Raw genomic sequence first — 55,742 nt, 5'->3', positions numbered from 1 at the left:
TGCTGGATGATCGGCGTCGAGGTCGAGGGCACGTTGAGCAGGATATCGCACAAGGGCTTCAACTTGCCGCCGGTTTCGCCGGTCAGTCCGATCACCTTCATGTCCATCATCCGCGCCTGTTCGGCGGCGGCGAGGATGCTCGGCGAATTGCCGCTGGTCGAGATCGCCAGCAGCACGCCGCCGGCCGCACCATGCGCCTCGACCTGGCGCGAGAACACCGTATCGAAGCCGTAGTCATTGCCCCAGGCGGTCAGCACGGCGGCATTGGCCGGCAGCGCGATGACATTGTAGGCCTTGCGCTCCTTGAGGAAGCGGCCGACCAGTTCGCCGGCGATATGGATGGCGTCGCTGGCCGAGCCGCCATTGCCGGCGATCAGCAACGCCTTGCCCGACGAAAGCGCCGTCACCACGGCACTCACCGCCCGCTCCATCTCGCCGGTCAGGTCACGCTCGACCATCGCCGTGATCGCGGCCGCCGAGCGGACCAGATAGTCGTTCAGTTCAGACATCAAAACCTCAGTTTGTGGAGCCGGCGCGCAATTTGCCGATGGTGCCGGTGGTGCTCTTGCCGGCGACGAGATCGACCAGCACGACGCGCCCGCCGGCCTTCTGCACGACATCGGCGCCGACCACGGTGTCGATCGTATAATCGGCGCCCTTGACCAGGATGTCGGGCAGCAGCGCCTCGATCAGCGCCAGCGGCGTGTCTTCCTCGAAGACAACGACCGCGTCGACCGAGGCCAGGGCCGCGAGCACGCAGGCGCGGTCATGCTGGTCGTTGACCGGGCGGCCCGGCCCTTTCAGTCGCCGCACCGAGGCATCGCTGTTGAGGCCGAGCACCAGCCGGTCGCACTGGCTGCGCGCCGCATGCAACAGGCTGACATGGCCGGCATGCAATATGTCGAAACAGCCATTGGTGAAGCCGACGCTCAGGCCCTCTTCCTTCCAGGCCGCCACCATGCGCGCGGCCGATGCGGCATCGAGGATGGCATCCTTGTGGGCGGTCGGTCCGTGCGAGCGGAACAGCGCGCCGGTAAGCTCTTCCACCGTCAGCCGCGCGGTGCCGCGTTTGCCGACCACGACGCCGCCGGCGGCATTGGCGATCGAGGCCGCAGCGACCGGATCGGCACCCGACGCCAGCGCCAGCGCGAACGTCGCGATCACCGTATCGCCGGCGCCCGAAACGTCGAACACTTCGCGCGCCTGGGTGGCGATGTGGCGCGCCTCGTCCGGGCCAACCACGCTCATGCCCTTTTCGCTGCGGGTGGCGACGACGAAGTCGAAGCCATGCGCCGCAATCAGCTCGCGAGCGGCCGCGACGATCTCGTCATCGGCAAACACTGCATGGCCAACGGCCTCGCCAAGTTCCTTGCGGTTGGGGGTGATGGCGGTCGCACCGGCATAGCGGGCATAGTCACGGCCCTTGGGATCGACCAGCACCGGCTTGCCCGCCTCGCGGCAGATGGCGATCAGTTCGGCGGCGACGCCGTCGAGCAGGATGCCCTTGCCGTAATCGGACAGGATGACGATGTCGGCGCCCGCAAGTGCGGCACGGAAATGCCGGATCAGCCCGACCCGCTCCGCCTCGTCGAGCGGCTTGATCTCTTCCTCGTCGAAACGCAGCACTTGCTGGTTGAGCGCACTGAAGCGGCTCTTCGACGACGTCATGCGGCCGCGCTGCTGCGAAAGCCCCACTGTCTCGGCGCCAAGCTCGCCAAGCATCCGCACCAGGCTGTCGCCGGCGGTGTCGGTGCCGATCACCGACACCGGAATGGCGCGCGCGCCGAGCGAAATGATGTTGGCCACGACATTGCCGGCTCCGCCCATGGCCGAGCTTTCCCCGCGCCCATGCAGCACCGGGATCGGCGCCTCCGGCGAAATCCGCTCGATGACGCCGTTGACGAAGCGGTCGAGGATGAGGTCGCCGACCACCAGCACGGCAACGTCGCCAAAGCGCGCAATGGCGCGGTGCAGGGGTTCGGGGGAAGGCGGATTGTGCTTGATCATGTCACTGGCAATGTGTGGAAAGGCTGATCTGTGTCGTGCTGAAAATTGTCAATTTACGGGCCGGATCGTCATGCCTGCCGATATACCGCAAATCCGCGCAGCGCAACGGCAGCACAGGACCAGCACACTCCGAGCGGTCAGCTCTTCTGCAGCGCAACGTGAACGCCGAGCCCGACCAGCACCGCGCCGCCCGCCCGCTGCATCAAGCGCTGCGCGCGGCTCGAACGCCGCAGCCGGCCAATCACCATTCCGGCGAGGAAGACGCAGACGATGTCGGCCGAGGAGAACATCAAATTGACGATGGTTCCCAGCACCACGAATTGCAGCCAGACCGGAAGCGCCGCCGAGGCGTCGATGAACTGCGGCAGGAACGCCATGAAGAAGATCGCCGTCTTGGGATTGAGCACCTCGACGGTGATGCTCTCGAAAAAGGCGCGGCGCGCCGATTTCCGCTCGAGGACCGGCAACGCCATATCGCCTTCCGCGCGCTTGCGGAACAGCGAAACACCGAGCCAGATCAGATAGAGCGCGCCGACCAGCTTGACCGCCATGTAGAGGGGCGGCACGGCATGGAACAGCACCGACAGGCCGGCGGCAGCGGCAAAGACATGCACATAGCCGCCAAGATGAATGCCAAGTGCCGCCGTCAGTCCCGACCACCGCCCGCGCGCCATCGTCTGCGCCGCGGCATAGAGCATGGCCGGACCGGGGATGTAGGCGAAGATCGCCGTGGTAGCGAAAAACGCAATGAGCAGTTCGGTCGACGGCATTTTTTGCCCCTTGTGATCCTGCCCTGCAGGCCGTTCAGTCAGCCCGTGGGATAGCTTTAGATTGGCCTGCGCGGACAACCGCGATGAAAGCGGACATGACTTTTTTGTGGAATGACGGACTGAATGCGCCGATGCGCGCACCTGGTTCGAAGTAGGCTGAAGATTCCAGGATATCGTGGTTGTATTCGTCGACTATGACCCAAAGGGGGATAGGGTCAAGGCCGGCACGGCGGCGTTCAATTTCCGGAACGCCAACAGCGATGCGATCGCGGCCGGGCTGCGTTGAAGTGATTGCAAGGATAAAGAGATTAGTGCCGCCGGCTTTCCCGGGAAGGACAGCCACGAAGGCGACAGGTCGTGTCTTGCGACCTTCGGTCTCGCCGTCTCCATGTTGGCGGTGCCACAGATATGGATATCGCCAGACGTCCGCGGCGACCGGTTTAATCACGGTCCAATTCCGCAGAGTATTCCTCGAGCATCTCGACATGTTCGGACGGGGCGTCCTTGGCAGCGTAAGCGCGGCGGCTGTCATTGACGAAGCGAGCCTCGTAAGCCTCGATGCTCATCAGGACGTATCTCGGCTTGTTGTGACGCGTGATGGATACGGGCTGCTGGCTGGCGGCCGCAAGCACGTCTCCAAGGTTCTGTTTCAGATCGGTCGATGGATAATGCTTCATGGCACACTCTGTTTTGCGCATAATAGATAAAATGGACAAAACAGACAAGTAAGAACATAGCGAGATAGCGGGCGCACCTGCTTTGTCGACAGCCCGGCTGGCCTCCCTTATAAGGACCGGAATCGCAAGCAACCAGAGGCCTTCATGATCATCGTCACGGGCGGCGCCGGCATGATCGGCTCCAACATCGTCGCCGCGCTCAATGCCGAAGGGCATGACGACATCTTGGTCGTCGACGACCTGACGGACGGCCACAAGATCGCCAATCTCGCCGATCTCAGCATATCAGACTATCTCGACAAGGACGATTTTCTCTCCCGCATCGAGGCCGGCTCGCTCGGCCGCATCGAAGCCGTGTTCCACCAGGGTGCCTGCTCGACCACCACCGAGTGGAACGGCAAGTTCATGATGGAGGTGAATTTTGCTTATTCGAAGCGGCTGCTGCATGCCTGCCAGGCACTGCGCCTACCCTTCCTCTACGCCTCCTCGGCTTCCGTCTACGGCGGCGGTTCGGAATTTCGCGAAGAACCGGCGCTCGAGCGGCCGCTCAACGTCTATGCCTATTCGAAAAAACTGTTCGACGACTATGTCAGGCGCACTGTGTTCGATACCGATCATTCGCAGGTCGCGGGCCTGCGCTATTTCAATGTCTATGGACCGCGCGAGACGCACAAGGGCGCCATGGCCTCGGTCGCCTTCCATTTGTTCAATCAGGTCGAGCGCGGCGAAAATCCGAAGCTGTTCGGCGCTTATGACGGCTTCGGCCCCGGCGAACAGAGCCGCGATTTCATCCATGTCGGTGATGTCGCCGACGTCAATCTGTGGCTGTGGAAGCGCGGCTCGAGCGGCATCTTCAATTGCGGCACCGGCCGCGCCCAGCCGTTCCGGGCCATCGCCGAAACGGTCATCGATACGCTGGGCAAGGGCGAGATCGAGTTCATCCCCTTCCCCGACCACCTCAAGGGCAGCTACCAGAGCTTCACGCAAGCTGATATGTCCCGTTTGCGCGCGGCCGGTTATAATGGCCAATTCCGGACAGTCGAAACCGGTGTCAGAGACTATGTCGAATGGCTGAAAGCCCAACGATCCTCGTGATCGGCCCACGCTGGGTGGGCGACATGGTGATGGCGCAGTGCCTGTTTTCGGCGCTGAAGGAACTGCATCCCAACGCCGCGATCGACGTGCTGGCGCCGGCCTGGGCGGCACCGCTGGTCAAGCGCATGCCCGAAATCCGCCAGCAGATCGACTTTCCGCTAAAGCCCGGCGCGCTCGAATTCACCCATCGCCGCCGCTTCGGCCGCCTGCTGCGCGGCCGCTACGACATGGCCTACATCCTGCCCGGCAGCTGGAAATCGGCGCTGATCCCGTTCTTTGCCCGCATTCCGCGCCGTTTCGGCCATCTGCGCGAGATGCGCTATGGCCTTTTGACCGACATCGTGCCGCTGCCGGATGCCGTGAAACGGCGCACCGCGCAGGCCTATTTCAGCCTCGCCAAGGGCGGCAGTTTCCGCGCGCCTCACCTGACCGTGGATGCCGGCAATCAGGCCGCTTTGCTCGACCGTTTCGGACTGGCGCCACGGAGATTTGTGGCCCTGATGCCTGGCGCCGAGTTCGGCCCGGCCAAGCGCTGGCCGAGCGAAAGCTATGCCGGCCTTGCCCGCGAGTTCATGGATAAAGGCTTGAAAGTCGCCCTGTTCGGTTCGAAGAACGACCGCGATGTGACGGCGGAGATAGCAAGCCTTGCCCCCGGCGTTGTCGACCTTGCCGGCCAGACGCGGCTGGAGGACGCCATCGACCTGATCGCGGCGGCAAGGCTGGCGGTCTCAAACGACAGCGGGCTGATGCATGTCGCGGCGGGCGTCGGCACGCCGATCGTCGCCGTCTATGGCTCGACCTCGCCTGAGAACACGCCGCCGCTGGCGGAACGGCGCGAGCTGGTCTGGCTCGGCCTGTCCTGCTCGCCCTGCCACCAGAAGGTCTGCCCGCTCGGCCATCTCAACTGCCTGAAGACATTGCAAATCGGGCAGGTCGCGGCGGCGGCTGACCGGCTGCTGGAACTCCCGGCCGCGGCATGAAGGTCCTCATCGTCAAGACATCGTCGATGGGCGATGTCATCCACACCTTTCCGGCCGTCGAGGACGCCAACCTGAACCGGCCGGACGTGTCCTTCGACTGGTGCGTCGAAGAGGCGTTCGCCGGCATCGTAGCGCTGCATCCGGCGATCGGCAGGGTCCACACCGTCGCCATCCGTCGCTGGCGCAAGGCGCTGTTTAGCGGCGGCACCTGGCGCGAGGCGGCCGCGCTGCGCCGCACCTTGCGCGAATGCCGCTATGACCTCGTCATCGATGCACAGGGCCTGCTGAAATCGGCCTTCGTGGCGCGGCAGGCGGGCGCGCCGATCGCCGGCTTCGACCGGTCGAGCGCGCGCGAACCCTCGGCGACGCTGTTCTATGACGTCACCTATGCCGTGCCGCGCGACCAGCACGCCATCGAACGGACACGGCGGCTGTTCGGACTGGCGCTTGGCTACCAGCCCGATCTGTCGACGCTCGCTTCCGGCATTGTGCCGCCGCCCGGCGATCTCGCCGCCATCACCGGAAAAACCGCGTTCCTGCTGCACGGCACCAGCCGCGAGGACAAGAAATGGCCTGTCGAAGACTGGATCGGAACCGCCCGCTTGCTGGTCGAGCGCGGCATGACGCCGGTCACCACCTGGTCGAACGAGCGTGAGAAGACGGTAGCTGAAGCGATCGCCAAGGCCGTGCCATCCACTGTCGTCGTGCCGAAATCGCCACTGGCAGACATCGCAGCCATCCTCGGCCGCTCGACCCTGGTCATCGGCGCCGACACCGGCTTGACCCATCTCGCCAGCGCCTTCGGCCTGCCGACGGTGGCGGTGTTTTTGGCGACGGAACCGGGTTTGACCGGCCCCCGCGGGCCCTATGCGTCGACGCTACTAGCCCCGGCAGGCGGTCGTGTGACGGCGGCTGAGGTGGTGGCGGAAGCAGACAGGCTGTTGGAGCGCCAGACACGTGGTCGGGCCGACCCCGCCAAGAGTTAATTTTCTCAATCAATTCAATTGGGAAGGTCAGCGCCGCCCCTCATTGCCCTGCCGGGCATTTCTCCCCGTAAACGGGGCGAAAGAAGCTGGCCCGCAACGCTGACGCCCTTCTTGCAACGTTGAAAATTGGCGAAACCATCAATGACGGCGTCCTTCTCCCCGTTCACGGGGAGAAGATGGCGGCAGCCAGATGAGGGGCAGCGCGGCGTTTGGAATTGGGCAAAAGAGCCCAGTGCCCTCGCCTTTGGCGCTTAGATGAACTGCACCTGGACGATCTCATAACCCCTTGCACCGCCGGGCGCATTGACTTCGATGGCGTCGCCGACTTCCTTGCCGATCAGCGCGCGGGCGATCGGCGATGAGATCGAGATGCGGCCGGACTTCACGTCGGCTTCCTGGTCGCCGACGATCTGGTAGGTCTTCTTTTCCTCGGTATCCTCGTCGACCAGCACCACGGTGGCGCCGAACTTGACCTTTTCGCCGCTGAGCTTGGTGACGTCGATCACTTCAGCGCGCGCGATATAGTCTTCGAGCTCGTTGACGCGGCCCTCATTTAGGCTCTGCGCCTCCTTGGCGGCGTGATATTCGGCATTTTCGGAAAGGTCGCCATGCGAGCGCGCCTCGGAGATCGCCTCGATGATGCGCGGCCGCTCTTCCTGCTGGCGCCAACGCAGCTCTTCCTTCAATGACGCGAACCCCTCGCCTGTCATCGGGACCTTGTTCATGATGCCTGACCTTTCCTGCCGCCACCCCCGCGTTTCGGGGAAAGCCTTGTCGATGGGTACAAAAAGAAAACGGATCCGGCAGCCTCGGGCTAACGGAACCGTTTCACCGCAATTTCCCAAGATATAGCAATCTTTCCGGGTTTTTCACGTCCAAAAATCGGTTTTGCAAAAATCATCCCCGCTTTCAACGAGACGGGGGCAGCAAAAAGCGGCCGCGATCGCTCGCGGCCGCTTCGGAAAGTACCGGGGCCTGATCAGCTCCGCATGAAATGGTCGATCTGCTCGGACAGCATGCCGTATTCGCGCGATCCCTTGCCGGTGCGCTTCTCGATTTCCATCAGCTGCTGCTGGGCGCCGGCCAAATCGCCGATCTGCAGATGCGCCTCGCCGAGATATTCGCGCCCCAGCGTGTAGTTCGGGTCGATGCGCAGCGCTTCCTCGTAATAGCCGAGGCCGACGGTGACCCGGCCGGAATGGCGGTGCGAGTAGCCGAGATAGTTGAGGATGCGCGGATCCTGCTTGTTGGCGGCGAGACTGAGGACGGCGATCGCCTCGTCATAGCGGCCGGCCATCGCCAGCGCGTGACCGGCATCATAGATGCTGTCGTCGTCCAGCATGCCTTCCTGGGGGGCGACACACTTTTTCTTCTTCTTGTCCCAGACTTCGCCCTTTTTGCACTGGGTGACGGTGGCATCGCTGCCACCGCTACTGCCCGCCGCGTACACCGGGACGGCGAAGAACTGCAGCGCGACAAGGGCAGTCGCCGCCTGGATCAGCATTCTTTTATGCATCGAAGCCTCCTTGAGGGGTGAGAATGCAACACTAACGCCAAGTGCCCCGCGTTTCATCCCAGAAAAAGCAGGGCCGGAAAAAGCAGGGATGGAGAACATCAGGTGACGGATGCCGCAAATCCGCTATCATCCGGCAAACGACGGACGGAGACGGCCCGTGCAGCGGCGGCTTGAAAAGGATTGGGACCTTACGATCGGCCCGGACACCGTGCGCCTGTTCATTCTCAAGGCAAAGGCGCTGAGTGCCGCCGTCAACGAGGATTATGCCGATGGCGCCGAGCACGAGGTCGAACTCGACGGCGAGTCCCATGTCAACCACCACCATGACGGCCTCGCCGAGGAAAGCTCTGAAAACCTGACAGAGGAAGAACTGCGCGAGCTGATCAACGACCTCAATGTCGATGAAGCCGCCGAACTGGTGGCGCTGGCATGGGTCGGCCGCGGCGACTACGATGCGTCCGAGTGGGCGGATGCGCTGGCCGCGGCGCGCGAACGCGCCAACAAGCGCACGGCGAAATATCTGCTTGGTCTGCCGCTGCTTGCCGATTGGCTGGAGGAAGGCCTCGAAGCGATCGGCGCGTAACGGTGTGGTTACCGTTCGTGATGGGCTGAAGGCAACCTCCGGGCGCGCGCGCCGTTGACGGCGATGGGGTCGTCTGTCTTTTCCCGAATATACAGGATTGCACTGGCTACGGCCGTCACCGCTTTGCTGGTGACGGCTGCCGATGCCAAACATCGTCACAAGCATCACAGGCAACTGACACCGAGGGTGGAGCAGCCGCTGACACCGCGGGTCGACCAGCCGTTGAAGCCGCGTGGCCGCCATAAGGTGAAATCGCGAGTGGAGCAGCAGTCCACGCCGAAACTGGCTCCGCAGAAAACACAAAATCCCCCGCCATCGTCGCTAACACCACCACCTCCAACATCATCCCAACCGCTGCCATCACCTGCCGATGCGCCGGTGCCTGAGCCACGTCCCGCAGCCGCTGCAAAGACGCAAGAGCAGAAGACCGACGTTCCCAAGACCGACGGTCCCAAAACAGACGGTCCCAAAACAGACGGCCCCAAGACAGATGGCCCCAAGACCGACACAACGTCCGACCAGTTCAATGAAGAAAAATCACGTCAGAAAAAGCAGGCGCGGCCCGAACTGTCGGCCCCGGAGCCGCCAGCCGATACGGAAAGCGAGCCGGAGCTGTCAGCCGACGTACCGACCCCGACGCCAAAGCCCGACATTGAGGAACCTGAGGCTCAGCCGCCGGCCGTTGCGCCACAGCCGCCGCCAAAGCCGGCCGATGCCGGCGACAAGAAGATGCTTCCCGACCCGCGATCGGCCGACCTCCCCGACGCCAAGATGCCTGCGGCGGAAGTCGCTTGCCGCGAGCGGCTGAAGACGCTCGGCGTCGAATTCGAGGAGCACAAGGCGGAAAGCAATCCCGAAATCGGCTGCTCCATCCCCTATCCGATCGTCATTAAGACGCTCAACAAGTCGGTCGCCATCGGTCCCGCCACCGAGCTCAATTGCTCGATGGCCGAGGCGGCCGCCCGCTTCACCGCCGATGTCATCCAGCCAGCCGCCAAGGCGGAGTTCGGCACGGAGGTGAAGTCCATCAGCCAGGCCTCGGCTTTTGTCTGCCGGCCGCGCCACGGCACCAGGAAACTGTCGGAGCACGCCTTCGGCAACGCGCTCGACATCGGCAGCTTCACACTCTCCAACGGACAGAAGATCGAGATCGGTCCGTCGCCGCCGGAGAAAGACGCGAAATTCCTCAACGCGGTGCGCAAAGCCGCCTGCGGTCCGTTCAAGACCGTGCTTGGACCGGGTGCCGACGCCGACCACGCCCTGCATTTTCATCTCGATCTCGAACCGCGCAAACATGGCGGCACGTTTTGCCAATGAGCACGCTGGCGCATGCCGCATTTCCGCCGCAGGCATGAACGCGGACGCTGAGCTTTCCTTTACCCTTGATCGTTAAAATGCCGGATATCTAGGAATAGGGATTCCGCCGATGGCCGGAACATTCCGCGCCACCGCGAGGGTTGCGCGCCGATCAAAACCCGTAGCTATAGTGGCTGCCGGCCTTGCGCTGGCCGCGGTTTCCGCCTGCAATACCGGCAGCGTGCTGTCGTTGCAGCCGGCCGTCGACGTCGGCACGCAAACGGCGGCCGTGCCGCAATATACGGGCATGCAGAGGCTTGTCCCGTCCAACCCCTACATGACACAGGCCGCCTATCCGCGCATGGATGAGCCGATGTCACCGGTCGAACAGATACCGGCCTCCGAAACCGATTGCCGCCAGCAACTGAAGCGCCTCGATGTCGCCTACACCGACCTGGCGCCGATCCATGAAGGCCAGTGCGGCATCGACTATCCCGTAAAAGTGACGGCCATCGGCAGCATCCAGATGAAGCCTGCCGCGACGCTGACCTGCGACATGGCCGCCACCTTCGCCGCTTGGACGAAGAACGAACTCGTTCCCTCCGCCCGCTGGCGCTACTTCTCCGGCGTCAGGACCATCCACCAGGGCTCGAGCTATTCCTGCCGCAACATCGCCGGCGAAGGTGTTTTGTCCGAGCATGGCAAGGGCAACGCGCTGGACGTCATGAGCATCGAGCTGAACAATGGCGACGACATCGACGTGCGCAAGCCCGGCCTGTTCGCCTTCCGCACGCGCGGCTTCCTCAACAATGTGCGCGCCGATGGCTGCCAGTATTTCACCACCGTGCTCGGCCCCGGCTACAACTACGACCACCGCAACCATTTCCACTTCGACATCAAGAACCGCAAGAACGGTTATCGCGCCTGCCGGTAGCAATTGATCAGGCGGGTCCTGCGCCAGCGGTGGAAGCGATGATTTGCCGTGCCACCAGATCCTGGACGCGCCAGAGGTTCCGGTCGTGGATACCGCTTTCCTCCAGCTTGCTGACAGTCCGGAACAGATACTGCGCCGATGAGCCCCAATGTCCGGCGGCCCGCGCCAACGTGTCCGCGACCTGCTCCGGCGGCAGCCGTCCGGCATAGGCCTTGCCGTCTGGCGCGGCGACGAAGGCCAGGGCGCGCAGCGGACCGTCCCTCGTCTGAACCTTGATCCAGCGCGGCACATTGGTTGGCGGGTTGGCGTCGATCTCACGGCGCATCAACTGGCCGAGTTGCCCGAAATGATCTTCCACGGGCAGCCGGTAGACAATGCCATTGCAACTGCCACCGCGGTCGAGAGCCAGCATCAGGGCCGGCAATTCGCGGGTGCCGCGCCAGCGCGTCAGCTTAAGGCAGAATGAGCGATGCCACCCCAGCGCCGTGGCCGGGCGCTGCTCGACAGCAACGAATTCGGGATTCCAGATCAGCGAGCCGTAGGCAAACACCCACAGCGCTTCAGGCCGGTATTGCGACAAGAGCTGCTCGACAAGACTGTCGAACTCCGCATCCGTGTGCTCGGCTGTTCCAGGCTCGGGGCCGGGATCCGGTTCAATACGCTCGACCCTGGCGACAAGATCGGCGGTCAACGCCATTGCTCCGCGGCCTGCCGGTTTCCCCTTCATTCCCGCCCCCGCGCAAAAACGATGGCTGACGATAGACCGGCTGCGCAGCGCTGGCCATTGATTTCCAGGGGCCGTCAGGCAACAGATACCGCACGAATCGAGCCTCCTTCATGAGCCAGCGAAGTATTCGGCGACGCATAGCGATCTGGGTAGCGGCCCTGCTGGGCGCCTGGCTGGCGCTTGCCTATCTCGCCGCGCCGGAATTCTGGACGTTCCGGGAGCGCGGCTTTCGCGACCAGCGCTTCGAAATGGTGACGCACACGCCGCAAGGCATTCCCGGCGACCCGATCAATGTCGGCCTTGTCGGCACTGAAAAAGAGGTGGTCCATGCCTTCGCCGTCGCCGGCTGGGACACCGCCGATGCCGTCACCTTGAGAACCGCCATCGATATCGGCGAAAGTGTCCTGTTTTCCCGCCCCTATCCCGATGCGCCGATGAGCAGCCTGCTGTTCGAAGGTCGCGCCCAGGATCTCGCTTTCGAAAAGCCGGTCGGCGACAGTGCCGACCGGCGCCACCACGTCCGTTTCTGGCAGACCGATACGGTCGGCGACGATGGCCGCCCGCTCTGGCTGGGTGCCGCCAGCTTCGATCGCGGCGTCGGCCTCAGCCATGACACCGGCGCGATCACCCATCACATCGGTCCCGACATCGATGCCGAACGCGACTTCCTGATCGGTGACCTGAACGCAGCCGGTCTGCTGGCATCGACCAGCGACATGGGGGGCATCGGCGCCACCAAAACCGGCCGCAATGGCGGCGGCGACCCCTATTTCACCGACGGCAAGGCGATCATCGGCGTCCTGAAGGACGTGCGGTGAATGGAATGGGCCTTGCGACAAGGCCGCGGTCGCAAACAGTCGAAGAAAGCCAGCGTCTGTGCGATGCCACATGGCCGTGTCGCCTCATCAGCCAGCACTGTCATTTTCTAAAAATGCTGGCGGACTATTTTCGAGCGGCCCGCCGCAATGCTATTGAGCCCTCATGCTATACGTTGAAATTGCTATCGTGGTCGTCCTCATCTGCGTGAACGGCCTTTTGTCGATGTCCGAACTCGCTATCGTTTCATCACGCCCGGCACGGCTCAAGGCGATGATCGACCGCGGCGTCAACGGCGCCGGCCGTGCGCTGGACCTTGGCTCTAACCCCGGCAAGTTCCTGTCCTCGGTGCAGATCGGCATCACCCTGGTCGGCGTACTTTCCGGCGCCTTCTCCGGCGCCACGCTGGGTGACCGGCTGTCGGTGTACCTGGCCTCGATGGGCATGCGCGAAAGCGTCGCCGACCCGCTCGGCGTCGGCATTGTCGTTGCCATCATCACCTATTTCTCGCTGATCGTCGGCGAACTCGTGCCCAAGCAGATCGCGCTGCGCGACCCGGAGCGCGTTGCTGCCCGCGCGGCTCCGGCCATGACCATCCTCGCCACCGTCTCGGCCCCGCTGGTGTTCCTGCTCGACATCTCCGGCCGCGCCATATTGTGGCTGCTTGGCCAGCGTGGCGAAAGCGAGGAGAAGGTCACTGACGAGGAGATCAAGATGCTGGTCGCCGAGGCCGAGCATCACGGCACCATCGAATCCGACGAGCGGCGCATGATCGCCGGCGTCATGCGGCTTGGCGACCGCGCCGTGCGCGCGGTGATGACGCCGCGCACCGAGGTCGACTGGATCAATCTGCAGTCCGACGACACGACGATCCGCAAGCTGCTCATGGAAACCCAGCATTCGCGCCTGCCGGCGGGCGATGGCGGCGTTGACGTCATGGTCGGCGTCGTCCAGACGCGCGACGTGCTGGCCGCGATCCTTGCCGGCCGCACGCTCGACCCGCGCAAGCATGTGCGTGCCGCCCCCATCGTCTACGACCAGGCCGACGCGCTCGACGTGCTGCACAAGCTCAAGGAATCCGACGTGCCGATGGCGCTGGTGCATGACGAATACGGCCATTTCGAAGGCATCGTCACGCCGGCCGACATTCTCGAAGCCATCACCGGCGTGTTCCGCGCCGACCTCGATGCCGGCGACGAAGAAAACGCCGTCAAGCGCGAGGACGGCTCATGGCTGCTCGCCGGCTATATGCAGGCCGACGAGATGGCTGATATCCTGGGCATCGACCTGCCCGAAAACCGCGACTACGAGACCGTCGCCGGCTATGTGCTGTCGCACATGCACCATCTGCCGGCGACCGGCGAATGCGTCGACGCCCAAGGCTGGCGCTTCGAGGTTGTCGATCTCGACGGCCGCCGCATCGACAAGCTGATCGCCACCCGCCTGCCCGGTAGCCAGCGCGAAGCGGTGCGTTGATCGTTCGATCCCCGATATCTAACGCTCCGTGAAGGCGCGAGCGAAGGAATCGAGCATCGGTCGTGCCAGATACTCGAAGAATGTCCGGTCGCCAGTGTTGATGAACGCCTCGACAGGCGTTCCGGGATAAAGCTGCTCGGGCCTCACGCCGGACGGCAACTCGGCGGCAATCTTCAGCCTGGCGCGAAAATAGGGCTCATGCGTAGCCTGGTCGATGAGCCGGTCCGCGGAAATTTGGGTCACGGTGGCTGAAACCTCTGGGGTAAGCCGCATGTTCAAGGCTGACAATCGCAGTTTCGCCGGCTGGCCGACACGGACCTGATCGATGTCTTTTGGCCGCAGCCTTGCATCGACGGTCAGGCCCGATGCCGTGGGCAGGATCTCCATGATCTTTTCGCCGGGGGCAATCACGCTGCCCTTGGAATTGTAGGTCGACGAGACGACGATGCCCGCCGCCGGCGCCTTGATCGTCGTTCGCCGCAGCACCGCCTCCGCCGCCCCGATCTGTTCCTCGAAGTCGGCCAGGTTGGAACGAACCTCTTCCAGCCTCGTCAGCGCCTCCTCCACGCGTTGCGTGGTCAGGCGCTCGGCCTGCTCCTGGGCTTCGACGATCTGGGTGTTGGCCGCTGCGATATTGGCTTCCAGCATCCCAGCCTGCCCGACGAGATCGGCCTCGCTGCGCAAAAGCTGGGAGTATTCGGTACGGTTGGTGAGGCCCTTGTCCAGCAGGCTGGTCTTGATGCCGAGTTCCTTCTTCACGATTTCGACTTGTTGCTGAATGGCCTGTTTCTGGGCCTGCAATCCCACGACAGACTGGCGATGCATGGCCAGTCGTTGGGCGAGGATCGATTGTTCCGATCGAAACCGGGCGAGCCTGGCGTCGAATTCCTTCTGCTGTTCTCGAACCAGCATCTCGAAATCGGCCTGGAACGGTGCTGGCGCCGCTTCGGTTATTGGCGCCAGCCGGTCCAATCCGTCGCGTTCCGCCTCCAGCCGCGCCGCGCTTGCCCTGAGCGCGATCGACTGTCTCGTCAACCGGTTGAGCCCTGCCCGCGCGGCTGTTGGATCCAGCACGACCAGATCCTGGGCCTGTTGCACGCGATCGCCTTCATGGACCAGCAATTCCTGGACGATGCCGCCCTCGGGATGCTGGATCAGGATGTTTCCGCCGGTCGCCGAGATCGTCCCTTGCGTGATCACCGCTCCCGACAAGGGCGCGCTGACGGACCAATAGCCAAAGCAACCCACCAATAGCGCTATTGCCGCGTATCCGGCGGATGCCACACGCCTTATGTCGGTGCGCGGACTGCTTTCCCAAGCGAGGCTCTGGACTGCCATGGTCTATGATCCGAAACGGGTGTTGTGCGTGCGAAGCGTCGCGGCGAACGACCCTGTCACCACCGGATTCTGCCGGGGAATGCCCTTGCCGAAGCCCGTGCTGGCGACAGACTGCCGCAACACCTCGCCGCTGGGGCCGAAGGCTTCGATCACACCGCCGCGCAAAAGCATCACGCGGTCACAGGAGGCAGCAATCGCAGGGCGGTGCGTGATGACGATCGTCGTGACGCCGGCCGCTTTCACGGCGGCAAGCACCGCTTCGAGCGCTGCTTCGCCCGCGCCATCGAGATGGGCGTTGGGCTCATCCAACACGAGAATCCTGGGAGCGCCGTAGAAGGCGCGCGCCAGCCCGATCCTCTGGCGCTCGCCGCCGGACAAATTTCTGTCCGATGGACCTATCAATGTCTGGTAGCCGTCCCGCTGCGCCAGGATCAGTTCATGCGCCTCGGCCCGCTTGGCTGCCTCGATGATCGAGGCGTCATCTGCGTCGGGGTTGAAGCGGGCGATGTTTTGCGCGATCGATCCTGGAAAGAGCTCCACCTCCTGGGCGAGGTAGCCGATATGCTTTCCGAGCTGGCTTTCATCCCAGGTCCTGAGGTCGGCGCCGTCGATCCTCACCGCACCGCCGGTCGGCCGGGCAGCGCCCACAAGCAACCGCGCCAGCGTCGATTTGCCGGCGCCGCTTGGGCCAACGATGGCCAACGCTTCGCCGGCGCCAATTTGGAAGTTCAGTCGCTTGAGGATGGGTTCGGTGCCGGGCTGGGCATTCGACGCCATGAAGAAAACGTCCTGCATGGAAATCGCGCCAGTCGGATCGGGCAGGATCAGTTTGCGCGCTTCAAGCGGACGCGCCGCAAGCGCCGTCTCAAGCCGGCTCCACGCTCTCCGGGCGTCGGCGATCTGCCGCCAGGCGCCGATCAACTGGTCGAGCGGCTGCAGCGCGCGCGACGACACCAGCGAGGAGGCGAAGATCATCCCTGCCGTCATCTGCCCTTCGAGCACCAGCCACGCGCCGGCACCGAGGATCGCCAGTTGCAGCACCATGCGCAGCGCCCGCGAGGCACCGCTGAAGATTGCATTGGCACTCGAGGAACGGTCATGGAAGGTGAGTGCTGCCGCGACGTGCCGCCCCCAGACCTGCGCGGCGTTCTCCACCATGCCCATGGCGCGCAGCGTCTCCGCATTGCGGGCAAAGGCCTGTTCTGCCTGGCTGGCTAGAGCCGAACGCTCCGCGGACAAAGCGTCGTTCCTGCCGATGGCAAGCTGGTTGGCCACGACCAGGAGAAGCAGAAGCGCCGCGCCACCGACCGTCACCCAAAACAGCACCGGATGGATCAGATACAGCAGGGCGAGAAAGACAGGGGCGAAGGGCAGATCGAACAACACCGCCACGCCGCGCGACCTGATGAAGGCGCAGACCGAGGCGAGGTCGCGCAGCGGCGACAGGCCGCCGGCATATTTTGCGCCAAGCGAAACGGCGAATGTGCCGGCACCCAACTTCCGGTCGAGGGTCGCCGCGACCCGCTGCGTGTAAACGGCGCGGATCGCGTCCAGCAGTCCGAGGACCGCGAGCGCGAGAACCGCAATGGCCGAAAGATAGACAAGCGTCTCGACGCTGGAGGACGGCAGCACGCGGTCATAGACCTGCAGCAGGTAGAGCGGGATCACCAACAGCAGGATGTTGATCAACAGCGAGAAGACGCCGACATCGGCGATGGCGCGCACGAAGACCGGGCGCAGGTCGGACGGTCCAGTCATTTCCGCATTCCCCGACGCTGCATGATCCCGAGGCCTTACGCGTGGCCCCCGAATTCGGAACCGCCGTGCAGCGTGCTGCTGGCGATACTGTGCGTGCCAGTGCTGGATGTAGTGCTGCTGCTGCTGCTGATGTTCAGGGCGTTTGCCGGAGCACTGTCCAGCGTATAGGCGCGGACGTAGTCGATCTTCATCTCGGCCGGCGTGGCCAAATGATCCGGAGGGGTGCCGGCCAGGCCGCCGACGGCGAGATCGACCAGCATGTACATCGGCTTGTTCATGTCGGACGGCGTCGCCGCTTCCGCGACCTGCACACCGTCATAGGTCCAGACGAGCTTGTCCGGCGTCCAGAGCAGGCCATAGGTGTGGAAACCGGCGGGGTCCGAGACACTCACCGTCGACGTGACCTTGGTGTGCGTTCCGGTCTCATTCGAGTGCGCCGTCATGATCAACGAGTTCGGGGCTTGGCCGATCGTCTCCACGACATCGAGTTCCGGCGGCCACGAACCGTCTTCCGGAAGCAGCCAGAAGGCCGGCCAGGCGCCGGCGTGCTCTGGCAGGTCGGCCCGGATTTCGAAATAGCCATAGGTCTGCGAGAAGGTGTCGTGGGTCGTCAGGATGCCTGAGGTGTATTCATAATTGTTGATCAGCGGCTTGATGTCGGCCGGCGCCTGCGCCGCGGTGATGGTCAGCACGCCGTTGTTCATGCTGAACGGGTGCACGGAACTCGTCGGTGCGTAATTGACGTCGATATACCACTGCTGCTCGTTGTTGCTGGTCAAGGTGCTGCCGTTCTGCGCTCCCCACCAGAAGTTGGTATCCCATGTGCCGCCCTGGCTATTGTGAAGATTCAGCGTGTTGAAATCGTCGCTGAAGGAGAGCTGCATTCCGGACTTGTCGATCGGCAATTCGAACTGGCTGGGCTGCAGCTTGTCGATGGTCGTGTCCTTGAACTCAAGGATCTCGCCGGATCCCAGGTTCAACAGCACGTTCGATCCCGCCTGGATCATGTTTGAGTGGATGGCGTCGAACGACGTGAACCCATAGCCATTCAGGCGGACGGTATCAGTGGCGGCAAAATTCGCTATCAGATCGCTTCCATTGCCTTTCGAGACGATGAAAGTGTCGTAACCGCCGCCGCCATCGATCAGCACATCGTTTCCCGCGCCGCCGTCCAGCGTCTGGTGCCCGGCCTTGGCGGTGATGATGTTGTCCAACCCATTTCCGAAAGCATAGTTGTTGGCGTTTGTGACGACGAGGTTCTCGACATTGTCGGGGAGCTTGTAGCTCATCCATGTGCTGATCGTGTCGATGCCTTCCCCGGCGGCCTCGGCCACCTTGTTGCTCGCCGCATAGAGGTAATAGATGTCATCGCCTGTGCCGCCGTGCATGGTGACACCGGTTGCTCCGTAGAACGAGTCGTTTCCGGAGCTGCCGTACAAGTCCGGCCCGGCCCCTGCCGCCGAGTACCAATGGGTGGAAGCACCGCTGTAGGGAAGAGGAACGCCTAAGGCGTTAACGAAGAAGCTCATCGGATAGATCCTTCTCCTGATGCCTCGCCTGCCTGGATCGTTCGATTCCAGGTGGCCGCATCCGGACCAAAATTGCCATGCAAGATTGCGTCCCAGGAGCTTGGCACAGAGTTCACCATTACATCGAACATTCAGTGACGTTTTCCGGGCTGGAAGCACAACAACCCGGCGAATGGTCTACAGACCGTAATTCAACTGGCAAAATATTTAGTAAAATTTTATAGTAAGCAGATCTACTTACGATCATACTTGATTCAGGCTACGCACAAGCGCTCCCTGCCTTTGATAGGATCGTGCAATTTCTGCGGTGAAAACTACGCGTCGACGTGTCCGCGCAGGGCGCTTCCCCTCAAACCGTGGCTTCGATCGGCTCGGCAAGTCTCGGATTCGAGCGTGCGGCGATCAGGCAGCTGGCCACGATGAGGCCGGCGCCCGCCAGCGTGGTCCAGGTCACCGCCTCGTCGAAGAAGAACCAGCCGAGCGCGATTGCCCAGATGAAGGCCGAGTATTCCGTCGGGATCAGATATTGCGCTTCGGCGCGCGCATAGGCCCAGCTCATCAGGAACTGGCCGGCGAGCGACAGTGCCGTCACGCCTGCGAGCGGAAGCCAGAGATTGGCAGGCAGCGCAACGGCGAGCCAAGGTGCGGCAAGGCCGAGGGTGACCGCAACGCCAAGGTTCTGGAACAGCATGATCTCGACTGGCTTGGCCAGCAGCGCCTGTTGCCGGGCGAGGATCAGATTGTAGGCATAGAAAACCGTTGACGCGAGCACCGCCGCGGTGCCGAGCAGGGCATCCCCGGCGTAGCTCGTGTGGCCGAACTGTCCGGCCACGATGATGACAACACCGGCGATGCCGGCGAGCGAGGCCCAGATCGCCTTGCGTTGAATCCTTTCGCCGAGCAGCAGCACGGCCAGCAGCAGTGCAAACAGCGGCGCCACGAAACTGAGCCCGATCGCCTCCGCCAGCGGCAGCCTGGCAAGCCCCCAGAAGAAGCACAGCAGGACAAAGCTGACGACCACCGCGCGCAGCACATGCAACCTCAGCACCGAGGGCGTTGGAAGCGAGCGCGGCCCCGCCAGCCAGCCGGCGCCGGCGACCACGGTCGCCAGCATGCTGCGCCAAAGCACCGTGTTGTAGACGCCGACCGCGATGACCAGCACCTTCATCGCCGCATCCATGCCGGACAGCAGGAAGATGCCGAACACACAGACGAGCACCGGGATCGTGGGGGAGATTGCGCCGGCCAGGCTGGATGATTTCACGGATTTGCTCGAGTGAGGAATTGTAGCCTGACATATCAGGGCAAACTGGCAGGGCCAGATGGCAGCCTCGCCCATGTGGCGGTCCAAGCCTATCCGCCGAGTTTTCGGGGGAAGGCCAGGCAACTCGCCCGGTCCCACCAGCCGTTCCGGCCAGTCGAGCCTTCGGCCGCGCATGCCGGACACCACTCGCGTTACGTAGAGCTTGACCAAGCTATTAAGTGATGCTAAGTACCAGTAGTCAATAACACTGAGTAGCTTGGGAGATGCTTCATGGGCAAGCAGATGACGGAGATGCTCAAGGGCACGTTGGAGGGCATCATCCTCGCAATCCTGTCCGTGCAGCGCGCATATGGCTACGAGATCACGGCGCTGTTGCGAAAACAGGGTTTTTCGGACATCGCCGAAGGCACCGTCTACGCCCTGCTCGTCAGGATCGAGCAAAAGGGCCTCGTCGATGTGGAGAAGATCCCGTCCGAAAAGGGCCCGCCGCGTAAGGTGTATTCGATCAACGCTCAGGGACAGGACTATCTCGAAGAGTTCTGGAGGACGTGGAACTTCCTCGCGGAACGGCTCGAACAGCTCCACACGGAAAGGAAATAGAGATGACCACAGGGTGGATCGAGAAGATCACAGGGTCGATCGAGCAGAAGAAGCGCTACCGGCAGTACAAGGCGCGCACGCAACGGCTTCCCGCGAACTATCGCGCGGCGATCGAGGCGCTGGACCGATACCTGATGTATTTCGGGGCGATAACGAATGGGGACACGATGGTGTCGATGCTGGACGATCTCGCCGACCTCTTCGAACAGAGCGCGGCGAACGGAACCCCGATCCGCGCGATCGTCGGGGAGAACCCTGTCGAGTTCGTCGAGACGTTTCTCCAGAACTATTCGGAGGGTCAGTGGATCAACAAGGAGCGGAGAAGGCTGATCGACGCCATTGACCGCATCGCGGACAACGCGCGGTAATCGATCCGCGGGCCGTCGGGCTGAAATCCGCGATACGAAAGTGCCTCGGCCAGACGGACACCAAATCGAGTTTCTGGACCGAGCAGGGATTTTTCGCGCGCCTGTCGATTTCGCCATCCCCCGTTCGTCGTATCATCGAACCAACCCCACGAAGGAGAAAGACCATGCGGTTCATGATGCTGATGATCCCCGCCGGCTACGCAGAGGCGGCGCCCGATGTCAGGCCCGGCGCCGAGGCGGTGGAGGGGATGATGAAATACAATGAGGAGCTCAAGAAGGCCGGCGTGCTGCTGGCGCTCGACGGGTTGCATCCGCCGTCCGAAGGGGCGCGGGTCGGTTTCAAGGGCGGCAAGCCCGTCGTCACCGACGGGCCGTTCGCCGAGGTCAAGGAAGTGCTCGGCGGCTATTGGGTGATCGACGTGCGCTCGCGTGAGGAGGCCATTGAATGGGCCTGCCGCTGCCCCGCCGGGGAGAATGACGTGATCGAGGTCCGCCGTGTCTTTGAGATGAGCGATTTCCCCGAGGACGTCCAGAAGGCGGCGGAAGGTTTTGGCGAGCTGAAGGGTTGACGGCCAACGCCACCATCGAAGCGGCCACCATCGAAGCGGTTTGGCGGATCGAGCAGCCGAAGCTCACCGCCAGGCTCGTCCGCTATCTCAGGGATATCGGGCTGGCCGAGGAGATCGCGCAGGACGCCTTCCTGCTGGCGCTGGAGCGCTGGCCCCGGGACGGCATCCCGCGCAACCCGGCTGCCTGGTTGACCGAGGTCGCCAGGAACCGGGCGCTCGACCGCCTGCGGCGCACCACCATGATCGACGGCAAGCATCGCCAATTTGCGATCGACCTCGCCGAGCTGGAGCGCGAGATGCCCGACATCGAGGCCGCGCTCGACGAGGATATCGACGATGACCTTTTGCGGCTGATCTTCACCGCTTGCCATCCCGTCCTGCCGGCCGAGCAGCGCGCCGCCCTCGCCCTGCGGCTGCTGGGCGGGTTGTCGACGCCGGAGATCGCCCGCGCCTTCCTGGTGCCTGAAGCCACCATCGCCCAGCGCATCGTGCGCGCCAAGCGAACCCTTCGCGATGCCGCCATCCCTTTCGAGACGCCGCGCGGCGACGAACGTCGCGAACGCCTCGCCGCCGTGCTTGAGGTGGTCTATCTCACTTTCAACGAAGGCTATGTGGCAACCACGGGGCCGGACTGGCTGCGCGCCGATCTCTGCGGCGAAGCGTTGCGCCTTGGCCGTTCGCTGGTGGCACTGATGTCTGATGAGCCCGAGGTGCAGGGGCTGGTGGCCCTGATGGAACTCAACGCCTCGCGCTTCCCTGCCCGCACCGGCAAAGCGGGCGAACCGATCCTGTTGCTCGACCAGGACCGCAGCCGATGGAACTGGTCGCTCATCCGGCGCGGCCTCGACGGCCTGAACCGCGCCATGATCCTGACGCCGACACCCGGCCCCTATCTCTTGCAGGCGATGATCGCCGCCTGCCATAGCCGCGCGGCGACCGCCGCCGACACCGACTGGATCGCGATATCGGCATACTACCAGGCCCTGGCCTTGGCGGCCCCCTCGCCCATCGTCGAAATCAACCGGGCAGTGGCCGTCGGCATGGCGTTCGGACCGGCGCAGGGCCTGGCCATCGTCGAGGCGCTGAAGGACGAACCCCGCCTGAAGGACTCGCATCTCTTGCCCACGGTGCGCGGCGATCTTCTGGAGAAACTGGGACATCAGGCGGAAGCCCGCGCCGCGTTCCGCCAGGCCGCCCAGTTGAGCGGCAATGACAGGGAGCGGGCTTTGCTGCTCGCCCGCGCGGGCGACTAAGCCGCCCATCCGCCTCGGCACCTACCGCGTACCGGTACGCTGATGTGGACGCCTGTGCCATGCGCCCTGGACTTGTTGGGCCGATGGCCAGCCTGTATCGTTCATCAATGTCCTGGCGGCGGCTCTCGCCTGCAAAGTCGTGCCGGCCAAGGGAGGCGAACGTTGAGTTCAGACCAGGCACAAGACGTCAACCAGATCATTGCCTATGGCAGCGGCAAGACCGCATTGAAATACATCGCCTTCTCGGCGCTTGTTCTCGTCGTCGGGCTCATCGTCGCCTTCGGGGCCAAGAACTGGCTATTGGGTCTTCCGGTGGCGGCTGTGGCCGCCGTTGTGCTTGTCTGGCAAACGAACGGATGGCTGACCGCCGAGCCATTCTTGCGGCTGTCGCCGGACGGGTTGCGCCTCAATCTCGACGGCTATGTCTTTCTCGACGTCCCCTGGCGGGAGGTGGAGGGCATTTCCTGGCTCGACATTACCTTCGAGGTTGTGAAGAGGCGATGGGGCACGTCTTGGTATCGCTGGGGTAAAGACCAGTACCGGGATGTCACCGCACTGCAGGTTTCCGAGGCATTCACAGATGAAACGATCATGCCTCTATGGCGGGCTGTCTACCGAAACAGTAGAGGGTCAAAGCGGCTCGGCATCGGTCTGGTGACCTTCTCATTCGCCCCGAACCTCACGGCCTCGCGCCTGGGCAACATTTTTCCAGCCCAGGATGGCAAACGGTTCGTCGCGCTGCCCCACGAAGTGCTCTCCACCAACCGCGAGCGGCTTCGCGCCGAAGTCGAGGCCCGCTGGCAGGCTTTCGGCAAAAGGACGGACACCGGCGCCGCCGCATCGAAATGAATCGCTGAAGAGCCGATACCCGGAAAACCCGGGCGCGCCTCAATGTGCCCCGGGAGGCAGGGGCTTCGGCGCGACGTTGCGCAGGAACGGAACCAGCGCGGTGGCGATGACGAAAGCGGCCATGATCACCAGGAACGCATCGGCGTAAGCCATGGTCGATGCCTCGCGATAGGCGAGCGCCCACAATTGCTTCAGCGAAGCTGTGTGACCATCCGCCACCGCGCCGGGCAGTTGGCCGTAGCGCAGCGCGACATTGTCGACGAGCCGCATCGCGGCCTCGTTCTGCGGCGTCAGATGCGAGGCGATGGTCAGGAAATGGAAGTTGGTGCGGTCGTTCAGGATCGCGCCACAAATGGCGATGCCGACCGCGCCGCCGAGATTGCGCATCGTGTTGAACAGGCCGCTGGCATATTTCAGCCGTTCGGGCGGCAGGCTGCCAAGGCCGAGATTGACGCTTGGTGCGACAGCGAAGACCTGCGGGAAGCCACGGAACAGTTGCGGGATCAGCAGCTCGGCAGCACCCCACTGACTGGTGATGGCGCTAAAACTCCACATTGAGGCGCCGAAGGATGCCAGGCCGAACATCATCAGCCAGCGTGTGTCGAAGCGCTTGGCGAGAAAGATGTAGACGGGCACGCCGACCATCGAGGCGACACCGGTGGAAAACACCGCCACCCCGGTCTGGAAGGCGTCGTAGCCCCTGACATAGCCGAGGAACAGCGGCGTCAGATAGATCGTGGCGAAGATGCCGATGCCGGTGACGAAGGACAGGAAGCAACCAATGGCGAAATTGCGGTTGCCGAAGGCGCGAAAGTCGACCACCGGCTGCGCGAAGGTCAGGCTCCGAATGATGAACAGAACCATGGTAACGCTGGCAACGATGGCGCCGTTGCGGATGGTCGCGTCGTCGAACCAGTTCCAGCGCGTGCCCTCTTCCAGTACATATTCGGCCGTGCCGAGGCTCACCGCCATCAGCACCATGCCGATATAGTCGGCGCCCTTCAGCAGCGACGGATCGGCTTTGTCGATCTTGACCAACAACGCAACGAGGATGGTGATGATGGTGCCCGGAATGACGTTGACATAGAACAGCCAGTGCCAGTTCAGCGTGTCGGTGATCCAGCCGCCGATGACGGGTCCGAGCGTCGGCGCGATCGAGGCGATGCTGCCGACCACCGCGGCCGCATAGACCCGCCTCGGCCCCTGGAAATAGTGGAACGACGAGGTGAACACCGTCGGGATCATCGACGCACCGAGCAGCCCCTGCAGCGCGCGGAAGACGATCATGCTTTCAATGCTCCAGGCGAAGCCGCACAGCATGCTGGCCAGCGTGAAGCCGGCCGCCGAGATGGTGAACAGCCAGCGTGTCGAGAACACCCGGGTGAGCCAGCCCGACAGCGGGATGACGATGATTTCGGCTACGAGATAAGAGGTCTGCACCCAGCCGATCTGATCCTGTGCGGCCGACAGACCGCCGCCAATATCCTGCAGCGAGGAGGCGACGATCTGGATGTCGAGCAGCGCGATGAACATCCCGACGCACATCACCATGAACGGCAAGATGCTGACGAAGAAGGATTGCGGGGCGGCGTGCTCTGGCATGGCGTCCTCAGCGCGACGCGGTATCGACGGTCACGACGGTGGACAGACCTGGCCGCAGCGCAACCTTCCGCGCCTGGTCCGGGTCGATGGTGATGCGGACGGGAACGCGCTGGACGATCTTGGTGAAATTGCCGGTGGCGTTCTGCGCCGGGATCACGCTGAAGATCGCCCCTGTCGCCGGCCCCAGGCTGGTGACGTGGCCCTTGAGCGGCTGGTCGGGCGCGATGTCGGTATAGACCGTCGCCGCCTGCCCGTCGGCCATGCTGCGCAACTGGTCCTCCTTGAAATTGGCGTCGACCCACAGCCCTGTCTCCGGGACGATCGTCAGGAGATAACTGCCCGGCGAGACATAGGTGCCGACCTGCGCCAGCCGGTTGCCGACGAGGCCGTCGATCGGAGAGCGGATCTGCGTGAAGCCGAGATCGAGCTCAGCCGTGTCGAGATCGGCCTTGGCGGCCAAAACGGCGGCGGTGGCTTCCGATATCTGCGTGTTGAGGACATCGAGCTGTTGCCTGGCGGCGGCCAGCCCGGCGCGGGAGGCGGAAACGGAAGCCTTCGCCTGGCTGTCTGCGGCAAGGCTTCTCTGCGCGTCTTGCTGCGTGCCGGCCTTGGTGCTGGCCAGCACCGCATAGCGTTGAGCATCCTGTGCGGTGAACCTAGCGGCAGCGCTCTTGGCGTCGAGATCGGCCTCGGCCTGTTCGATCAGCGAATTCTGCAGCGAGACCTGGGCGCGAAGATTGTCGAGCGCCGATTGCTGCTGCTGGACGGAAGCCTGCGCACGCTCCACCGCCGCCTTGAACGGCCGGTCGTCGATGCGGATGATGAGCTGGCCGGCGGCGACATGCTGGTTGTCCTCGACGAGGATCTGATCGATATGCCCGGCGACACGTGGCGCCAGCGGCGTGACGTTGCCGCCGACATAGGCGTCGTCGGTGGAGACGAGGAAACGGCCGGCCTGCCACCACTGAAAACCATACCAGCCGGCAATGCCGATCGCGATCGCGGCGCCCAGCATGACGAACGGCTTGCGGCGCTTTTTAACGGGCGCGGGAATCTGAGCGACGGATGGCTGCGCGGGCTGCAGCTCGGCAGCCGAGAGAACCTTGTTCATGGGCGGCGTGCCTCATCCGACCGGTGTTCAATCACCGTGTTGTCCACGAGCGGCAGGCCTGAGCCCTCGCTGCTGAAGCGATAGCGCTGCCGCATGCGGTCGGTGGCCCTGGGTGCCGTCGCCATGGTGAAGCCTTCACTGTCGAGCTCCATGCCGGTCTGGCGATCGACCAGCACCGGCTCGGCCCAGCGCCCGTCAGCTTTGTCCACCACGACGAGGCTCGGGCCCTCGGGCGCCAGATGCTTGTTGCCCCAGGCGAGCAGGGAAAGCAGCACCGGGCGGAAATCGCGCGCCTTGGCGGTCAGCACATATTCATGGCGAAGCGGCCGCTCGCAGTAGGCGCGCTTCTCGAACAGGCCACGCTCGACCAGGCTGTTCAGCCGGCGCGTGAGAATGTTGGGCGCGATCTCCAGGCTCTTCTGAAACTGGTCGAAGCGTGTCAGCCCCTGGAACGCGTCGCGCAGCAGCAGGATGCTCCACCACTCGCCGACATCGTCGAGGCTGCGCGCGATGGGGCACGGGCGTGTCTCGAAGCTTGTTTTTGCAACCATGATCGGAGTCTCTTTCAAAATGCAAGTGACTTATAGCCAAGTTAGTTGCATTATGCAAGTCACTCGGATGTGATCGAGGAAAATGCCCCTGACTTGATGTCAGGGTGATTTGGTCAGATGCTCGCGCGCTTGCCGAAGGACGGTGTCCGAAAGCTCGGGGTCGCTGACAAAGCGCGCAATGGTCACGGCGCCGATCATCGTCGACAGCATCACCAGGGCCTCGTCCCTAGCGTCGGCGGGCGACTGGCCCTCAAGTTGGCCCGCAATAGTATCCAACAGATCGAGAAAGCCTGATGTCGCCACCTCACGAACCGCGTCGCCTCCGCGCGCCACATCGCTTCCCAAGGCAACAAACGGACAGCCGCCAGCCCTGTTGTCGCGATATTCGGGGGACAGATAGTCGCTAATCGCATCATCAAGCCCGGTTTTCCCGGGCGCGGCTGCGATTGTGTCCTTGATCCCCTGCACCATCGTCTCGATTGCCAACGCCAGCGATTCCTCAACCACTTGCTCCTTCGACCCGAAGTGCTTGTAGAAACCGCCATGCGTCAGCCCAGCGGCGCCCATCAGGTCGGCCAGGCCGGTTCCGTCAATGCCATTGCGGCGGAACGTAGCGGACGCGGCAGCGACGATGCGCTTGCGGGTCTCCGCCGCCGCTTCCCTGGATTTTCTCATGCCGTTCGACCTTTCCGCCACGCCACGACAACCGAGGCGCAACTACTATAGATGCCGATTGAAATCTAATGCGAGGCGCGTCCCTTCGCCAGTGCCCAGCGTGCGTTTTGCAGCATGCCGCCGCGGAAAATCGCGAGATCGCTTGACATTTTAGATTTCATACAACATCTAATTTAGATGTCGGCCGTCTTCTAAGAGGGTTCGACTTTGTCCTCCACCCGCCCCCTCGAAAGGCAGTCATCATGTCCCAGACCATCCTCATTACCGGCGCCAGCACCGGCTTCGGCCGCGACACGGCGGAGACGCTTGCCCGCGCCGGCCATCGCGTCTTCGCCTCCATGCGCGATATTGCCAGTCGCAACCGGTCCCACGCCGAGGCTCTGCGCGACAAGGGTATCCAGGCGATCGAGATCGACGTGACCGACGACGCCTCCGTCGAGCACGGTGTGGCTTCGGTGCTCAAGCAGGTGGGTCGTCTCAACGTCCTCATCAACAATGCCGGCATCGGCTCCGCTGGCGTCTCCGAATCCTTCACCACCGAGCAGGTGCGCGCGCTCTTCGACGTCAACGTGCTTGGTATCCAGCGGACGATGCGGGCGGTGTTGCCGGCATTCCGCCAGCAAGGCGAAGGCCTGGTGATCAATCTCGGCTCGATCCTCGGCCGGCTGACATTTCCTTTCTTCGGTCTCTACGGCGCGTCGAAATTCGCGCTCGAGGCGTTGACGGAGAGCTACCGCTACGAGCTGTCGCAATTGGGCATCGATGTCGTCCTCATCCAGCCGAGCAACTATCCGACGAGCATTTTTGCCAGCGCCCAGCAGCCCGCCGATGCCGCGCGAAGCACCGGCTATGGCGAGATCGCCGGAATACCGGCCAAGATGGTGGGCACCTTGAAGGAGCTCTTCCAGAGCGACAATGCCCCCGATCCGCACGACGTGGCCGAGGCCATTCTCCGCATCGTGGAACTGCCCGCCGGCGCGCGGCCGCCGCGCATCGTCGTCGGCCAATCCTTCGGCGCCGACGCTATCAACGCCCAGACGGCGCCCATCCAGGCCCAGTTGCTTGAAGGCCTTGGTCTCGGCGTGCTCGACGGACCGCGGAAAGTCGCAGCGGCGGCTTAGACAAACGATGCGGGCCGGCACCAATGCCGGCCCGCAATGCATATGACCACAAGCTGTGGATGCCTGGTCGCGGGATCCGTCAAGGCACCAGCACCACCTTGCCCGTCGAGCGGCGCTCATCCAGCAGCCGGTGCGCTTCGCCGGCCTGGTGGAGCGGAAAACGGCCGCCGATCGCGACCCGCAACCGGCCGCTCGCGGCCAGTTGGAATAGTTCCGACAGGCTCGCCCGCAACACTTCCGGCGGCAGCAGCAGCAGCAGCGCGAAACCTCTGAGTGACTGGTTGCGGCCGATCATGGCTTCCAGTTCGGAAGCCGCGAGCCCATAGCGGCCGAGTGCGGCGAAAACCAGTTCTCCGCCCGGCGCCAAAGCCTGCAGCGACAGCGCCGTCAGCGCGCCGCCAACCGTGTCGTAGATGATGTCGACCCCGTGCCCGTCCGTGGCGTCGCGGACATGTGTGGGCCAATCCGGATTGGCGTAGTCGATTGCCACGTCGGCACCGAGCGACAAAGCAAGATCGAGCTTGGTCTTGCCGCTGGCGGCAGCGATCACGCGGCTTGCTCCCTTCTGTCTGGCAAGCTGGATAAGCAGCGATCCGACGCCACCGGCGGCGGCCGGCACCAGCACCGTCCTGCCCTCAGGCGGGCTCTGGCGCAGCAGATGCAGCGCTGTCAGCCCCTGCACCATCAGCGCCGTCGCCTCCTCGAACGAGACGTCATTCGGCAGCGGCACGGCGAGCTCGGCTGATATCGTCACCTGCTCGGCGTAACCGCCATGAGGACGTTGCGAGGCAAACAGCGGCGCCGCGACACGTGTCCCCAGCAGCGCCGCATCCACCCCTGGGCCAACATCCTCGACGACTCCGGCCACTTCGACGCCGGGAAACATCGGCAGATGCGGCGTCACCGCGTAGCGGTCCGCGCGCATCAGCACTTCGAAGAAGTTGATGCCGGCGGCGTGCATCCGGATCAGCACCTCGCCGGCCTGCGGCACCGGCGCCGGCAGGTCGATGACCTCCAGCACCTCGGGGCCGCCGAAGCGGCTGAATTGAATGGCTTTCATGGCAAACTCCAATCGCACTGGCATCGGCCGTGCTTTGCCACTATCTCCGAGGCCTCGACTACACACTCATTTGTCCCCTGCTGACCAGGAGGTGACCATGGCGGATCCAGCCAGGAAAATGCCGATCAAGCGACTGCCGATGCTGCCGGCGGAGCGCGCGCTGAAAGTGATCGCTGGGCGCTGGAAGGCGGTCATCCTCTACCATCTCTTCGATGGTCCCCGGCGCCTGACGACGCTCAAGGCAATGGTTCCGGGCATTACCCAGAAAGTGCTGATCCAGCAGCTGCGCGAAATGGAGGAGCACGGCCTCGTCAGCCGCGAGATCTTCGCCGAAGTGCCCGCGCGCGTTGAATATTCGGCGACCAGCCTCGGCCTCAGCCTCGAGCCGATCCTGCTGGCGCTCTGCCAATGGGGCCAGCACCACGCCGATGAGTTGGACGAGAAGCATCGCCTCGCCGACTGCATCATCCGGCCAAGGCAGCCGCAGCACGCACAGATGGCCTAAAATCGAAATGACGGGGCGGGTTGCCGACGCCGGCTACTCAACGCAGACTGTCGATATCTACAGAACGGAACGGCAAATGCACCGCATAGCTTCGGGCGAACTTCATTGGACCTACACTCTTGGCGACCTACGCATCACCGCCTTGCGCGATGGCTATGTCGATATGCCGATCGGGCGGCTTCGGCAAAACGGCGACAAGCCATTTGGCGATGACCTGCCGGAACAGGTCCCATTGTTTGGCGGTCAACTCAGGCTCTCCGTCAACGCCTTCGCGATTGACGATGGGAATGAGGTAACGCTGATCGATACCGGCGCCTCGAATGCCTGGCACCCCACCATGGGCCGGCTTCCCCAGGCGCTGGACGAGGCCGGCATCGATGTCGAAAAAATCCGCGCCGTCTGCTTCACCCATACCCATCTCGACCACATCCATGGTCTTGTGCTTGCCGATAGCCGGGACGCGTTCCCGCGCCTGGCGCGCCTGCTCGTTCCCAGGGAGGAACTCGGCCTTTTTCGCGCGGTATCGCGGCTTGAGCGATTTCACGACATGGCGGAACCATTCGATGCCGGAGACCATTTCGGGGCACATGTCGAAATTATCGGTGCTCATGGCCATGAAGTGGGCCACAGCTGCTTGCGCGTTTCGAGCGGCGGCGAAAACATTTTGATCTGGGGCGATACCGTCCACGTCCCATCGCTTCAGTTCGATCGGCCCGAGGTGACGTGGGAGTTCGACACGGATCAAGGCCAGGCGCACGAGAGCCGGTTGCGGCTGCTGGCGCTTGCGGCGGACGATCATTGTTTCGTTGCCGGCGCGCATCTGGACTCGCCCGGCATTGGCCGTGTCGTCCGGTCTGGCGGCAGCTTTCGATTTGAGCCGCTGTAGCCAGCGCAATTCCAGGAAAAGTGTGGGCGGTTTTCCGTCCGGAATTGCGTCAAATAAAGAGTCCAAAAAGGGCGGCGCAAGCGCCGCCCCCTATCCCTTGGGAGGATAATCTCAAAAGGCGATCAGGCCGCCTTGATTTCCTCGTCGACCACGTCGGCAGCGCGCGCCTTCTTCAGTGCCTTGGCCCACCAGGCAACGTCGTTGACCAGCGCCGTGGCGGCCTGGTTCAGGTGCTCAAGGTCTTCCAGCTTCTTCTCGCCCTGGCGCACGGCGAGGAAGTCGCCCCAGGCGATGTGGACGGCCGACTTCACCGGCGCCATCTGCAGTTCGACCGCATGGAGGCGGAGCTGTTCGACGGCGCGGGCGCCGCCGACGCTGCCATAGCCGACGAACCCGGCCGGCTTCTTGTTCCACTCGTTGGCGGCGTAGTCGATGGCGTTCTTCAGCACGGCGGTCGGGCCGTGATTGTATTCGGCGGCGGTGAAGATGAAGCCATCGAATTCGGCGACCTTCTTCTGCCAGCGCTGCGCCACCTCGTTGGTCGACGGCACCCAGGCGGATGACGCGACTTCGTCGAAGAAGGGCAGCGGGAAGTCCCTGAGGTCAACGACCTCGACCTCGATATCGGCGTGCGACTTGGCGATCTTGGCAATCCATTGGGTCGGCACATCGGCGAAGCGCGCGGCGCGCGTCGAACCGACGATGATGGCGATTTTCGGCTTTGACATGGGGGGCTCTCCATTCCAGTAAAAAGCTGGTATCATTTAGATACCGGCGCTATATGAGATACCGCAAACTGCCGACGCAAGGAGGCACTTTTTTGTTACTGAGGCACCCGCACCGCACCGAAGACTGCCGCGCGATTTCGGAAATCCTGCAGCGCGTCGGCGACAAATGGACCGTGCTCGTGGTCGGCAAGCTTGGCGACGGACCCTTGCGTTTCAACGAGCTGCGCGCGGCTGTCGGCGGCATCTCGCAGAAGATGCTGACCACCACCTTGCGCGGGCTGGAACGCGACGGCTTCGTCACCCGCACCGTGTTTCCGACCATCCCGCCACGCGTCGATTATGAACTGACCGAACTCGGGCATGAGTTGCTGGTGCCAGTCGGCGCACTCGGCGAATGGGCGCGCAAGAACACCACGCGCGTCAAGGCAGCACGCGAGAAATTTGACGGCATGCACGCCTGAAACCCATGCAATGCAAGGGATCCGTCGTTTCGCAGTGAGCGAATTTGCCTGAAGAGAGGGAATTCGTGGCTCTCTAGACGAGCCCTGGCGACTTTGTCGTATGACGCTTCAGACGGACCGACGCACGCGCTGCTTTGACCACGTCAATCGCGGACCAAAGGCAGTCCTTCAGCTTCTTGGCGCCAAGCCCTCGCAAGGCGCCGGGCTGCAGGGCGCGCATGTCGCGGCCGGCTTCCGGGCGCCCTTGTCGCCATGCAGGCAAGAGGTGTTCGGAAGGTCGTTTTTGACTTCGGCATAGGCGGTTACGCCGAGCAGACAGACCACGCCGACAAGGGCCGCCACCAGCCAGCTGTTCAGTATGTGTTGACGCATTGTCTCTCCCCCAACGCCGACACACTCGGGCGTGAAGGCAACCATTGAATGTCGCGAAACGCATCGCTCGCATCAGCGGTGTAACAATTGCGCCATATTGGGGAACGGCAGAACGGGGCTTCCGTCAACCCTCGGCCGGAACGGCCTTCGGCTTGCCCTCACCGTCCAGCGCCACCATGACGAAATCGGCGTGCGTCACCTTTTCCATCAGGTCGGAGAGATAGCGCTGCGCCCAGGCCTCGACCTTGAGCGTCATCGAGGTGCGGCCGACGCGTTCGACATGGGTGTAGATGCACAGCGTGTCGCCGATCTTCATCGGCTTGGCGAAGGACATCTCCTTGACCGCCGCCGTCACCACGCGGCCCCTGGCGCGCTCGGCGGCGCGAATGCCGCAGGCAAGGTCCATCTGCGCCATCACCCAGCCGCCAAAAATATCGCCGGCCGCATTGGCGTCGGAAGGCATGGCCAGCGTGCGCAGCGTCAGGTCTCCGATCGGCCGTCCTTCCGCGTACTGCACCATGCGAGAAAATCCCTGAGGTCGATGGCTTGAGATCGATTGCCCTCGATCCCGTAGCCTCACGGCGCGGACGCGTCAACGCGCCATTGGATGGTTCGCTAGAAGTAGCGCGCGAGGTTCGAGCGGATGCGATCGAGAACGGTATCCCCGGAAACGTCTGGGACGAATTGCTTGCCCGTGATCGCCTCGTAAGCCTGCGCATAGACACCGGAAGCCTGCTCGACGATCTCGTCCGGAATCTTCGGGATCGGATCCTTGTAGGGGTCGCAGCGCGCCGCCACCCACGAGCGGATGAAATCCTTGTCGAAACTCTCCGGCCGCGTGCCGCTTGTAAGGGCCTGCTCGTAACTCGCCGCGATCCAGTACCGGCTGCTGTCCGGCGTGTGGATTTCGTCGGCCAGGATGATCGTTCCGTTCTTGTCGGTGCCGAATTCGTATTTCGTGTCGGCGAGGATCAGTCCGCGCTCGGCGGCGCGCGCCTGGCCGCGGGCGAACAGCAGCAAAGCATAATCCGAGACGGTGTCCCACTGCGCCTGCGTGAGCAGTCCCTGTTCGAGGATATCTGCCTTCGACAGCGGCTCGTCATGGGCGCCATCCGCGGCCTTGCTCGTCGGCGTGATGACAGGCTCGGCCAGCTTCTCATTGTCGCGCAGCCCGTCCGGCAGGCGCATCCCGTACATGTCGCGTTCGCCGCGCTTATAGCGGGTCAGGATCGAGGTGCTGGTGGTCCCCGCCAGATAACCGCGCACGACGATCTCGACCGGCAGGATGTCGAGCCTCGTACCGACGACGACATTGGGATCGGGATATTCGAGCACATGGTTCGGACAGATATCGGCGGTTTCCTCGAACCAGTAGCGGGCCGTCTGGGTCAGGATCTCGCCCTTGAACGGGATCGAGGTCAGGATGATGTCGAAGGCGCTGAGACGGTCTGTGGCGATGATGATGCGCCGCCCGTCGGCCAAATCGTAATTCTCGCGGACCTTGCCCTTGTAGTAGCCCGGCAGCTCGGGAATGAAGGCATCCGACAGGGTACGCATATGATTGTCCTGCCTTCCGCAGAGTGGTCGATGCCATCGCATAAGCCCTCGACCCCCGGCATATCAAGCACGATTGTCGGTATTCCCCGCAACTCGACCTGACATCCCAGTCGCTTTTTTCACAACGCATGCCGGAAGGCGCGGCGACTTAGCAAGGCTGCCGCGTCTAGGCTGCGGCCAGATTTCCGGAGCCGCCAACACCCATCATGCAGACTTATGACTTCATCATCGTCGGCTCCGGCTCGGCCGGCTCGGTGCTCGCCGACAGGCTGTCGGCCTCGGGCCGCTTTTCGGTGCTGGTGCTTGAAGCCGGCGGCACCGACCAGCGCTTCTACGTGCAGATGCCGCTCGGCTACGGCAAGACCTTCTTCGATCCGGCGGTCAACTGGAACTACAAGACCGAAGCCGATCCCGGTCTCGGCGGCAACGTCGACCACTGGCCGCGCGGCAAGCTGCTCGGTGGGTCGAGTTCGATCAACGCCATGGTGTGGATCCGCGGCGCGCGCGAGGATTTCGACGACTGGCGCGCCGCCGGCAATCCTGGTTGGGGCTATGATGATTTGCTGCCGGCCTTCAAGGCGATCGAGGACAATGAGGCCGGCGCCGACAAATGGCGCGGCACCGGTGGTCCACTGCACATCAGCGAGACGATGAACGCTGTCCACCCGCTGACCAAGCGCTATCTCGCCGCCGGCCAGCAGGCCGGCCTGCCGCTCAATCCCGATTTCAATGGCGCTACCCAGGAAGGCGTCGGCACCTACCAGATCTCGACCAAGAACGGTCGCCGCATGTCCGCTGCACGCGCCTTTCTGCGCCCGGCGATGAAGCGCGCAAACGTCCGCGTCGAGACCAACGCGCTGGCGACCCGCATCCTGTTCGAAGGCAAACGCGCGGTCGGCATCGAGTATCTGCAGAACGGCGAGACCAAGACGGCGCGCACCGGCCGCGAGGTCATCCTGTCCAGCGGTTCGATCAATTCGCCACAGTTATTGCAATTGTCCGGTATCGGTCCGTCGGCGCTGCTTGGCGGACTCGGCATACCGGTCGTCCATGCCAACGAGAATGTCGGCGCCAATCTGCAGGACCATGTCGGCATCAACTACACCTTCAAGGGCAAGGTGCCGACGCTCAACCAGATCCTGCGCCCCTGGTGGGGCAAGCTGCTGGTCGGCATGCAATACATACTGACGCGGTCGGGTCCGCTGTCGCTGTCGATGAACCATGGCGGCGGCTTCTTCCGCACCGACCCGGCGTTCTCGCGCCCCAACATGCAGCTCTATTTCCAGGCCTTTTCGACCGTCATCCCGAAGAGCGGCGAGCGGCCGATCCTGACGCCGGATCCCTGGCCGGGCTTTTCCATCGGCCTGTCCAATTGCCGCCCGTCGAGCCGCGGCGAGATCATGATCCGCTCCAGCAACCCGCTGGACTATCCAAGAATCACCGCCAACGCCTATTCGACCAACGCCGACGTCGAGGAGATGCTGGCGGCGGTGAAGTTCTTGCGCAAGATCGCCTCGATGCCGGCGATGGCCGAGATCATTCAGGAAGAGGTCCTGCCCGGCCCGTCGATCCAGTCCGACGCCGACCTGATCACCGATTTCAGGAAGCGCTCGGGCACCGTCTATCACCCGGTCTCGACCTGCCGCATGGGGCCTGATCCCGCGCGCTCCGTCGTCGATCCGCGCCTGAAAGTGCATGGGCTTGAAGGCTTGCGCGTCATCGACGCCTCGATCTTTCCCGACAACATCACCGGCAACACCAACGCCGCCTCGATCATGACCGGGTGGAAGGGTGCCGAACTGGTTCTGGAGGACCACAAATGAAGATCACCGACGTCAAGACCTGGGTTGTCGGCAACCCGCCGCCCGGCATCGGCGGCAAATATTTCATCTTCGTCAAGCTCACCACCGATGGCGGCGTGGTCGGTTACGGCGAGGCCTACAACGCCACCTTCTCCGCCCATGTCACGGCCAAGCTGGTCGAGGACATGGCCGAGCGTTATCTGATCGGCCACGATCCGCACGACATCGAGACCTTCTTCCGCCGCGCCTATTCCTCCGGCTTCACCCAGCGCCCCGACGTGACCGGCATGGGCTGCTTCTCGGCGCTCGAAATGGCCTGCTGGGACATTATCGGCAAGGAGGCCAACAAGCCGGTCTACAAATTGCTCGGCGGCCAGGTGCACGAGACGCTGCGCTCCTACACCTATCTCTATCCGCACACCGGCAGCGTCCATTCCGAGGACGCGCCGGACGGCAGGAACGTCTACAACGACCCAGAAATGGCGGCGGCCTGCGCGCTCGAATATGTCGAGCAGGGTTTCAATGCCGTCAAGCTCGACCCGGCCGGTCCCTACACCGCCTTTGACGGCCACCAGCCGCGCCTCATCGACATCGATGTCGCCACCCGCATGGTCAAGGCGATCCGCGAGGCGGTCGGCACCCGCGCCGATATCTTGTTCGGCACGCACGGCCAGTTCACCGCCTCGGGCGCACTGCGCATGGCGCGTGCCATCGAGCCCTATGATCCCTTGTGGTTCGAGGAGCCGGTGCCGCCCGACATGCCCGAAGTGATGGCGCAGGTGGCGCGAGGCACATCGATCCCGATTGCCACCGGCGAGCGGCTGACGACCAAGTTCGAGTTCGCCCGCGTCATCGAGAACCGCGCCGCGACCATCCTGCAGCCCGATCTCGGCCGCTCCGGCGGCATCCTCGAGACCAAGAAGATCGCCGCGATGGCCGAGGCCTACCACATCCAGGTCGCGCCGCACTGCTACTGCGGGCCGATCGTCGGCGCCGCCAACATCCAGCTGGCGGTGACGCTGCCCAACTTCCTGATCCTGGAATCGCTGAAGCAGTGGGACGGTTTCCACGCCACGCTCTTGAAGAAGAAGATCGAGTGGCAGGACGGCAACGTCATCCCCTCGAAGGAACCGGGGCTGGGCGTCGAGCTCAACGAGGCGGTTTGCGATGCCCATCCCTATTCCGGCAAGGATTTGCACCTGCAGATGATGCAGACACCGTTGATGCCGTGAGCGAAAGCTACGCCTTCATCGGCCTCGGCCATCTCGGCGGCAACCTTGCCGCCAGCCTGGTCCGCAACGGTTTTGCCGTGACGGTCTTCGACCGCGATCCTACCGCCGTCGCGCGCCTTGTGGCGCTCGGCGCCACCGCCGCCGACAGCCCCGCCGAGGCCGCTGCTCGCGCTGGGAACGCCATAACCTGCCTGCCCTCGCCAAAGGTCAGCGAAACGGTGCTGGCCGGCCCCGGCGGATTGCTGGAAGGCCTGCCCAAGGGCGGCACCTGGATCGAGATGTCGACCAATGGCCGCGACGAGATTCTTCGCCTGGCGAACCTCGCCTTGGTCAGCGGCGTCGAGACATTGGAATGCCCGGTCACCGGCGGCGTGCATCTGGCGGCAGCGGGAAAAATCACCGCGCTGGTCGGCGGCGATGTCGCGCTCTACGAGCGCCATCGCCCTGCCATCGAAGCGATGTGCGCACGCTCCTTCCTGATGGGTCCGATCGGTTCGGCGGCGGTGATCAAGGTGATCACCAACATGCTCGCCTTCATCCATCTCGTCGCCGCCGGCGAGGCGCTGATGCTGGCCAAGCAGGGCGGGCTCGACCTTGCCCAATCCTACCACGCCATCGTTGCCTCCTCCGGCAACAGCTTCGTTCACGAGACCGAAAGCCAGCTCGTCCTCAACGGCTCCTACGACATCGGCTTCACCATGGACCTGGCGCTGAAGGACCTCGGCTTCGCCTTGGGCATGGGCAAGGATTTCGGCGTGCCGCTCGATCTCGCCGCGCGCGTCAACGCGATTTTTGAGCAAGGCAAGGAAGCCTATGGCGGCGGCGCCTGGTCGACGCAGATCGTCAAACTTCTCGAGGATGCCGTTGGCACCGACCTGCGTGCCCCCGGTTTCCCGGCCAAGCTGGAACCTTGACCGGGGACGGAAAACCCGAGCAATTTCATTCGTTTGAATCGATAGCCGGATTCAGTTTCGAAAAGACCTGAATCAATCTGGCAACGCCTTGATTCAATATCTGAGCGTCAGCGCTCCAGGCAGGATCTCGAAGGTCGCCGGTATGCGTCCGGGCGACTCGCCGTCTATGTCGACCAGGGCGCCGTTCTTCTCGACATCGCCGAGCGGTTCGACCACCACTTTCTTTCCGCGCAATATGGTGATCGCCGGATGGTTGCGGTGCCGGCCGCCATAGAGCAGGCGGATGTCCCAGATCAGTTTCGGCTTGCCGGCCGCGCGCAGGATGACGATGTCGAACTGGCCGTCGGTCAGTTCGGCATCCGGCGCGATCATCATGCCGCCGCCGAAGAATTTGCCGTTGGCCACCGCCACCAGCGCCATGTGCGCCTCGACCGGCGTGCCGTCGTCGACGGTGATCCGGACATCCTGAAAGCGGTAGCGGATGAACTCGACCACGGTGCGCCACAGGAACAGCGCCTTGGCCGACATCTTGCCCTTGCGCTTGTCGGCATTGACCGCGCGGTCGGTGGCGCCCGACAGGCCGAGGCTGGCGATGTTGATGAAGTGGCGGCTGGCCAAAGCGCCATGGTCGTCAATGTAGCAGATGCGCCCGGCATCGACCTTGCGCCCCTTCGCCTCGGCGATCCGCTTCAGCGTCGCATCCACGTCTTTCGGCAGGCCGAGCCCGCGCGCGAAATCGATGCCGGTGCCGCAAGGAAGCAGGCCAAGCTCGGTCGTCTTGCCGCTCTCTTCGGACGCCTGCAGCAGCCCGTCGGCCACTTCACTCGCCGTGCCGTCACCGCCCGCCGCGATCACAAGGTCGAACCCGCTGGCCGCGAGGTCGATTGCCAGCCGTTCGGCATCGCCCTCGGCTTGCGTCTCGCGCAGTTCGAAATCGCCAAAATGCTTTTTCAGCGAGGCGGCAACCTCGGGCCAATCCCGTTTCAGCCGGCCGCCACCGGCAATCGGATTAAGAACCACCCCGACTTTCAAATACTCGCCCTCCCCGGCGCCGGACATACACGCCCGATCCTTTGCCGGCATTGAAACCCCTGCCCGCCGGCGGAGCAAGGGGTGCTGTCGGTCGGAGCACCAAAAAGCGGGGCACGCTGTCTAAGGCAACCTGCACCGAAATGTCGGGACACTCGGCAAACAGTCCCCGATAATCCCGCTATCCACAGGCCCAGGGCCATTCCCCAAGACCCTTACCCGGCGTAAGTTTAACCCATCTCAGGCGGCTACCAATCATCAAGCCGAAAGGCGAAGTGAAAGGCGGATTTCCTGAGGCCCGTACGGCCCGAAGCGAGAGCAGGCTTGCCTGTTCGAGGGACGGAAGCCGAGACCTACGGGGCCGCGGAAAGCGTGCCAACGCCGACGGCGGACCGATGCTGCCATGAAGGACGGCAAAAACCTTCGATGGCCGCAGGGCAAAACCCGCAAGGGTGGAGACCGGCGAGGTCCCGAACGGACGCTGCTCTCGGGTGGCGGACTGACAGGACCGTCAAAATCAAGGCCGGCATGGCGCGACGACTTTACGGAAGTTGCTGCCGCGACCGTGTCCTGATCTGACAGGGAGGCGCTGGGAGAAATCCCGGCGCCGACTGTCTTTTTGGCTATCCCCACAATTTTTACGGTCTTTCCAGCTGGGGCTGCAACCGGCAGCAAAAATCAGCTACCCTTCGACGTCAATTGAAGGGGGATACTTCATGACGCTGATCCAGAAGCTTGCCGTTGCCTATGCTTTCCTGTTCTTCGCCGTTGTCGCAATCGGCTACATACCGGCGTTCAACGATGCCAACGGCAATCTGTTCGGCCTGTTCTCATTGCAATGGTACGACGACCTGCTGCACGCCTTCTCCGGCGTCTGGGCGCTGGCGGCCGCCTTCATCTCGCACCGCCAGGCGGTGTTCTATTTCAAGCTGTTCGGCTCGATCTATCTGTTCGACGGCGTGCTCGGGCTGATCACCGGCTCCGGCTGCCTCGATGCCGGCATCTTCATCAACGGCTTCCGCTCCCTCAACGACATCGAATTCCCCGCCCGCTTCTTCGCCAACCTGCCGCACCTCGTCATTGGCGGCTTCGCCGTCTATGTCGGCTTCTGGCTGTCGAAGCGCATCTACGACCACTTCGCCACGGCCTGACCGGCCATGTTCCTGTTTCGCTGGCTGAAGCGCCTCGTCAAGACGATCCTCTGGCTGATCGTCATCGTCATCCTCATCCCGGTCGTCGGGCTGAGCTATGGCTTCCTGACCACGTCGTCGCTCGACAAGACGCCGCTGCCCGGCATCGCCGATGGCGCGCCGCCCAAGGCGCTGGCCGACAAGGTCCGCGCCGAGATCCCCGGCTACCAGCGGCCGGAGGAATCGACCTTCCTCACCTATCCCGAATGGGCGATCGTCTACGCCGCGCGCGAATATGCCGGCTTCGTCGCCAAGGACCAGCCGAGCGGCTTTCCCTACTGGTCCTATGTCGGCCGCTTCTGGCAGGACTACGCCACGGTGATCCGCGCCAGCTCGCCCTACAAGTTCAACTATGCCAACCACCAGATGCTGGTCATCATCGGCACCAGCCACTCGATCGAGCACATCCTGCAATGGGCCTATGAGAACACGGTCGGCCGCATCACCGAGGCGACGTCGGCCAAGCGCACCGCCGCCGACATCTACCAGGCCAAGGTGGCGGCGGACTACGCAGGCTTTCTCGACCAGGTGCCGTGGTACCAGTTCCCCTATGCCGAAAAGCGCGCCGGCCTGTTTGCCGTGCAGCCGGCGCCGGGAGACAGCTCCATCCGCGGTAGCGAGCGCAAGCTCGCCTTCGGTCTCGCCGACACCATCAAGCAGGGCTATGCCGACCTGATCAAAAAGGCGCTTGCCGCCACCTCCGACCCGGCCTTGCTCGACATCCATGTCTGGGCCAAGGGTCCGGTCGGCGAAGCCACCCGCAATGAGCCCGACACCTTGCTGGAACGCGATTACGGCACTGACGGCACCTTCTTCGTCACCAAGCGCTATCAGGTCTTCACCGACATGATCCCGCGGCTGATCGACAAGGGCGTCTCCTTCGTCGAGATCGGCGGCAATGACGAGATCATGGTCACCATGCTTTCGACCGACTCGATCGCCGTTCCCGAAGGCATGCGCATCCTGTTCAGCTATCCGCTGCCGGCCGACCCCTCGACGCGCCGCACCGGCATGGTGGTGGCCGTGCGCAAGCTGCATCTGGTGCTGCCGTCGCTGATGAAGGCAGGCGCAAAACTCGAACACGTCTACGATTATTGAGGCCTTTCGGTAACACCGCGCAAAGATTGGTCACCCAGAGCGCTCCGCCACGCTCATTCCACAATCGCGGCCAAATCCCGCCTTGTTCGCGCGCGATGGAAATGAATGGGCTGCCGGGGGGCATCTCGAAGGGACAAGACCGTGATCAAGACCGCCCTTGTCGCCATGACCATTGTCGGCTGCGACTGCGACGCCAAGCTGTGCGAATATATCGGTGAGACGCCGGCCAAGTGGTCGACCATCGCCGACTGCGAAGCCGCGATGAAGAGCCAGATCCTGCACCAGCGCAATTTCAACTATCCGCTGGTGTCCGGCATCTGCCGCGCCAAGGGGTCGTCATCCTCCTCGCAACTCGCCGCGATCGCATCCCGCCCGGAGCTGAAGCCGGTCAGCCGGGTCGTCAAGGTCGAAAGCCCGCTGCCGCCGGAACTGAGCCGTCGGCCAAGCGTCCCGGTCGGCACGCCGACGACGGCCGTCGAAGCGGACGCTGCCCGGCCCGTCGCCTATGAACAGGTGGTCGATGGCGGCACCGGAGTGCTCTACCGCACCAAGAACGGCTATGCCGTGGTCAAGACCGATCTTGGCCGTGCGGCCTCGGCGACCGCCGACGCGGCAAAACGCTCGGTGAACTGGCTGGCCAGCCTGGTGCCGACGGGGTTTTAGTCCGCCAGCGTCTCGGCTCACGACCTGCTGCTGACGTATGACTCACGATCAAAGGCCTGCCGGCGGGTTCTATCCAGCGGTGTCAGTCGCCCAGTCTCCGTTTGGTCAATTCGACTTGATAGACGCTTCGCGGATGCCGTCTCAGTCGCCATGCATTGAGGGATATGACCAGCGCCAAATATCCAAACAGCGCAAACAGACCCAAAAAGATTCCAACTAAGTTGATTAAGATAAAAAGAACTACACCCCCAATTGCAACCACGACATAATATAGAACCGAGGCCCAGACATATTTCTCCATTTGCGAGCTTCTCATCTATCGCAAGTCCTTTTTGGTGATTCGGTTCATAAATCACCAATTCCGAGCAACTCGTTTTCGAGAATACGCCAGGAAAACGAGGCGCATTCGACCCAGAGCCCAAATCCAAACTGAGACACTGCCCTGGTCCCTACATCTTGACCTTCAGCCTCTCCCAGAACTTGTCGATCAGCGGCTGTTCGGTGCCCAAATCCTTGCTGCCGACGCGCGTGATGAACAACAGTCCCTGATCGGCGAGGCCGTAGCCGACGATCTCGAAATACGCGGTGTCGGTGCGCGTCTTCACCTCGGCGCGGATGCCGGTCAATTCCTTGCCGTCGGCGAGCTTGCGGGTCGTCGGCTGCTGCGTCACTTCGGCACCGGCCTGCACCGATTCCCGGGTCATCTCCTGCAGCATCAGCTGGTTGAGCGACACCGGGTTCATCTTGCCATATTCCTGCACGACGACGATCGTGCCCAGCGCCGACGCCATCAGATATTGCGTGATGTTTTCGCCAAGATCGGTCTTGGTCACCGAAATGCTGCTCGGATGGACGAAGGAGAAACTGTCGCCGGAAAAGGTGGCGAAGTCGTTGTGTTGCAGCGTCACCTTGCTCTGTTTGCCGCCGGGCAGCGTGATGTCGGTGGTTTCGCCGGGATCGATGTCGACCGTCACGCCATCGATGGTCAGCTTGAACGCCTTGAGGTCCTCGGCTCCGGCCGGTCCAGCGCACAGCGCGATGAGAGTGAGGGCTGCCGCTGATACCATCCGCATAGATTGTTCTCCTGCTTACGCAACCCCGCTCAGTGCCTTGATGGCACGGTAGAAGGTCGAGGAAAACAGTTCCGTCGGGTCATATTGCCGCTTCGATGCCAAGAAAGCCGGCAGTTCGGGATAGGAGGCCAGCAACTCCTTGGCCGTGTAGTGCAACTGGTAGGGCAGGAAGAAACGCCCGCCACGCTTGATCGTCACGTCGATCAGCGCCCGGGTCAGCGCCCTCATCCTGGCATTGCCGTCGGCATCGGTCGGCTGGTTGATATAGAGCACCAGCGAATAGGCCGGCTCCGGCGCGTAGGTCAGCGCCACATCCTCCTTGTGGACGATGCGCACCGAGGCGTTGAGCACCGGCAGCGACTGGTTGCGCAGGATCTCGCGGGCCTCGGTGATGAATTCGACATAGGCCGCACGTGGAATAAAATATTCGTGCAGTATGTCGGTCTCTTCAGCCAGATCGTTGAACAGATACGGCACCGAATCGTGCATCGGATTGTTGCGGGTGACGAGACAGGCCTCGCCTTGCGCCATCGCTGAAGTGCGCACCACGGTGCAGTTTTCGAATTTCGGCTCCAGCGTCTTTTCGGTGAACCACTTCAGCTCCTGGAACAGGCTGCCCCATTTCGCCAGGTTGATGATCACCCGCTTCAGCCCGACCGAGCCCGGTTCGCCGATCGCCGGCTGGTCTGAAGGCGGTTGCTCGGCCACCTTGTCGTAGCGGTAGACGATCATGTCCTCGAGGAAATTGCCCGGCGCCGTCGACAGATGGCCGTAAAACAGGCCGATATCCTTGTTCGGCTCCAGCACCTCGGCGAAGAACTTCGGGAAATCGTCGGATTTGATGATTTCGCGCGAGGTCCGGTAAACGGCGTTGTCGACGATGTCGAGCGTCGCCTCCAGCACCACGCCGAACAGGCCGTAGCCGCCGACGACATGGCGGAAAAGCTCGGTGTTTTCGGTTGGCGAGCAGGTCGTCACCGACCCATCGGCCAGCATCACCCGCATCGAGCGGATCGAACCCGCCACCGAGCCCGCCTGATGGTCCATGCCATGCGCATTGACCGATAGCGAGCCGCCGACGGAGAAGATGTCGGTCGACTGCATCGCCTTCACCGCGAAGCGCGGATGCAGCAGGTTCTGGATATCGTGCCAGCGCGCGCCCGGCTGCAAGGTCATGGTCTTTGCCGTCGCATCGACGCTGACCTTGTTGAATTTTTTGAGGTCGAGCACCAGCGCGTTGTCATCAAAGGCGTGCCCGCCCATCGAATGGCGGATCGCGGCCAGCGACACTTTCAGCCCGTTGGCGCGGGCGAAGGCCAACGCCCTGGCGATATGGTCCTCCTCGCTGACCTCGACGACGCCATAGACCGGCGTCCGCGACAGGCCGCTGGCGTCGTTGATGTCGCCGCCTTTCGCCAACCAGGGCAGCGAGGGGTCAAAGGCCGGCGGATTGGCGATCGGCTTCAGCGGCAGGGCAATGCCATCGATATCGGCGATGCGTCCGGCGTTCTTCGGCCCCGAAGGCCCGCGCGCCAGCCGCGCCATGGTAGTGCCGCCCCACAGCACCGCGCCGCCGACCACGGCCGCACCGAGCACCAGCCGGCGCGACAGGCCGACCCCTTTCTGTTCGTCAGCCATGCAGATCCCCCGTCGGCCAAGGGATAGCGCGGCTGTTTGGCAAAAACCATAGGAGCGCTGTCGGGGCAGCGTTCCGTCACCCTGGCCGCCTGGCGGTGAGTGACCAAGAGCAGGAAAATGGCCGATCCCCGAAGGAACCGGCCAAGACTGGAGCAGGGTCTGAAAAGTCCGGTCAGCAAGTCTGCCGACGCATGACGCTAGCGGCTACGAAGCCTTCTTGATCGACGTCACCATGCCGGTCTTGTCATCGACGGTCACAGCCACCTTGGCGCCGACCTTCAGTTTGCCGACCTTCGCTTCCGGCGACAGCTGGTAAATCTTGCCGTCGTCAAGCGTGATCGACTTGGTCGTCGGATCGACCGCCTGGATAGTGCCCTGAACGGACGCGGCATAGGCCGTGCCGAGGAAGGCGAGCAGAGCGGCAGTGGTTACGAGGGTTCTTTTCATCGGATGTACTCCGTGCTGTTTCGGATTTCCGGGCCGTCGCCTTGGGCAACGACAGCACCGAACGAGCCGACACTGGGCCGGAAAGCCTGCTGGCCGCAAATCACGTTGAGTGAATTTTCGCAAAGGAAATCATAGGCTTAATTCTGACACATTGCTTGCAGGTCAACAGGACTGGTGTCATCTCGCGCCAATCGCGTCAGCGAATTCTGCCACGAAAAGAGTCTGTTAGATGCCATATGACTGTCATCACGCCACTGCCGTAATTGCTGTCCGGCGGGATCACAAAAAACGTTCCGGGAAATCGACAGGACACGTTTTGTTTCGACGCCGGCCAGAGCAATTCCAGGAAAAGTGTGATCGGTTTTCTCGGGAAAAGCGCAGAGCGCTTTCCCTTGGGAATTGCGTGAAAACAAAGGCCTAGAGCAGTTCACCGTTTCCGTGAAACGGTGAACTGCTCTAGGCCGCGTCCTTGGCGCCGATCTTGCGCACCAGCGCCGCGGTCGCCAGCATGGCGCCCATGTCCGAGATCATCGGCGCGACATGCGTGGTGTAGTCGAGCGGCACCGATATTTCGGGCAGTTCGAAGAAATTCTTCGCCTGCGGCAACAGCAGGAAACCATCGCCGCCATTGAGCGCAACGCGGGCGGGATCGTCCGGCCAGGTCTCGCCGAGCCATTTCAGCGCCTGCGCCAGCCGGCCCATCACCAGCGGCCGCGCCGCCTCGACATTGTCGGTGCGGAATTCATACGCCGCATCGAGTTCGGGCACGCCGGATGACAGCTCCTGCATTTTGCCGGCGAACATGCCGCGGAAGAAGCCCATGACCGCATTGGTGCGCCGCGTCGCCACCAATATTCCCGGGAACGGGTCGATGGCCGCGAAAGCGACGATGACGCCCTTGAAGGTCGTCGCCTTGGTCTTGGTCGACGCCCCATCCCAAAGGTCCGCTTCGTAGAGTTCGAACGCAAACCCGTCATAGCGTCCCGATATGACATCGTCGAAGCGGCTCATGCTGGCGCCGCCGACCGTCTCGCGCGGCAGCCGGTCGAAGGAATGCGGCGTCACCTCATGTTGGTAGCGCATATCCCCGATGAAGCCGAAGATGATCGGCATCAGCGTCTCGCGAAACGATTGCTGCAGCCGCGTTGCCGGCCGGATCGCCCGGAAATAGAGCAGGATCGCCGTCACGAAACCGATGATGTAGAGAAACACATGCGGCGTCGAAAACCATTGCTCGTTGGGATCGGCAACCTTGTTGAACAGCCAGGCGATCAGCGCCACGGCCACCAGCACCAAGCCAACGAAAAGCGGCGTGCGCCAACGCACCTGCCTCAGCGTCGAAGCCCTCGCCGCTTCGTAGGCTTCGATGCCCTTCCGGATGGCTGCGATCTCAGTCTCATCAGGCATGAAATCCGCTGTTTCCACCGCCGTCTCTCCGCCGCCAGCACGGCTGCATGATAGCTGCTTTTGTGGGGGCCACCAGACGGCTAGGCAGTGACACCCTCTTCCGTTGCCGGAGAAGGAAAGATCGCTCTCAGCCGCCCCTCGACCTTGTCACGCATTCGGCTCTCCAACCCTGCCACCGGAACCAACCGTTCATGATCCCTGTCCCGCAGCCGCACGAACGGATACATCCGGTAAGACGCAATCGCCCCGCGCGTCCCTGCATCCGCGCTGACATCGACAACGAAAATGCCGCCGATGCGCCCCGGCCATGGCTGTCGGGCAAGGGCAGTACCCAAAAAATCGCCGAGCCCATAGGCGACGATCGTGCCGCCGATCCGCTCCACCGGCTGCACGACATGGGCGTGATGACCGGCGATCAGCCCGACGCCCTGCCCGGCCAGGCGCCTGGCCAATGCCCTTGTTCCGGCGCGCGGAAAGTGCCGGAACTCCCAGTCCCAGTGCGGCACGGCGCAGCGAAGGTCGAAATGATCGCGCTGCCAGCCCGTCGGGTTCATCGACACACGCCCGGCAAACAGGTTTTCATCGGCATTGCGCCACAGCGTGAAGGCGGCGAAGCCGATATCCAGAGGCCCGACTTTGACCGGCTGCACCGGACCGTCGGCGGCGAGGCCAATGACGCAGATACCAAGCCGCTTCAGCGCCGCCACCGTCTCTTCGAAACCGGCGACGCCCTGGTCGAGGACATGATTGTTGGCCAGCGACAGCACCAGTTTTTCACGCGCAATGCCGACCGCCGCGAGCGCCTCGGCCAGAAATCGCTCGCTCATCGCGTGGTGCGTGCCAAGCTTTGTGCCGAGCACAGCACTTGGCCTATCCACGACAGGGCTTTCGCAATTGCCGATCACCAGATCGGCTGTGCCAAGCAGCGCCTTGATCGCCGGGTCGCAGTCCGGCGCACGGCGGTTGGCCACCGCCGAGATGTCGCCGATGAAGGCAAGCCGCACCGTCCTTCCCGGCGGTGGCTCCATCAACGTCCCCGCCATCGGCGCAAACCCGTTGCGGTCGCCGCCAAGCGACGGTTTCAGGAAACGCGGCAGCCAGGACAGTTTGTAGGAAAGCGGATAGTTCGACACGCAATGCCCAATCGTTTGCCCTGTGTAGACGGTCCGGAAGGCGGGTAGAAGCATATCCCTCGACAATCATGCAACGAAGTGGACAGTGCATCGGCGCTGACAGGCGCTCTGCCTCAAATAGCCCCAAATCTGTGTATGATTGTCGGCGACAAATGCTTGGGAGGGGAAACGATGACACGAATAGCAAGCCTGCTGGCATCCGCTTTCATTGTGCTTATGCCCTGGTCTTCCGCCAGTGCCGCCATGCCCGAGGCGGCAACCGTTCTGTTCGAGGCCAAGACCGTGGCCGCACGCGACAGCGCCCTGTCGACGCTGGAGGCCGCCGCGCCAAAAGATCCGGCCTCGGCCTATGCCGCCGGCGCCGGCGAATTCTTCACGGCGCTGGAGCTGCTCGCCAGCGGCCTGCACCGCCATGGTTTCGAGAGCCCGCAATCCTTCATGCTGCCGCTGATGCAGCTGCCGGTGCCGCCCAATCCCAACCCTGAGCCGCTGACCTACGAAGAGTTCCGCGCCATACTGGTCGCCTTCCGCGATCGGCTGGCGAAATCCGCCGCGACGCTGGGCTCGGTGCCCGCCGATGCCGATATCGGCATGGTCATCGATCTCACCCATGTCGGCATCGACCTCAACGAGGACGGCACGATTGCGCCCGACGAAAGCATGGCGGCGATCATGGCCGCGCTTTCACGCGGTAGCATTTCGCAGGGCGATGCCGCACCTGCGCTGACCTTCCGCTTCGACCGCGCAGACGGCTATTGGCTGCAAGGCTATGCAGAGTTCCTGATGGCGCAGGCCGATTTCTGGCTGGCGCATGATTTCAGGGGCACGTTCGACGGCTCGTTCCACATGCTGTTCCCGCGCGCAAAATTGCCGTTGCAGGACATCCTCGTGCCGCCGCCGAGCGAGATGGGCTCGAGCATCTTCTCCTCGGAATGGCGCATCGCCGATTTCATCTCGATGGTGCACATGATCAACTGGCCGGTGGTCGAGCCGGAGCGCCGCAAGGCGGCGCGCCAGGAATTGCTCGAAATGATCCGGCTGTCGCGCGAGGACTGGAAGGCGATCCGCGCCGAGACCGACAATGATCGCGAATGGCTGCCCGGACCGCAGCAGAAGGGCGAGAACCCGCTGACCGGCCTCGAAGTCGGCGAGGAACAGGTGCAGGCTTGGCTCGCCACTCTGACCATGGCCGAGGACCTGCTCGAAGGCCGCGCGCTGCTGCCGCATTTCCGCATCACCGGCAAAGGCATCAACATGAAGCGCTTCTTCGACGAACCGAAGAATTTCGACCTGGTGCTGTCGATCACCGGCCCGGCGATCGCGCCTTATCTCGAAAGCGGCAAGATCCTGACCAGCGAGGATTTCGACCAAATCCAGCGCGAATTCGGCGGCGGCGGGTTTTTGACCTTTGCGCTGTGGTTTAATTGAGAGACGCGCCGTCGTCATCCTGGGGCGTAGCAAGGAGCGAAGCGACGCGGCGCAGACCCCAGGGTCCATGCCGCGACATCAACGCGCTGCAGCGGTGCAGATTTTATTCGGTTGTGCCGATCACCGGCTATCTATTCTGAACCGCTGCATTCTTCGACAAGCGTCGCGGCATGGACACCAGGGTCTCCGCGACGGAGCTTCGCTCCTGCTTCGCCCAGGGATGACGAAGTTGGTTAGGCTCCGGTCAATAGCCGCATACGATGGAACACCGCCTAGAAAATAGCTCCTTGGTATAAAATCGCCTCCGCCTCCTCCGGCGCGAACCGTCTGGCCAGCGTCCGAAACGCGCTGTGCACGCCGTCGCGGTCGATGTTGCAGCTTCTGAGATGGCGCACGGCAAGCGTCGGGTCGAAGGCGCTGCGGCCGTGCAGGACGCGCTGGTTGTCGAAGACCAGCACCTCGCCCGGCTGCAGCTGGTGCTGGAACTGGTTCTGCGGATCGCAGATCAGCCGCGTCAGTTCGGCCAGCGCCTCGATCAGCCCGTCGATCCGGTCCAGAGGCGCCCATTGCGGCGCCAGGCAGCGGTCATTGTAGCGGATGCCGGTGACGGCGCCCGCCGCATCGAGGCTGATGACATGCGCCTCGGCGCTGAAGAACACCTCGCCTTCATGCTCGCGATGGAAGGTGACGCCGTGCCGCGTCAACAGCTCGAACAGCTCCGGCGTGCGCCTCCGCATCAGCTCGGCGACCTGAAAGCCGTCGACCATCAGCGAGGTGCCGCCGGTGCCCGCTCCGGTGCGGATGGCGTGGAAGAAGATAAAGCCCGGCGGCGCATAGCGGAACGGCTCGTCCGTATGCGGGATCTGCGCCCGCGCCGTCTCGCCTGCCACCCGCGCATCCGGCCGCGAGGTCAGGTCGAACACCTTGCCGTAGCTGGTCTCGCGGATCGGCCCGTAGCGGCCGGCAACCCGCACTGTTGCTTCCGTCTCGGCCGGAACGCCGGTCAGCATGGCGATGCCGTGATCCCTGAGCGCCCTGAGCGACTGAAACAGCGCTTCGTCATCCGCGACCACCGCATCGAAAGCGAAATGGCCAAGCCGCCCAGCAAGGTCGCTGTGCCACAGCTGCGGCTGGAAACGGACCGGGCCGGAGCCGCTAACATGGCTCGCCAGAAAGGCCGCGCCGTAATGCGAGACATGCCCATCCTGCCAGATGGCGGTGACCTGCCCGGGAGCGGAGACATCGAAGCTCTCGGCATGGATTTCCTTGCCGACATCGGCCGGCGTCAGCCACCTCTTGCCCGAGGCGGTGTCGCCGCATTCACCGCATTCGCAGACGAGCCGCAGCCAGCGCGTCGAGAGTTTTGCCGAGCGGCCGTCCGCTAGTTCGACAGCGACGCGACCGCCCTCGGCGCGCATTGCGCGGATCGGCACCGTCTGTAAGGCAGCGTCTCTTGGCTGGCTTGCATGCTTTGGCGTGTCGAGCATCTGGCATCCCCTGCGGTTGAATTTCTTCGACCAGCCTAGGCGACGAAAAGTCCGTGTTCAAACGAGTTCCTTTCCCCAGGTTTTGAGGTAAATTCAAAACATGACAACGCTGAGGGACTTGCCGCTTTCCGGTTTGCGGGCGCTGGTGGCCGCCGCCAGGGCCGGCAGCCTGACGCGCGCCGCCGAGGAGCTCGGCGTCACGCCCGGCGCCATCGGCCATCAGATTCGACAGTTGGAAGAGCGCCTCGGCGTCAAGCTGGTCCGGCGTGAAGGCAATGGCATTTTGCTGACCCGCGCCGCCGAGGCCGCCTTGCCCGATATCGACCGCGGCTTCGACGCGATCGCCTCCGGCATGCGCCGGCTGCGCTTCGAACGCAAGGCCGAGACCTTCACCATCTCGGCTGATCCGTCCTTCGCCTCGCTTTGGCTCGCGCCACGCCTTGCGATGGTGCGGCCGGCCCTGGGGCGGCTCGAGGTCCGCATCGTCGCCTCCGTCGGGCTCGACGCCATGGCGGAGGAAGGCGTCGACCTCGCCATCAGCTACCGCAAGGGCGCGGCATCGGACATCGCGGCGCTCGACCTCTTCACCGAACGGGTCATCCCGGCCTGCGCGCCGGCGCTGGTCGAGGGGCATGTCGGTCCAGACAGGGCCGAAATGCTGGACAGGATGCCGCTGCTGCATATCGACCCGACGATGGGCGACGATGTCTACCCCACATGGCGGGGCTGGTTCACAGCGGCGGCGCGGCAAAGGAAAGACATCGACCAGGGTCCGCGCTTCGGGTTGACCATCGTCGCGGCGCAAGCGGCGATCGCCGGTATGGGCGCGCTTCTGGCCAGCGAATTGGTGTTGCGCCGCCATCTCGACGCGGGCCATCTCGTCGAAATCGCGCGCGAAATACCGGCACTGACCATCAAGCGTCGCATCGTCTGGCCCGAGCACGGCCCGAAGGCACGCCGCGCCGCAGCGGTGGCGGCGGCACTCATGGCGGCGGCCGGAACCGGCATCGATGGCGCGCTGCCCGCTTGAAATGCTGCCCAGGTCTAGCGCGGGAACCCGTGCACGCGCCCTAGCAACCACTGCAGCGGATTGCCGACGAAGGCGCGCGTGACGAACGTATCGTGGGCGGCATCCGAGGCGAGGAAGGCGATGGTGCCGGCTTCGAGGCGGCGCGGCGGGTCGGAACTGGCATTGATGCCCTGGCCCGCCAGCAACTGCCGGATCTCGGCATTGCCGGAAGCCGAGGATTTGCCATAGGCGCTGACGAAGAAACTCTTCCGGTGCTGCACGATCCAGGTAGCAAAAATGTCGGCTTCGTCGAAGACGGCATCGAGCAGAATGACGCCGAGCACGCGGCCGCCGATGTCACCATTCTTGAGAATAAAGGCTGCGGGATTGTAGCCGCCGCTATAGGCGGCCAGCACCACCGGCATGGCGTCGAATTTTGCCGCCTTGGCGCCAGTGAGTTTGGCCAGGCCTTGCGCCGCCTCGGCCATGAAGCTGGCGAAATAACCCGGCGTCCAGAAATTGCCGGCGCTGGAATCCTGCGCATTGCTGGCGAATTGCGGCGCCACCAGCACGGCATTGAGGCCGGAGGCCTCCACCTGCGCGACGACCCGCTGGCGGCCGACCACGTCGCGCTGCAAGGTGGCGCCATTGCCGTGGAAGAACACCACGATGACCGCCGGCTTCGCCGGATCGAACCCTTTCGGCACCGCCAGCAGCGTCGAGCGGTCGGAATAGGTCTCGTCCTCCCAATAGATGCCGCCGCGCGGCGAAGTGTGGCCACGCCTTCCATCCGACGCGGTGACGTCGAGGAACGGTGCGGAGCCATCGGGCAGCTTGCCCCGATAGGGAAACGGCGACGCCTTGAACGGCACGATGGTCGAGATAGCCTTGTGCAAGCGCGCCCCCTGGCTTGCCACCGGAAACACCGCCGTGGCCAGCAATCCGGCGACGATGGCGCGCCGGTCAACCATCAGGCTGGTACCAGCCGCACAGCCGGCGCCCTCGACGGCAACAGCACCGCGAAGAAGGCCGGGATGGCGATGAGATAAGCGACCGCCGACCATTGCAGCACGGCGCTCAGCCCGAAGCTGGTGGCGACAATCGGCACGGCGGCCGAGCCGATCACCGAGAAACAGCCATTGATGCCCCACGCCCAGACGAACAGATGCTCCTTGCCGAGCCACGCCAGCCAGGTCATGGCGGTGGCCATCGGCATGCCCATCAGGAAGGCCGGCGGCGACACCAACAGGAAGCAGAGCAGCAGCCGCACCGCATAGGGATAGGCGCCGATCCAGTCGAGCACCGGCGACAGATAGAAGCCATAGGCGAGCAACAGCACGCAGACCGCCAGCAGCACGACCGGCAGCAGCGTCCTGGCGCGGTCGAAGATGCGTTCGGCAAACAGGCTGCCGAGACCGGAGAACACCAGCATCGAGGAGATCAGCACCGAGGCCGACACGGTCGGATTGGCGAGCGCCACGGTGAAGCGGCTGATCAGCCCGACCTCGACCATGATGTAGCCGAGGCCGAGGCAAGCGAAATAGAGGATGGTGCCGAGCTTGCCGCGCGAGCGCGAGAACACGATGCGCCAGCCGAAGAGGACCGGCAGCAGCACCAACGATGCCGCCGTGATGCAGGCGATGCCGAGCGTCGCCCAGATCAGCAGGTAACCCCAATCGTCCTGGAACAGATCGAGCCGGTCGAGCGTGCGCGGCAGGTCGGCGACCTTCACATAGGCGGCGAAATAGGGCTGGTCGTTGCTCAGCGCCCGCGCGTCGAAGACATAATCGCCGGCGAGTTTTTCCCAACCGCCGGTCAAAAGCGCGTGCCAGGTCATGCGCTGTAGTTCCGTCGCCGGCAGCACCTGCGGGCCGGCATCGCCGCCGGCACCCGCGCAGGTGTCCAGCGTCGGATCGGCAGGTGCCGTCGGGTCGCAATCGGGATTTACAGGCGCGGTCGCATCGGCGGCCGGCTGGGTCAGCGTCGCATCCTGTCCGCTGCCGAAGATCGAGGCGCGGTAATCATCGAGCACCTTTTGCGCGCCCGAACCGTCATAAACCATTCCTGGATAATAGACCTCTTCCCAGGACATCGACTTGGTGTAGTCGCGCAGCGTCTTGATTTCGGCCTCGCTGAAGCCGCCACGCTTGAACAGCACCGTGGTCGTCGACAGATAGCTCGACACGGCGAAGATGTCGTTGGCCGCGCCTTGCGGGTCGAACGCTTTCGCCGCCTCGGCGATGGTCGAATAGAGCTTCAGCACCGATTTCGGCGGCTCTTCCTTGTTCCACAGGGTCACCGACAGCACGCCGCCATCGGCAAGCGCGTGCATGTAGCTCAGCATCGCCTCATGCGTGTAGGCATATTTTTCAGAGATGGCGAAGCCGCCCGGATTGGACAGGCCGACACTGTCGGCGAGGCTGAGGTCGATGACGTCGTAGCGCTCTGTCGTGTTGGCAAGGAACAGGCGCCCGTCATAGTCGATCACCTTGAGCCGCGGCTCGGCCAGGATATCGCCGGTGACATCCCTAAGGATCGGATCGCGAAATGCCCGCAGCGTCATCGGATTGCTCTCGGCGACGGTCACCGATGTCGAACCGGCATTGAGCGCGGCCTGGGTGGAGATGCCGCCGCCGAACTGCACCACGAAGGTTTTGGGCTTGTCCTTGATGACATAGGGGTAGTGCATCGGCAGATAGCGGAAATAGACCTGCTCGGCCGGCGCCAGATTGCGCATGATGCCTTCCGGCCCGTCACCGTCGCGGTACATGCCGACATAGGTGTTGGCCGGCACTTCGGGCATGCCGAAGGCGGCATTGTCGCTCAAGCCTGGCGCGAAATGCATGTAGGAGCTGGCATAGACCTGCAAATCGCCGAACGGCGAGACGCTGCGGTAGATGCGCTTGCCGTCCGGAAAGTTGCGGGCATAGGCGACGCCCTTGTACTGCGACACGGCGATGTCGGGGATGCCGAGCAGACCGGGCAGCATGAGGTAGCCGGCGATCGACAGCGCCGCCACGACCACGCCGGCGACAACGCTCTTCCAGGCGCCGAAGGCGAAGAACCACAGCAGCGAGCCGGCGGCCCACAGCAGCAGCGGCACGACGATGATGGTTTCCGGTGCGAACAGATAGAGCGACACCAGCACGACGAGGCCAGCCAGCCCCGACCCGGTGAGGTCGGCGAAATAGACGCGGCCGAAAGCGGTGCGGCTTTTCAGGAAGACGATGCCGAGGAAGAACGCGCCGGCCAGGAATGGCAGGAGATAGAGCAGGAAATTGGCCAGCAGCCGCCATTTCTGCGCGGGATCGGAGACCAGGAAGATGGCGTTGAACGGCACCGTCTGGGCAACAAGGTTGGCGCCGACGGCAAGCGGACCGATCAGCAGCAGGGCCGCGGTGGCCGCCCCTTGCCAGTGACGGTCGAACCAGCCCTTGCCGGCGAAGATGACGACGCTGGACAGCGAGAAGCCGAGCATGGCGAGGCTGACCACCAGGGAGCCGAAATGCGACCAGCTGCCGACGGCGAACACCCGCATGACCGCGATCTGCAGCGCGATAATGGCGCCGGCGATCAGCCCGACCGCGAGATAGTGCGCGAGCCGCGGCGCCTCCAGCGAGGCAATGCTTGGTCGAGAGGTCGATACGACAGCCGTCATTCAGGCCCCTTGATGCGGCAACTCAACCGTTGTGCGTGCCGACGATCTGGTCGCCTTCCAGCTTGGTGAACGGCACGAACGGCACCACCTTGCCATTGTAGATGTCCGAGCGAACGATGTTGAACGTGCCATCGGCAAGCTGCTGCTTGATCACCTTGAGCACGTGCTGCGCGCCCGGCGGGCCGACCGGAATGACCATGACGCCATTGGGCTTCAACTGCTGCAGCAGCGAGGGCGGGATGTGGTCGATGCCGCAGGTGACGATGATCTTGTCGAACGGGCCGACGCTTTCCCAGCCATAATAGCCGTCGGCATTGCGGCTGGTGACCGAGCCAAACACGCTGTAGCCGCGATCGATCAGCGCGTCATAGGTGCGCCGCGTGCGCTGCGCCAGCGGATTGATGATCTCGATCGTGTGCACCTTGTCGGTGAGGTTGGCGAGATAGGCCGACTGGTAGCCCGAACCCGTGCCGACCTCGAGCACGGCTTCGCCGAACTGCACGTCGATGGCCGT

56 protein-coding genes (2 of these 56 cut by a window edge) are annotated in these 55,742 nt (G+C 63.4%); 25 read left to right on the top strand and 31 right to left on the bottom strand.

Annotation, left to right across the window (positions count from 1 at the left end; all coding sequences use genetic code 11):
• The 5 genes from AC56QX_RS13915 to AC56QX_RS13895 all read right to left on the bottom strand — a co-directional run.
• A protein-coding gene (locus tag AC56QX_RS13915) for a D-sedoheptulose-7-phosphate isomerase (protein ID WP_497116659.1) crosses the window boundary here: on the bottom strand, positions 1-509 show its 5' portion. 64 nt of this gene lie to the left of the window's left edge; only the first 509 of its 573 coding nucleotides appear in the window; it begins with the start codon at positions 507-509; its stop codon lies beyond the left edge, outside the window.
• A 7-nt stretch (positions 510-516) separates the two neighbouring features.
• Positions 517-2,007 carry a D-glycero-beta-D-manno-heptose-7-phosphate kinase gene (rfaE1, locus tag AC56QX_RS13910; protein WP_497116657.1) on the bottom strand — a complete coding sequence of 497 codons (1,491 nt, stop codon included), beginning with the start codon at positions 2,005-2,007 and terminating at the stop codon, positions 517-519.
• Positions 2,008-2,144: 137 nt separating this feature from the next.
• Positions 2,145-2,777: a LysE family translocator gene (locus AC56QX_RS13905; RefSeq protein ID WP_497116656.1), complete on the bottom strand. Its 633-nt coding sequence runs from the start codon at positions 2,775-2,777 to the stop codon at positions 2,145-2,147.
• Positions 2,778-2,811: 34 nt separating this feature from the next.
• Positions 2,812-3,225 (bottom strand): hypothetical protein, encoded by a 414-nt coding sequence (locus AC56QX_RS13900; RefSeq protein WP_497116654.1) that lies wholly within the window; start codon positions 3,223-3,225, stop codon positions 2,812-2,814.
• The gene (locus AC56QX_RS13895; RefSeq protein ID WP_096449180.1) at positions 3,218-3,454 is read right to left on the bottom strand and encodes a type II toxin-antitoxin system Phd/YefM family antitoxin; all 237 of its coding nucleotides are present in this window, start codon (positions 3,452-3,454) and stop codon (positions 3,218-3,220) included. Before AC56QX_RS13895 ends, AC56QX_RS13900 begins: the two co-directional genes overlap by 8 nt.
• Before the next feature lie 144 nt (positions 3,455-3,598).
• On the opposite strand from AC56QX_RS13895, the gene rfaD reads away from it, so the two are divergent.
• Genes rfaD through waaC form a run of 3 tightly spaced genes read left to right on the top strand, consistent with a single transcriptional unit; the run spans position 3,599 to position 6,515 of the window.
• Positions 3,599-4,549, top strand: a complete 951-nt coding sequence (gene rfaD / locus AC56QX_RS13890; protein WP_497116652.1) for an ADP-glyceromanno-heptose 6-epimerase — start codon at positions 3,599-3,601, stop codon at positions 4,547-4,549.
• The gene (gene waaF, locus AC56QX_RS13885; RefSeq protein ID WP_497116649.1) at positions 4,522-5,529 is read left to right on the top strand and encodes a lipopolysaccharide heptosyltransferase II; all 1,008 of its coding nucleotides are present in this window, start codon (positions 4,522-4,524) and stop codon (positions 5,527-5,529) included. The genes rfaD and waaF overlap by 28 nt, the downstream gene beginning before the upstream one ends.
• Complete coding sequence (waaC, locus tag AC56QX_RS13880; protein ID WP_497116648.1) at positions 5,526-6,515, top strand: lipopolysaccharide heptosyltransferase I; 990 nt, start codon at positions 5,526-5,528, stop codon at positions 6,513-6,515. Before waaF ends, waaC begins: the two co-directional genes overlap by 4 nt.
• Positions 6,516-6,766: 251 nt before the next feature.
• Here waaC and greA read toward each other — a convergent pair whose 3' ends face one another.
• Together greA and AC56QX_RS13870 are read right to left on the bottom strand one after the other, a co-directional pair.
• A complete protein-coding gene (gene greA, locus AC56QX_RS13875; protein WP_023767588.1) occupies positions 6,767-7,240 on the bottom strand; it encodes a transcription elongation factor GreA in 474 nt (157 codons plus the stop codon).
• Between the two features lie 254 nt (positions 7,241-7,494).
• Positions 7,495-8,031, bottom strand: a complete 537-nt coding sequence (locus AC56QX_RS13870; protein ID WP_497116646.1) for a tetratricopeptide repeat protein — start codon at positions 8,029-8,031, stop codon at positions 7,495-7,497.
• Positions 8,032-8,188: 157 nt separating this feature from the next.
• On the opposite strand from AC56QX_RS13870, the gene AC56QX_RS13865 reads away from it, so the two are divergent.
• From AC56QX_RS13865 to AC56QX_RS13855, 3 genes are all read left to right on the top strand, one after another.
• Positions 8,189-8,614 (top strand): DUF3775 domain-containing protein, encoded by a 426-nt coding sequence (locus AC56QX_RS13865; RefSeq protein ID WP_497116644.1) that lies wholly within the window; start codon positions 8,189-8,191, stop codon positions 8,612-8,614.
• A gap of 378 nt (positions 8,615-8,992) precedes the next feature.
• On the top strand, positions 8,993-9,931 hold the full coding sequence (locus tag AC56QX_RS13860) for an extensin-like domain-containing protein (RefSeq protein WP_497116642.1): 939 nt from the start codon (positions 8,993-8,995) through the stop codon (positions 9,929-9,931).
• Positions 9,932-10,040: 109 nt separating this feature from the next.
• Positions 10,041-10,844: an extensin-like domain-containing protein gene (locus tag AC56QX_RS13855; RefSeq protein WP_497116640.1), complete on the top strand. Its 804-nt coding sequence runs from the start codon at positions 10,041-10,043 to the stop codon at positions 10,842-10,844.
• Positions 10,845-10,851: 7 nt separating this feature from the next.
• On the opposite strand, the gene AC56QX_RS13850 is transcribed toward AC56QX_RS13855, so the two are convergent.
• Positions 10,852-11,571 (bottom strand): gamma-glutamylcyclotransferase, encoded by a 720-nt coding sequence (locus AC56QX_RS13850; RefSeq protein WP_497116639.1) that lies wholly within the window; start codon positions 11,569-11,571, stop codon positions 10,852-10,854.
• 110 nt (positions 11,572-11,681) lie between these two features.
• Here AC56QX_RS13850 and AC56QX_RS13845 point away from each other — a divergent pair, with 110 nt between their 5' ends.
• Together AC56QX_RS13845 and AC56QX_RS13840 are read left to right on the top strand one after the other, a co-directional pair.
• Positions 11,682-12,389: an LssY C-terminal domain-containing protein gene (locus AC56QX_RS13845; protein ID WP_497116638.1), complete on the top strand. Its 708-nt coding sequence runs from the start codon at positions 11,682-11,684 to the stop codon at positions 12,387-12,389.
• Between the two features lie 163 nt (positions 12,390-12,552).
• Entirely contained in the window at positions 12,553-13,863 is a 1,311-nt protein-coding gene (locus AC56QX_RS13840) for a hemolysin family protein (protein WP_497116636.1), read from the top strand.
• A gap of 18 nt (positions 13,864-13,881) precedes the next feature.
• On the opposite strand, the gene AC56QX_RS13835 is transcribed toward AC56QX_RS13840, so the two are convergent.
• From AC56QX_RS13835 to AC56QX_RS13820, 4 genes are all read right to left on the bottom strand, one after another.
• Positions 13,882-15,201 (bottom strand): HlyD family type I secretion periplasmic adaptor subunit, encoded by a 1,320-nt coding sequence (locus AC56QX_RS13835; protein ID WP_497116634.1) that lies wholly within the window; start codon positions 15,199-15,201, stop codon positions 13,882-13,884.
• Positions 15,202-15,204: 3 nt separating this feature from the next.
• A complete protein-coding gene (locus AC56QX_RS13830) occupies positions 15,205-16,959 on the bottom strand; it encodes a type I secretion system permease/ATPase (RefSeq protein ID WP_497116632.1) in 1,755 nt (584 codons plus the stop codon).
• A 35-nt stretch (positions 16,960-16,994) separates the two neighbouring features.
• Complete coding sequence (eglC, locus tag AC56QX_RS13825) at positions 16,995-18,488, bottom strand: endo-1,3-1,4-beta-glycanase EglC (protein WP_497117756.1); 1,494 nt, start codon at positions 18,486-18,488, stop codon at positions 16,995-16,997.
• 349 nt (positions 18,489-18,837) lie between these two features.
• Positions 18,838-19,752 carry a DMT family transporter gene (locus tag AC56QX_RS13820; RefSeq protein ID WP_497116630.1) on the bottom strand — a complete coding sequence of 305 codons (915 nt, stop codon included), beginning with the start codon at positions 19,750-19,752 and terminating at the stop codon, positions 18,838-18,840.
• Between the two features lie 270 nt (positions 19,753-20,022).
• Between AC56QX_RS13820 and AC56QX_RS13815 the strand changes: the two genes are divergently transcribed.
• The 5 genes from AC56QX_RS13815 (at position 20,023) to AC56QX_RS13795 (ending at position 23,391) form a co-directional block, all read left to right on the top strand.
• Positions 20,023-20,352, top strand: coding sequence for a PadR family transcriptional regulator (locus AC56QX_RS13815; protein ID WP_497116629.1), 330 nt, complete (start codon positions 20,023-20,025; stop codon positions 20,350-20,352).
• 2 nt (positions 20,353-20,354) lie between these two features.
• Positions 20,355-20,720 carry a DUF1048 domain-containing protein gene (locus tag AC56QX_RS13810; protein WP_497116627.1) on the top strand — a complete coding sequence of 122 codons (366 nt, stop codon included), beginning with the start codon at positions 20,355-20,357 and terminating at the stop codon, positions 20,718-20,720.
• A gap of 164 nt (positions 20,721-20,884) precedes the next feature.
• Positions 20,885-21,289, top strand: a complete 405-nt coding sequence (locus AC56QX_RS13805; RefSeq protein WP_497116625.1) for a YciI family protein — start codon at positions 20,885-20,887, stop codon at positions 21,287-21,289.
• On the top strand, positions 21,286-22,542 hold the full coding sequence (locus AC56QX_RS13800) for an RNA polymerase sigma factor (RefSeq protein WP_497116624.1): 1,257 nt from the start codon (positions 21,286-21,288) through the stop codon (positions 22,540-22,542). Before AC56QX_RS13805 ends, AC56QX_RS13800 begins: the two co-directional genes overlap by 4 nt.
• 225 nt (positions 22,543-22,767) lie before the next feature.
• The gene (locus tag AC56QX_RS13795) at positions 22,768-23,391 is read left to right on the top strand and encodes a hypothetical protein (protein WP_497116622.1); all 624 of its coding nucleotides are present in this window, start codon (positions 22,768-22,770) and stop codon (positions 23,389-23,391) included.
• 39 nt (positions 23,392-23,430) lie between these two features.
• Here the strand turns inward: AC56QX_RS13795 and AC56QX_RS13790 are convergent, their stop codons facing one another.
• The 4 genes from AC56QX_RS13790 to AC56QX_RS13775 form a co-directional block, all read right to left on the bottom strand.
• Positions 23,431-24,993: a DHA2 family efflux MFS transporter permease subunit gene (locus AC56QX_RS13790; protein WP_497116620.1), complete on the bottom strand. Its 1,563-nt coding sequence runs from the start codon at positions 24,991-24,993 to the stop codon at positions 23,431-23,433.
• 7 nt (positions 24,994-25,000) lie between these two features.
• On the bottom strand, positions 25,001-26,104 hold the full coding sequence (locus AC56QX_RS13785; protein ID WP_497116618.1) for an HlyD family secretion protein: 1,104 nt from the start codon (positions 26,102-26,104) through the stop codon (positions 25,001-25,003).
• Positions 26,101-26,655: a winged helix-turn-helix transcriptional regulator gene (locus AC56QX_RS13780; protein WP_497116616.1), complete on the bottom strand. Its 555-nt coding sequence runs from the start codon at positions 26,653-26,655 to the stop codon at positions 26,101-26,103. Before AC56QX_RS13780 ends, AC56QX_RS13785 begins: the two co-directional genes overlap by 4 nt.
• A gap of 99 nt (positions 26,656-26,754) precedes the next feature.
• Positions 26,755-27,330, bottom strand: coding sequence for a TetR/AcrR family transcriptional regulator (locus AC56QX_RS13775; RefSeq protein ID WP_497116614.1), 576 nt, complete (start codon positions 27,328-27,330; stop codon positions 26,755-26,757).
• A gap of 242 nt (positions 27,331-27,572) precedes the next feature.
• On the opposite strand from AC56QX_RS13775, the gene AC56QX_RS13770 reads away from it, so the two are divergent.
• Positions 27,573-28,451: an SDR family oxidoreductase gene (locus tag AC56QX_RS13770; protein WP_497116612.1), complete on the top strand. Its 879-nt coding sequence runs from the start codon at positions 27,573-27,575 to the stop codon at positions 28,449-28,451.
• Between the two features lie 79 nt (positions 28,452-28,530).
• Here AC56QX_RS13770 and AC56QX_RS13765 read toward each other — a convergent pair whose 3' ends face one another.
• On the bottom strand, positions 28,531-29,511 hold the full coding sequence (locus AC56QX_RS13765; RefSeq protein WP_497116611.1) for a quinone oxidoreductase family protein: 981 nt from the start codon (positions 29,509-29,511) through the stop codon (positions 28,531-28,533).
• A gap of 97 nt (positions 29,512-29,608) precedes the next feature.
• Between AC56QX_RS13765 and AC56QX_RS13760 the strand changes: the two genes are divergently transcribed.
• Together AC56QX_RS13760 and AC56QX_RS13755 are read left to right on the top strand one after the other, a co-directional pair.
• Positions 29,609-30,016, top strand: a complete 408-nt coding sequence (locus tag AC56QX_RS13760) for a winged helix-turn-helix transcriptional regulator (RefSeq protein WP_497116610.1) — start codon at positions 29,609-29,611, stop codon at positions 30,014-30,016.
• Complete coding sequence (locus AC56QX_RS13755; RefSeq protein WP_497116609.1) at positions 29,940-30,902, top strand: MBL fold metallo-hydrolase; 963 nt, start codon at positions 29,940-29,942, stop codon at positions 30,900-30,902. Before AC56QX_RS13760 ends, AC56QX_RS13755 begins: the two co-directional genes overlap by 77 nt.
• 122 nt (positions 30,903-31,024) lie before the next feature.
• On the opposite strand, the gene AC56QX_RS13750 is transcribed toward AC56QX_RS13755, so the two are convergent.
• Positions 31,025-31,630 carry an NADPH-dependent FMN reductase gene (locus AC56QX_RS13750; protein ID WP_497116607.1) on the bottom strand — a complete coding sequence of 202 codons (606 nt, stop codon included), beginning with the start codon at positions 31,628-31,630 and terminating at the stop codon, positions 31,025-31,027.
• 92 nt (positions 31,631-31,722) lie between these two features.
• Between AC56QX_RS13750 and AC56QX_RS13745 the strand changes: the two genes are divergently transcribed.
• Positions 31,723-32,091 (top strand): winged helix-turn-helix transcriptional regulator, encoded by a 369-nt coding sequence (locus tag AC56QX_RS13745; RefSeq protein ID WP_497116606.1) that lies wholly within the window; start codon positions 31,723-31,725, stop codon positions 32,089-32,091.
• 168 nt (positions 32,092-32,259) lie between these two features.
• On the opposite strand, the gene AC56QX_RS13740 is transcribed toward AC56QX_RS13745, so the two are convergent.
• The 3 genes from AC56QX_RS13740 to AC56QX_RS13730 all read right to left on the bottom strand — a co-directional run bounded on the left by AC56QX_RS13740 (position 32,260) and on the right by AC56QX_RS13730 (position 34,020).
• Entirely contained in the window at positions 32,260-32,463 is a 204-nt protein-coding gene (locus tag AC56QX_RS13740; RefSeq protein WP_497116605.1) for a hypothetical protein, read from the bottom strand.
• Between the two features lie 124 nt (positions 32,464-32,587).
• A complete protein-coding gene (locus AC56QX_RS13735; RefSeq protein ID WP_027044112.1) occupies positions 32,588-32,983 on the bottom strand; it encodes an acyl-CoA thioesterase in 396 nt (131 codons plus the stop codon).
• A gap of 95 nt (positions 32,984-33,078) precedes the next feature.
• Entirely contained in the window at positions 33,079-34,020 is a 942-nt protein-coding gene (locus tag AC56QX_RS13730; RefSeq protein ID WP_497116604.1) for a phosphoribosylaminoimidazolesuccinocarboxamide synthase, read from the bottom strand.
• A 206-nt stretch (positions 34,021-34,226) separates the two neighbouring features.
• Here AC56QX_RS13730 and AC56QX_RS13725 point away from each other — a divergent pair, with 206 nt between their 5' ends.
• Genes AC56QX_RS13725 through AC56QX_RS13715 form a run of 3 tightly spaced genes read left to right on the top strand, consistent with a single transcriptional unit; the run spans position 34,227 to position 37,968 of the window.
• Positions 34,227-35,843 (top strand): GMC family oxidoreductase, encoded by a 1,617-nt coding sequence (locus AC56QX_RS13725; RefSeq protein ID WP_497116602.1) that lies wholly within the window; start codon positions 34,227-34,229, stop codon positions 35,841-35,843.
• Positions 35,840-37,054 carry a mandelate racemase/muconate lactonizing enzyme family protein gene (locus AC56QX_RS13720; RefSeq protein ID WP_497116600.1) on the top strand — a complete coding sequence of 405 codons (1,215 nt, stop codon included), beginning with the start codon at positions 35,840-35,842 and terminating at the stop codon, positions 37,052-37,054. Before AC56QX_RS13725 ends, AC56QX_RS13720 begins: the two co-directional genes overlap by 4 nt.
• Positions 37,051-37,968, top strand: coding sequence for an NAD(P)-dependent oxidoreductase (locus AC56QX_RS13715; RefSeq protein WP_497116599.1), 918 nt, complete (start codon positions 37,051-37,053; stop codon positions 37,966-37,968). Before AC56QX_RS13720 ends, AC56QX_RS13715 begins: the two co-directional genes overlap by 4 nt.
• Positions 37,969-38,061: 93 nt before the next feature.
• On the opposite strand, the gene AC56QX_RS13710 is transcribed toward AC56QX_RS13715, so the two are convergent.
• Positions 38,062-39,000: a diacylglycerol/lipid kinase family protein gene (locus tag AC56QX_RS13710; RefSeq protein ID WP_497117755.1), complete on the bottom strand. Its 939-nt coding sequence runs from the start codon at positions 38,998-39,000 to the stop codon at positions 38,062-38,064.
• A 713-nt stretch (positions 39,001-39,713) separates the two neighbouring features.
• On the opposite strand from AC56QX_RS13710, the gene AC56QX_RS13705 reads away from it, so the two are divergent.
• The 3 genes from AC56QX_RS13705 (at position 39,714) to AC56QX_RS13695 (ending at position 41,948) form a co-directional block, all read left to right on the top strand.
• On the top strand, positions 39,714-40,148 hold the full coding sequence (locus AC56QX_RS13705) for a hypothetical protein (RefSeq protein WP_497116598.1): 435 nt from the start codon (positions 39,714-39,716) through the stop codon (positions 40,146-40,148).
• Between the two features lie 6 nt (positions 40,149-40,154).
• Positions 40,155-41,285, top strand: a complete 1,131-nt coding sequence (locus AC56QX_RS13700) for a hypothetical protein (RefSeq protein ID WP_497116597.1) — start codon at positions 40,155-40,157, stop codon at positions 41,283-41,285.
• Positions 41,286-41,426: 141 nt separating this feature from the next.
• Complete coding sequence (locus AC56QX_RS13695) at positions 41,427-41,948, top strand: hypothetical protein (protein ID WP_497116596.1); 522 nt, start codon at positions 41,427-41,429, stop codon at positions 41,946-41,948.
• Between the two features lie 449 nt (positions 41,949-42,397).
• On the opposite strand, the gene AC56QX_RS13690 is transcribed toward AC56QX_RS13695, so the two are convergent.
• The 5 genes from AC56QX_RS13690 to AC56QX_RS13670 all read right to left on the bottom strand — a co-directional run bounded on the left by AC56QX_RS13690 (position 42,398) and on the right by AC56QX_RS13670 (position 47,646).
• On the bottom strand, positions 42,398-43,021 hold the full coding sequence (locus tag AC56QX_RS13690) for a hypothetical protein (protein ID WP_497116595.1): 624 nt from the start codon (positions 43,019-43,021) through the stop codon (positions 42,398-42,400).
• A gap of 15 nt (positions 43,022-43,036) precedes the next feature.
• Complete coding sequence (locus AC56QX_RS13685) at positions 43,037-44,659, bottom strand: FAD-binding oxidoreductase (protein WP_497116594.1); 1,623 nt, start codon at positions 44,657-44,659, stop codon at positions 43,037-43,039.
• Positions 44,660-44,863: 204 nt separating this feature from the next.
• Positions 44,864-45,106 carry a DUF1344 domain-containing protein gene (locus tag AC56QX_RS13680; protein ID WP_027044101.1) on the bottom strand — a complete coding sequence of 81 codons (243 nt, stop codon included), beginning with the start codon at positions 45,104-45,106 and terminating at the stop codon, positions 44,864-44,866.
• A gap of 456 nt (positions 45,107-45,562) precedes the next feature.
• Positions 45,563-46,513, bottom strand: a complete 951-nt coding sequence (locus tag AC56QX_RS13675; protein ID WP_497116593.1) for a hypothetical protein — start codon at positions 46,511-46,513, stop codon at positions 45,563-45,565.
• Positions 46,514-46,593: 80 nt separating this feature from the next.
• On the bottom strand, positions 46,594-47,646 hold the full coding sequence (locus AC56QX_RS13670; protein WP_497116592.1) for a CapA family protein: 1,053 nt from the start codon (positions 47,644-47,646) through the stop codon (positions 46,594-46,596).
• Positions 47,647-47,817: 171 nt separating this feature from the next.
• Here AC56QX_RS13670 and AC56QX_RS13665 point away from each other — a divergent pair, with 171 nt between their 5' ends.
• Positions 47,818-49,074 carry a hypothetical protein gene (locus AC56QX_RS13665; RefSeq protein WP_497116591.1) on the top strand — a complete coding sequence of 419 codons (1,257 nt, stop codon included), beginning with the start codon at positions 47,818-47,820 and terminating at the stop codon, positions 49,072-49,074.
• A gap of 272 nt (positions 49,075-49,346) precedes the next feature.
• On the opposite strand, the gene AC56QX_RS13660 is transcribed toward AC56QX_RS13665, so the two are convergent.
• Entirely contained in the window at positions 49,347-50,561 is a 1,215-nt protein-coding gene (locus AC56QX_RS13660; protein ID WP_497116589.1) for a clavaminate synthase family protein, read from the bottom strand.
• 100 nt (positions 50,562-50,661) lie between these two features.
• Here AC56QX_RS13660 and AC56QX_RS13655 point away from each other — a divergent pair, with 100 nt between their 5' ends.
• Positions 50,662-51,591, top strand: a complete 930-nt coding sequence (locus AC56QX_RS13655) for a LysR substrate-binding domain-containing protein (protein WP_497116588.1) — start codon at positions 50,662-50,664, stop codon at positions 51,589-51,591.
• A 14-nt stretch (positions 51,592-51,605) separates the two neighbouring features.
• Here the strand turns inward: AC56QX_RS13655 and AC56QX_RS13650 are convergent, their stop codons facing one another.
• The 3 genes in view from AC56QX_RS13650 to AC56QX_RS13640 are tightly spaced (at most 22 nt apart) and all read right to left on the bottom strand, a layout consistent with a single transcriptional unit that may run on beyond the window.
• Entirely contained in the window at positions 51,606-52,541 is a 936-nt protein-coding gene (locus AC56QX_RS13650) for a hypothetical protein (protein WP_497116586.1), read from the bottom strand.
• Positions 52,541-55,228 (bottom strand): spermidine synthase family protein, encoded by a 2,688-nt coding sequence (locus AC56QX_RS13645; RefSeq protein WP_497116584.1) that lies wholly within the window; start codon positions 55,226-55,228, stop codon positions 52,541-52,543. Before AC56QX_RS13645 ends, AC56QX_RS13650 begins: the two co-directional genes overlap by 1 nt.
• 22 nt (positions 55,229-55,250) lie before the next feature.
• A protein-coding gene (locus tag AC56QX_RS13640) for a protein-L-isoaspartate O-methyltransferase family protein (protein ID WP_497116582.1) crosses the window boundary here: on the bottom strand, positions 55,251-55,742 show its 3' portion. 378 nt of this gene lie beyond the right edge of the window; 492 of the gene's 870 nt are visible here — the last part of the coding sequence; its start codon lies beyond the right edge, outside the window — the gene reads right to left on this strand; the stop codon is at positions 55,251-55,253.

The organism is Mesorhizobium sp. RCAM 06353 (assembly GCF_059683585.1).
This window is presented reverse-complemented; position numbering and strand designations above follow the sequence as displayed.

Coding starts and splice junctions, on each gene's coding strand:
- rfaE1 (WP_497116657.1), bottom strand. CDS start 2,007: ATGATCAAGCACAATCCGCCTTCCCCCGAACCCCTGCACCGCGCCATT.
- AC56QX_RS13905 (WP_497116656.1), bottom strand. CDS start 2,777: ATGCCGTCGACCGAACTGCTCATTGCGTTTTTCGCTACCACGGCGATC.
- AC56QX_RS13895 (WP_096449180.1), bottom strand. CDS start 3,454: ATGAAGCATTATCCATCGACCGATCTGAAACAGAACCTTGGAGACGTG.
- rfaD (WP_497116652.1), top strand. CDS start 3,599: ATGATCATCGTCACGGGCGGCGCCGGCATGATCGGCTCCAACATCGTC.
- waaF (WP_497116649.1), top strand. CDS start 4,522: ATGGCTGAAAGCCCAACGATCCTCGTGATCGGCCCACGCTGGGTGGGC.
- waaC (WP_497116648.1), top strand. CDS start 5,526: ATGAAGGTCCTCATCGTCAAGACATCGTCGATGGGCGATGTCATCCAC.
- greA (WP_023767588.1), bottom strand. CDS start 7,240: ATGAACAAGGTCCCGATGACAGGCGAGGGGTTCGCGTCATTGAAGGAA.
- AC56QX_RS13870 (WP_497116646.1), bottom strand. CDS start 8,031: ATGCATAAAAGAATGCTGATCCAGGCGGCGACTGCCCTTGTCGCGCTG.
- AC56QX_RS13855 (WP_497116640.1), top strand. CDS start 10,041: ATGGCCGGAACATTCCGCGCCACCGCGAGGGTTGCGCGCCGATCAAAA.
- AC56QX_RS13850 (WP_497116639.1), bottom strand. CDS start 11,571: ATGAAGGGGAAACCGGCAGGCCGCGGAGCAATGGCGTTGACCGCCGAT.
- AC56QX_RS13845 (WP_497116638.1), top strand. CDS start 11,682: ATGAGCCAGCGAAGTATTCGGCGACGCATAGCGATCTGGGTAGCGGCC.
- AC56QX_RS13840 (WP_497116636.1), top strand. CDS start 12,553: ATGCTATACGTTGAAATTGCTATCGTGGTCGTCCTCATCTGCGTGAAC.
- AC56QX_RS13835 (WP_497116634.1), bottom strand. CDS start 15,201: ATGGCAGTCCAGAGCCTCGCTTGGGAAAGCAGTCCGCGCACCGACATA.
- AC56QX_RS13830 (WP_497116632.1), bottom strand. CDS start 16,959: ATGACTGGACCGTCCGACCTGCGCCCGGTCTTCGTGCGCGCCATCGCC.
- eglC (WP_497117756.1), bottom strand. CDS start 18,488: ATGAGCTTCTTCGTTAACGCCTTAGGCGTTCCTCTTCCCTACAGCGGT.
- AC56QX_RS13815 (WP_497116629.1), top strand. CDS start 20,023: ATGGGCAAGCAGATGACGGAGATGCTCAAGGGCACGTTGGAGGGCATC.
- AC56QX_RS13810 (WP_497116627.1), top strand. CDS start 20,355: ATGACCACAGGGTGGATCGAGAAGATCACAGGGTCGATCGAGCAGAAG.
- AC56QX_RS13805 (WP_497116625.1), top strand. CDS start 20,885: ATGCGGTTCATGATGCTGATGATCCCCGCCGGCTACGCAGAGGCGGCG.
- AC56QX_RS13790 (WP_497116620.1), bottom strand. CDS start 24,993: ATGCCAGAGCACGCCGCCCCGCAATCCTTCTTCGTCAGCATCTTGCCG.
- AC56QX_RS13785 (WP_497116618.1), bottom strand. CDS start 26,104: ATGAACAAGGTTCTCTCGGCTGCCGAGCTGCAGCCCGCGCAGCCATCC.
- AC56QX_RS13780 (WP_497116616.1), bottom strand. CDS start 26,655: ATGGTTGCAAAAACAAGCTTCGAGACACGCCCGTGCCCCATCGCGCGC.
- AC56QX_RS13775 (WP_497116614.1), bottom strand. CDS start 27,330: ATGAGAAAATCCAGGGAAGCGGCGGCGGAGACCCGCAAGCGCATCGTC.
- AC56QX_RS13770 (WP_497116612.1), top strand. CDS start 27,573: ATGTCCCAGACCATCCTCATTACCGGCGCCAGCACCGGCTTCGGCCGC.
- AC56QX_RS13765 (WP_497116611.1), bottom strand. CDS start 29,511: ATGAAAGCCATTCAATTCAGCCGCTTCGGCGGCCCCGAGGTGCTGGAG.
- AC56QX_RS13760 (WP_497116610.1), top strand. CDS start 29,609: ATGGCGGATCCAGCCAGGAAAATGCCGATCAAGCGACTGCCGATGCTG.
- AC56QX_RS13755 (WP_497116609.1), top strand. CDS start 29,940: ATGAGTTGGACGAGAAGCATCGCCTCGCCGACTGCATCATCCGGCCAA.
- AC56QX_RS13750 (WP_497116607.1), bottom strand. CDS start 31,630: ATGTCAAAGCCGAAAATCGCCATCATCGTCGGTTCGACGCGCGCCGCG.
- AC56QX_RS13740 (WP_497116605.1), bottom strand. CDS start 32,463: ATGCGTCAACACATACTGAACAGCTGGCTGGTGGCGGCCCTTGTCGGC.
- AC56QX_RS13735 (WP_027044112.1), bottom strand. CDS start 32,983: ATGGTGCAGTACGCGGAAGGACGGCCGATCGGAGACCTGACGCTGCGC.
- AC56QX_RS13730 (WP_497116604.1), bottom strand. CDS start 34,020: ATGCGTACCCTGTCGGATGCCTTCATTCCCGAGCTGCCGGGCTACTAC.
- AC56QX_RS13725 (WP_497116602.1), top strand. CDS start 34,227: ATGCAGACTTATGACTTCATCATCGTCGGCTCCGGCTCGGCCGGCTCG.
- AC56QX_RS13720 (WP_497116600.1), top strand. CDS start 35,840: ATGAAGATCACCGACGTCAAGACCTGGGTTGTCGGCAACCCGCCGCCC.
- AC56QX_RS13705 (WP_497116598.1), top strand. CDS start 39,714: ATGACGCTGATCCAGAAGCTTGCCGTTGCCTATGCTTTCCTGTTCTTC.
- AC56QX_RS13700 (WP_497116597.1), top strand. CDS start 40,155: ATGTTCCTGTTTCGCTGGCTGAAGCGCCTCGTCAAGACGATCCTCTGG.
- AC56QX_RS13690 (WP_497116595.1), bottom strand. CDS start 43,021: ATGCGGATGGTATCAGCGGCAGCCCTCACTCTCATCGCGCTGTGCGCT.
- AC56QX_RS13685 (WP_497116594.1), bottom strand. CDS start 44,659: ATGGCTGACGAACAGAAAGGGGTCGGCCTGTCGCGCCGGCTGGTGCTC.
- AC56QX_RS13680 (WP_027044101.1), bottom strand. CDS start 45,106: ATGAAAAGAACCCTCGTAACCACTGCCGCTCTGCTCGCCTTCCTCGGC.
- AC56QX_RS13675 (WP_497116593.1), bottom strand. CDS start 46,513: ATGCCTGATGAGACTGAGATCGCAGCCATCCGGAAGGGCATCGAAGCC.
- AC56QX_RS13665 (WP_497116591.1), top strand. CDS start 47,818: ATGACACGAATAGCAAGCCTGCTGGCATCCGCTTTCATTGTGCTTATG.
- AC56QX_RS13660 (WP_497116589.1), bottom strand. CDS start 50,561: ATGCTCGACACGCCAAAGCATGCAAGCCAGCCAAGAGACGCTGCCTTA.
- AC56QX_RS13655 (WP_497116588.1), top strand. CDS start 50,662: ATGACAACGCTGAGGGACTTGCCGCTTTCCGGTTTGCGGGCGCTGGTG.
- AC56QX_RS13650 (WP_497116586.1), bottom strand. CDS start 52,541: ATGGTTGACCGGCGCGCCATCGTCGCCGGATTGCTGGCCACGGCGGTG.
- AC56QX_RS13645 (WP_497116584.1), bottom strand. CDS start 55,228: ATGACGGCTGTCGTATCGACCTCTCGACCAAGCATTGCCTCGCTGGAG.